Origin of the sequence: Amycolatopsis sp. NPDC049253, from assembly GCF_040678995.1 — a bacterium.
Classification (GTDB): domain Bacteria; phylum Actinomycetota; class Actinomycetes; order Mycobacteriales; family Pseudonocardiaceae; genus Amycolatopsis.
On record NZ_JBFAQX010000020.1, the window covers coordinates 115343 to 161794 of the forward strand.

32 protein-coding genes and 1 pseudogene (1 of these 33 running past the window's edge) are annotated in these 46452 nt (G+C 71.5%); 26 read left to right on the top strand and 7 right to left on the bottom strand.

The features are described 5' to 3' along the window. The 3 genes from AB0K15_RS33910 to AB0K15_RS33920 all read right to left on the bottom strand — a co-directional run. On the bottom strand, positions 1-266 hold the 5' end (the start) of the coding sequence (locus tag AB0K15_RS33910) for a trypsin-like peptidase domain-containing protein (RefSeq protein ID WP_364059826.1). Its footprint begins 535 nt before the window's first position; the window shows 266 of its 801 coding nt (coding positions 1-266); its start codon is at positions 264-266; its stop codon lies beyond the left edge, outside the window. A 138-nt stretch (positions 267-404) separates the two neighbouring features. Continuing rightward, the gene (locus AB0K15_RS33915) at positions 405-791 is read right to left on the bottom strand and encodes a hypothetical protein (protein WP_364059829.1); all 387 of its coding nucleotides are present in this window, start codon (positions 789-791) and stop codon (positions 405-407) included. A gap of 114 nt (positions 792-905) precedes the next feature. Beyond that, positions 906-1715: an alpha/beta hydrolase gene (locus AB0K15_RS33920; protein ID WP_364059832.1), complete on the bottom strand. Its 810-nt coding sequence runs from the start codon at positions 1713-1715 to the stop codon at positions 906-908. Between the two features lie 109 nt (positions 1716-1824). Between AB0K15_RS33920 and AB0K15_RS33925 the strand changes: the two genes are divergently transcribed. From AB0K15_RS33925 to AB0K15_RS33940, 4 genes are all read left to right on the top strand, one after another. After that, positions 1825-2505 (top strand): GntR family transcriptional regulator, encoded by a 681-nt coding sequence (locus AB0K15_RS33925; RefSeq protein ID WP_360586998.1) that lies wholly within the window; start codon positions 1825-1827, stop codon positions 2503-2505. 77 nt (positions 2506-2582) lie between these two features. Further along, positions 2583-4001, top strand: a complete 1419-nt coding sequence (locus tag AB0K15_RS33930; RefSeq protein WP_364059835.1) for an aldehyde dehydrogenase family protein — start codon at positions 2583-2585, stop codon at positions 3999-4001. 34 nt (positions 4002-4035) lie between these two features. Further along, positions 4036-5124 carry a Zn-dependent alcohol dehydrogenase gene (locus AB0K15_RS33935; RefSeq protein ID WP_364059838.1) on the top strand — a complete coding sequence of 363 codons (1089 nt, stop codon included), beginning with the start codon at positions 4036-4038 and terminating at the stop codon, positions 5122-5124. Then, positions 5124-6275: an acyl-CoA dehydrogenase family protein gene (locus AB0K15_RS33940; protein WP_364059841.1), complete on the top strand. Its 1152-nt coding sequence runs from the start codon at positions 5124-5126 to the stop codon at positions 6273-6275. The genes AB0K15_RS33935 and AB0K15_RS33940 overlap by 1 nt, the downstream gene beginning before the upstream one ends. 22 nt (positions 6276-6297) lie before the next feature. Here AB0K15_RS33940 and AB0K15_RS33945 read toward each other — a convergent pair whose 3' ends face one another. Next, on the bottom strand, positions 6298-8577 hold the full coding sequence (locus AB0K15_RS33945; RefSeq protein WP_364059928.1) for a transketolase C-terminal domain-containing protein: 2280 nt from the start codon (positions 8575-8577) through the stop codon (positions 6298-6300). Positions 8578-8759: 182 nt separating this feature from the next. Here AB0K15_RS33945 and AB0K15_RS33950 point away from each other — a divergent pair, with 182 nt between their 5' ends. From AB0K15_RS33950 to AB0K15_RS33960, 3 genes are all read left to right on the top strand, one after another. After that, complete coding sequence (locus AB0K15_RS33950; protein WP_220241846.1) at positions 8760-9242, top strand: Lrp/AsnC family transcriptional regulator; 483 nt, start codon at positions 8760-8762, stop codon at positions 9240-9242. Positions 9243-9359: 117 nt separating this feature from the next. Continuing rightward, on the top strand, positions 9360-9806 hold the full coding sequence (locus tag AB0K15_RS33955) for a hypothetical protein (RefSeq protein WP_364059844.1): 447 nt from the start codon (positions 9360-9362) through the stop codon (positions 9804-9806). Continuing rightward, on the top strand, positions 9730-10377 hold the full coding sequence (locus AB0K15_RS33960) for an acyl-CoA dehydrogenase family protein (RefSeq protein ID WP_364059847.1): 648 nt from the start codon (positions 9730-9732) through the stop codon (positions 10375-10377). The genes AB0K15_RS33955 and AB0K15_RS33960 overlap by 77 nt, the downstream gene beginning before the upstream one ends. A 7-nt stretch (positions 10378-10384) precedes the next feature. Here AB0K15_RS33960 and AB0K15_RS33965 read toward each other — a convergent pair whose 3' ends face one another. Beyond that, entirely contained in the window at positions 10385-10681 is a 297-nt protein-coding gene (locus tag AB0K15_RS33965) for a DUF3040 domain-containing protein (protein ID WP_364059850.1), read from the bottom strand. Between the two features lie 219 nt (positions 10682-10900). On the opposite strand from AB0K15_RS33965, the gene AB0K15_RS33970 reads away from it, so the two are divergent. The 15 genes and pseudogenes from AB0K15_RS33970 to AB0K15_RS34040 form a co-directional block, all read left to right on the top strand. Further along, positions 10901-11761, top strand: a complete 861-nt coding sequence (locus AB0K15_RS33970; RefSeq protein WP_364059853.1) for an LLM class F420-dependent oxidoreductase — start codon at positions 10901-10903, stop codon at positions 11759-11761. A gap of 45 nt (positions 11762-11806) precedes the next feature. Beyond that, a complete protein-coding gene (locus tag AB0K15_RS33975; RefSeq protein WP_364059856.1) occupies positions 11807-13210 on the top strand; it encodes a M1 family metallopeptidase in 1404 nt (467 codons plus the stop codon). After that, positions 13207-14595, top strand: a complete 1389-nt coding sequence (locus AB0K15_RS33980; RefSeq protein WP_364059859.1) for a M1 family metallopeptidase — start codon at positions 13207-13209, stop codon at positions 14593-14595. Before AB0K15_RS33975 ends, AB0K15_RS33980 begins: the two co-directional genes overlap by 4 nt. A gap of 197 nt (positions 14596-14792) precedes the next feature. Continuing rightward, complete coding sequence (gene malQ, locus AB0K15_RS33985; protein ID WP_364059862.1) at positions 14793-16772, top strand: 4-alpha-glucanotransferase; 1980 nt, start codon at positions 14793-14795, stop codon at positions 16770-16772. 98 nt (positions 16773-16870) lie between these two features. Then, the gene (glgX, locus tag AB0K15_RS33990) at positions 16871-19000 is read left to right on the top strand and encodes a glycogen debranching protein GlgX (protein WP_364059865.1); all 2130 of its coding nucleotides are present in this window, start codon (positions 16871-16873) and stop codon (positions 18998-19000) included. Next, positions 18997-21279 (top strand): malto-oligosyltrehalose synthase, encoded by a 2283-nt coding sequence (treY, locus tag AB0K15_RS33995; RefSeq protein WP_364059868.1) that lies wholly within the window; start codon positions 18997-18999, stop codon positions 21277-21279. Before glgX (AB0K15_RS33990) ends, treY begins: the two co-directional genes overlap by 4 nt. Continuing rightward, complete coding sequence (gene treZ / locus AB0K15_RS34000) at positions 21280-23001, top strand: malto-oligosyltrehalose trehalohydrolase (protein ID WP_364059871.1); 1722 nt, start codon at positions 21280-21282, stop codon at positions 22999-23001. It begins immediately after the preceding gene. Between the two features lie 92 nt (positions 23002-23093). Further along, a complete protein-coding gene (gene glgX / locus AB0K15_RS34005) occupies positions 23094-25241 on the top strand; it encodes a glycogen debranching protein GlgX (protein ID WP_364059874.1) in 2148 nt (715 codons plus the stop codon). 113 nt (positions 25242-25354) lie between these two features. Further along, complete coding sequence (locus AB0K15_RS34010) at positions 25355-26953, top strand: Re/Si-specific NAD(P)(+) transhydrogenase subunit alpha (protein WP_364059877.1); 1599 nt, start codon at positions 25355-25357, stop codon at positions 26951-26953. Between the two features lie 7 nt (positions 26954-26960). Continuing rightward, positions 26961-28379 carry a Re/Si-specific NAD(P)(+) transhydrogenase subunit beta gene (gene pntB, locus AB0K15_RS34015; protein WP_364059880.1) on the top strand — a complete coding sequence of 473 codons (1419 nt, stop codon included), beginning with the start codon at positions 26961-26963 and terminating at the stop codon, positions 28377-28379. A 402-nt stretch (positions 28380-28781) separates the two neighbouring features. Further along, positions 28782-30761 carry a maltotransferase domain-containing protein gene (locus AB0K15_RS34020; protein WP_364059883.1) on the top strand — a complete coding sequence of 660 codons (1980 nt, stop codon included), beginning with the start codon at positions 28782-28784 and terminating at the stop codon, positions 30759-30761. A gap of 96 nt (positions 30762-30857) precedes the next feature. Continuing rightward, entirely contained in the window at positions 30858-32666 is a 1809-nt protein-coding gene (treS, locus tag AB0K15_RS34025; RefSeq protein ID WP_364059886.1) for a maltose alpha-D-glucosyltransferase, read from the top strand. Positions 32667-32671: 5 nt separating this feature from the next. Then, entirely contained in the window at positions 32672-34060 is a 1389-nt protein-coding gene (locus tag AB0K15_RS34030) for an aminoglycoside phosphotransferase (RefSeq protein WP_364059889.1), read from the top strand. A gap of 4 nt (positions 34061-34064) precedes the next feature. Then, positions 34065-36293: a 1,4-alpha-glucan branching protein GlgB gene (gene glgB, locus AB0K15_RS34035; protein ID WP_364059892.1), complete on the top strand. Its 2229-nt coding sequence runs from the start codon at positions 34065-34067 to the stop codon at positions 36291-36293. Positions 36294-36430: 137 nt separating this feature from the next. Further along, positions 36431-37246: pseudogene (locus AB0K15_RS34040) on the top strand (glycoside hydrolase family 16 protein); the annotation flags it as partial. 261 nt (positions 37247-37507) lie between these two features. Here the strand turns inward: AB0K15_RS34040 and AB0K15_RS34045 are convergent. Then, the gene (locus AB0K15_RS34045; RefSeq protein ID WP_364059895.1) at positions 37508-38518 is read right to left on the bottom strand and encodes a helix-turn-helix domain-containing protein; all 1011 of its coding nucleotides are present in this window, start codon (positions 38516-38518) and stop codon (positions 37508-37510) included. A gap of 126 nt (positions 38519-38644) precedes the next feature. Between AB0K15_RS34045 and AB0K15_RS34050 the strand changes: the two genes are divergently transcribed. From AB0K15_RS34050 to AB0K15_RS34060, 3 genes are all read left to right on the top strand, one after another. Further along, the gene (locus tag AB0K15_RS34050; RefSeq protein ID WP_364059898.1) at positions 38645-42787 is read left to right on the top strand and encodes a S8 family serine peptidase; all 4143 of its coding nucleotides are present in this window, start codon (positions 38645-38647) and stop codon (positions 42785-42787) included. A gap of 327 nt (positions 42788-43114) precedes the next feature. Continuing rightward, entirely contained in the window at positions 43115-43969 is an 855-nt protein-coding gene (locus AB0K15_RS34055; RefSeq protein ID WP_364059901.1) for an SDR family NAD(P)-dependent oxidoreductase, read from the top strand. Between the two features lie 49 nt (positions 43970-44018). Further along, positions 44019-44357 (top strand): hypothetical protein, encoded by a 339-nt coding sequence (locus AB0K15_RS34060; protein ID WP_364059904.1) that lies wholly within the window; start codon positions 44019-44021, stop codon positions 44355-44357. Positions 44358-44505: 148 nt separating this feature from the next. Here the strand turns inward: AB0K15_RS34060 and AB0K15_RS34065 are convergent, their stop codons facing one another. Beyond that, on the bottom strand, positions 44506-45177 hold the full coding sequence (locus AB0K15_RS34065) for a hypothetical protein (RefSeq protein ID WP_364059907.1): 672 nt from the start codon (positions 45175-45177) through the stop codon (positions 44506-44508). 623 nt (positions 45178-45800) lie between these two features. Between AB0K15_RS34065 and AB0K15_RS34070 the strand changes: the two genes are divergently transcribed. Beyond that, complete coding sequence (locus tag AB0K15_RS34070; protein ID WP_364059910.1) at positions 45801-46361, top strand: hypothetical protein; 561 nt, start codon at positions 45801-45803, stop codon at positions 46359-46361. Positions 46362-46452 lie beyond the last annotated feature (91 nt).

Below are 46452 nucleotides of genomic sequence, written 5' to 3' on the forward strand. Positions count from 1 at the left end.
GTGAGGACGAGGTCGCCGGCCGGGCTGTGGACCACGCTGGCGGAACAGAAGTGCTTGCCCCCGGAGAACAACGCGCCGACCGCGTCGGTGGCCGCGGTCGCGGGCGTGGGTGCCGGGGTCTCGGGCACGGCCGCACTCGCGACGGGGTCGCCGCCGAGCAGCCCGTCGGAGTCCGCGACCGAGGTGGACACCGCCGCGCCGCCCGTCAGCACCAGCACGGCGGCGGCCGACACCGCCAGCACCGCCCGGGAAACGTTGATCACCACCCGTTCAGGTCAGCACGCTTTCGGGCACAAAGCACGCCGAGCGCCCGGATGCACAGCAACCTCACAGTGGTTTCGAACGGGCACTGAACCGGGGTGCCGGCCCGGGGGATCCCGCCGCCGGGATCCCCCGGGCCCGGCTCAGAAGCGCGTCACCAGCAGTGTCACGCCCGCTTCGCCGCCGCAGTCGACCAGGACCGGCCCGACCCCCGAGCCGATCTGGTCCGACGCACGGGCGGTGGCCCGGTAGTGCGCCGGGTCCGGGTCGACGACGCGGATGTCAACGAGCGCCGGGTGGTCCGGCAGCCCGCCCAGCACGGACCTCAGCCCGGTGCCGCCCCCGCAGTTGCCGGTGATCGCGACTTCCTGGCCCCGCGCGGTGGCCGGGTCGGGGCTCACGTGCACGGTGGCCCGCGCGCCCTCCGGCGGCCGGTCGCCGCTCGCCGACGCGGTGGTGATCCCGATCGTGCCCGCCGCCGCGACCGCCCCGGCCACGGCCGCCACCAGTACCACTTTCCTGTTCCCCACGGTGTTGTCCCTCCCCGGGTGTCCACTTCGGACACCAGCCGAACGGTCCTCCGGAGTGGGACCTGCCGGGCAAGACGCCCGGGTGACGACTGAGGGTTCTCCGCGTGATCCGGATCACGGGAGATCGTCGAGGAAAGCGGTGAGCACCGCCTCGTACGCCTCCGGGGTCTCGTCCTGCGGCGTGTGGCCGGCTCCGGGCAGCACCTGCACTTCGCCGCGCCAGAGCCGAGGCGAGGTGATGGTGCGCAGGTACTCGAGGTTCACCAGCTGCTCCTCGGCGCCGTGCAGGATCGCCACGGGCACCCGGGCGCCGGCGACGATCGCGCGCTCGTCGGCGTTCTCGGCGGTCTGCAGGCTGCGGCCGAGCGCCGCGCGCGCTTCGGGGTCGGTGGCGAGGATGTGCGCGACCGCCTCGTCGACCGCCGGCGGCGAGCCGGGCGCGAGCTGGGCGCGGGCGTACGCCGTCGCGTCCTCTCGGGACAGTTCGCCGGTGAACCCGGTGGCGACGGCCGGGTTCGGCAGGAACGCCGTGGCGAGGTCGGCCGGCGACGCGATCGGCGGCGTGCCGTGCACGACGATCCCGCGCACGCCGGGCAGCCGCGTCGAGGCCGAGAGCGCGATGTGCCCGCCGAGGCTCCAGCCGACGAGCACGGCGTCGCCGGCGCCCGCCGCTTCGGCGAAGTCCGCGACCACGCGGGCGTAACCGGGGATCGAGTAGGTGGCCGGGTCTTTCGCGCGTGCGGACTCGCCGTGGCCCGGCAGGTCGAGCGCGAGCACGCGGAACCGCCGCCCGAAGGGGCCGTCGAGCACGCGTGCCCACGCCGCCGAGGACGAGGAGTTGCCGTGCACGAACACCACGGCCGGGCCGGACCCGGGGCTGGTGCGGTAGGCGATCCGCTGCCCGCCGGCGTCGAGGGTTTCCATGCGGCGAACGGTAGGCGGGGTGGCGCCCGCGCGGTAGCGGCCGCACGGCGGATCGTGCGGCGCTACGATGGCGTGAATCGTCGCCGGAGCCCCGCAGGGTGGTCGTTTCGTGGCAGAAGCCGGACAGACGCGGCAGCCGGGGGAGCGGCTGAGCCCGCGGGTGGCCAAGCAGGTCCGCGACCTCATCATGAGCGGAGCCGTGCGCGGCGGCGAACGGCTGCGCACGGAGCACCTCGCCGAACAGCTCGGCGTGAGCGCCACTCCGGTGCGCGAGGCGCTGATGTCCCTTACCGGTGAGGGCATGGTCGACTTCCGGCCCGGCCGCGGCTTCAGCGTGGTGCCGGTGACGCGCCAGGACGTGACCGACCTCTACGACACGCAGGCCTACCTCTCCGGCGAACTCGCGGCCCGGGCGGCGGGACGGCTCACCGCCGCGGACCTCGCCGGACTGGCCGAGCTGCAGGACGAGCTGGAACGCGCCGTGGCCGCCGGGGATCTCGATGCCACCGAACGCGCCGACTTCGAGCTGCACCGCCGCGTCAACCACGCCGCGGCCGCACCGAAGCTCACCTGGATGCTGTCGCTGACGCTGCGGTACGTGCCGTTCACCGCCTACGCCGACATCCCCGGCTGGCCGCTCGCCGCACGCGACGGCCACGAGCCGATCCTCGCCGCGCTGCGCGAAGGGGCCACGGCGCCGGCGCGGGCCGCGATGAGCGCGCACATCCGCCTCGCCGGCGATCTGCTCGTCGACTTCCTCGCGGCGCAGGGCGTCCTCGCGGGGGAGTGACGAATCCGTACTGGGCAGGGCGCGTGAGTTTTCTATAGAATCCGCCGCGAAGGCGATTCCCGGTCGAAGGAGACTCGGTGCAGGAGCGCAACGTGCTGTACATCGGCGGTGAGTGGGTCCCGGCGGTGGGAGCCGCCACGATCGCCGTCGAGAACCCGGCCACCGAACAGGTGCAGGCGCGGATCCCGGAAGGCTCGGCCGACGACGTCGACCGCGCGGTGCGGGCGGCGCGCGAGGCCTTCCCGGCCTGGTCGGCCACCACCCGGGCCGAGCGCGCGGAACTGCTGCGCAAGCTCCACGAAGGACTCGCCAAGCGCGCCGAGGAGATCGGCGAGACGATCGCGCGCGACGTCGGCACGCCGCTGCGCATCGCCACCCGCATCCAGGCCGCGCTGCCCCAGACCGACGTGCAGACCTACGTGGACCTGCTCGGCGAAGACGCGCCGGAGGAGAAGGTCGGCAACTCGCTGATCGTGCGCGAGGCCGCCGGGGTCGTCGCGGCGATCACGCCGTGGAACTACCCGCTGCACCAGATCACGTGCAAGATCGCGCCCGCGCTGGCCGCCGGCTGCACCGTGGTGGTCAAGCCGAGCGAGGTCGCTCCGCTGAGCGCTTACCAGCTGTTCGACGCCGTCCACGAGGCCGGTTTCCCGGCCGGCGTGGTCAACCTGGTCACCGGCTTCGGCCCGGTGGTCGGCGAGGCGCTCGCGGCGCACCCGGAGGTCGACGTCGTGTCGTTCACCGGTTCCGTGCGCGCCGGCACGCGCGTGGCCGAGGTCGCCGCGCGCACGGTCAAGCGCGTGACGCTGGAGCTGGGCGGCAAGTCCGCCAACGTGATCCTCGACGACGCCGACCTCGCCACGGCCGTGAAGGTGGGCGTCTCCAACGCTTTCCTCAACGCCGGCCAGACCTGCACAGCCTGGACGCGCATGCTCGTGCCGCGCGAGAAGCACGAGGAAGCCGTTGCGCTGGCGAAGAAGTTCGCGGAAGGCTTCACCCCCGGCGACCCGCTGGATGCGAAGACGAAGCTCGGCCCGCTGGTGTCGGCGGCGCAGCGTGAGCGCGTGCGCGAGTTCATCGCCAAGGGGGTGGCCGAAGGCGCGACGCTGGTGACCGGCGGCGCCGAAACCCCCGAGGGACTCGGCACCGGCTACTTCGTGCGGCCGACGGTGTTCGCGGGCGTGGACCCGGACTCGACGATCGCGCAGGAGGAGATCTTCGGTCCCGTGCTGTCGATCATCCCGTTCGACGACGAGGAAGACGCGCTGCGGATCGCCAACAACTCGAAGTACGGCCTGCACGGCGCCGTGTGGTCGGGTGACCAGGACCGCGCGCTGGCGTTCGCGCGCCGCGTGCGCACGGGCCAGATCGACGTGAACGGCGGCGCCTACAACCCGCTGGCGCCGTTCGGCGGCTACAAGTCCTCCGGCGTCGGCCGCGAGATGGGCCGCCCGGCGCTGGACGAGTTCACCGAGATCAAGTCCATCCAGCTCTGAGCCGGTTCTCGAGCGCGACGAAGGAGAAGACACCGTGGTCAAAGCCGTGGTCGTGCGCGAGCCGGGTGCCGTGCCCGAGGTCCGCGACATCGTCCTGCCGCCCGTCGGGCCGGCCGACGTGCGGGTGCGGATCGCCGCCGCCGGCGTCTGCCACTCGGACCTCTCGATGGTCGACGGCACGCTGAAGCCGCAGTACCCGTTCGTGCCCGGGCACGAGGCGTCGGGCATCGTCGCCGAGACCGGCGCGGAGGTCACGCACGTGAAGCCCGGCGACCGCGTCGTGCTCAACTGGGCCGCCGCGTGTCGTGAGTGCTGGTTCTGCCAGGCCGGGGAACCGTGGCTGTGCTCGACGATCGAAGGCATCACCACGCTGCCACGCGGCGAGGTGGACGGCGAGCCGCTCAACGTGGTGCTCGGCGTCGGCGGCTTCGCCGAGGAGACGGTGCTGCCCGGCAAGTCCGTGGTGCCGCTGCCCGACGGGGTGCCGCTCGACCTGGCGGCGCTGATGGGGTGCGCGGTGCTCACGGGCGTCGGCGCCGTGCGCAACACCGCGAAGGTCCGCAGTGGACAGTCTGTGCTCGTGCTCGGCCTCGGTGGCATCGGGCTGTGCGCGGTGCTGGGTGCGAAGCTCGCGGGCGCGTCGCCGATCATCGCCGTGGACGTCTCGCCGGAGAAGGAGGAGCTGGCCCGCGCGGCGGGGGCGACGCACTTCCTGCTGAGCGAGGAAAAACTCGCCAAGCAGGTGCGCGGTCTCACCGAGGGCCGCGGCGCCGACCACGCCTTCGAGTGCGTGGGCGCGGCGGCGACGATCCGCACGGCGTGGAGCTCGGTGCGCCGCGGCGGGCACTGCACCGTGGTCGGCGTCGGGCGCCGCGACCAGGAGGTGGTCTTCAACCCGCTGGAGATCTTCCACTTCGCGCGCACGCTCACCAGCACCGTCTACGGCGCTTCCGACCCCGACCGCGACATCCCGGTGCTGGCCGAGGAGGTGCGCTCCGGTGAGCTGAACCTGGAAAGCCTGGTGACGCACCGGATTTCCCTCGACGAAGTACCCGAAGCGTTCGACCGGATGCGCGCGGGCCAGGGCGCCCGCTCCCTGATCCGGATCGCGGCGGAGGCGTGATGGCGGAGCTCGACACCGAGGAACAGGCCATTGTGGACACGGTGGCCGAGTTCGTCGACCGCGACGTGCGCCCCGTCGCGCGCGACCTCGAGCACTCGGACACCTACCCCGAGGCGCTGATCGAGCGCATGAAGGAGCTCGGCGTCTTCGGCCTGGCCATCCCGGAACCCTACGGCGAGGTCGAGGTGTCCACGCCGTGCTACGCGCTCGTCACCGCGGAGCTCGCCCGCGGCTGGATGAGCCTCGCGGGCGCGATGGGCGGCCACACCGTCGTCGCGAAGCTGCTGCTCATGTACGGCACGGAAGAGCAGAAGCAGAAGTACCTGCCCCGCATGGCCACCGGCGAGCTGCGCGCCGCGATGGCGCTCACCGAACCGGGTGGCGGCTCCGACCTGCAGGCGATGCGCACGCGCGCCCGCCGCGTCGGCGACGGCTACGTGGTCGACGGCACGAAGACGTGGATCACCAACGCGCGCCGCGCCGGCCTCGTCGCGTTGCTGTGCAAGACCGATCCCGACGCCGAACCGAAGCACCGCGGCATCAGCGTGCTGCTGATGGAGAAGGTGCCCGGCTTCGAGGTCTCGCGCGATCTCGGCAAGCTCGGGTACAAGGGCGTGGAGACGTGCGAACTGTCCTTTTCGGACTGTCACGTGCCCGCGTCGGCGCTGCTGGGCGGGGAAGAGGGCCGCGGCTTCGCGCAGATGATGCGTGGCCTGGAGATCGGCCGGATCCAGGTCGCCTCGCGCGCGCTCGGCGTGGGCCGCGCCGCGTTCGACGACGCGTTCCGCTACGCGCAGGAACGCGAGTCGTTCGGCAAGCCGATCTGGCAGCACCAAGCCGTGGGCAACCACCTCGCCGGCATGGCGACGAAGCTGACGGCCGCGCGCCAGCTCATCCTTCACGCCGCGCGGCAGTACGACTCCGGCGCGCGCTCCGACCTCGAGGCCGGCATGGCGAAGCTGTTCTGCTCCGAGGTCGCGATGGAGGTGGCGCTCGACGCCATTCGCGTGCACGGCGCCTACGGCTACTCAACCGAGTTCGACGTGGAGCGCTACTTCCGCGACGCCCCGCTGATGATCGTCGGCGAGGGCACCAACGAGATCCAGCAGGACGTGATCGTGCGCCAGCTCGTCGCCCGCGGCGGTCTCTGACCGGCCGCGGGCGACGAGCGCGTCAGTCCGCGACGTCCAGCGCGGCGCGGATGATGTTGTCGGTGTCGATGCCGTGGTGGCGGTAGACGCTTTCCAGGTCGCCCGACTGCCCGAACCGCGTCACGCCCAGGTGCGCGGCCCGCACGCGGTGCACGCCGGCCAGGAACGCGAGCGTGTGCGGGTGCCCGTCGAGCACCGTCACCATCGGCGCGGAACGCTCGGACGGCAGCGCCGAGTCGAGGATCCACGTGTCGGCGGTGTCCTGGCCCGAGCGCGCCTGCAGCGCGCGGAACAGCAGGCCCGCGCTCGTCACGCACACGACGTCGGCGTGCTTGCCCAGCGCGTCGAGGCGGTCGGCGGCGGCCAGCGCCTCGGTGACCATCGCGCCCATCGCCACGATCGTCACGTCCGGACGCGCGACCGCGGCCGTGCGGATCGGGTAGGCGCCGGCCACGACCTGGCGGCGCCGGCGTTCGCGCGCGGCCGGGTCGGTGGGCACCGCGGCGAGGTACTGCTCCACGGGCCGGGTCGAGAGCCGCAGGTACGCCGACGTGCCGTCGGGCCGGCCGAGGCGCGCCAGCGAAGCCAGCAGCGTCCACTCGACGTCGATCGCGAACGCGGGCTCGTAGGTGACGCAGCCCGGCTGCTCGAGCCCGACCGACGGCGTGGTCACCGACTGGTGCGCGCCGCCCTCCGGTGCCAGCGTGACCCCCGAGGGCGTGCCGACGAGGATCGACTGCCCGCCGCCGTAGATGCCGAACGACCACGGTTCGAGCGCGCGCTCCACGAAGGGGTCGTAGAGCACGCCGATCGGCAGCAGCGGCCGGCCCCAGCGCGACCACGTGGTGCCCAGCTCGCCCAGCGCGCTCACCAGGTTCACCTCGGCGATGCCCAGCTCCAGGTGCTGGCCGGTGGGCCGCTCGCGCCAGTGCAGGATCGTCTCGGGGTCGTCGGCGAACCAGTCGACGCGCTCCTGCGGCGACCACACGCCGACCTTGTTGACCCAGCCGCCGAGGTTGGTGCTCGACGAGACGTCGGGGCACAGCGTCACCACGAGCTTCGCGGCTTCGGGCGCTTCCCGGGTCAGGTCGAGCAGCGCGCGGCCGAGCGCCGCCTGCGTGGTCGTGCGGCCCGACGGCGTCCGGCCGATGTCGGCCGGAATGGCCGGGACCTCGTGGGCGACGACGGGTTCGCGGTGCAGCCGCGCCGCGGTCTCGGCGCACAGCCGGGCCGCCGCCGAGCCTTCGGGGAACTTGTGCCACGGGTCGTCGACCGACGTGCCGACGCGGTCGGCGAGCTGCCCGAGCTGGTCCGCCGTGAGCAGCGACGAGTGGTTCTGCGGGTGGCCCTCGCTCGCCAGGCCGAAACCCTTGACCGTGTAGGCGAAGATCACCGTGGGGCGGCGGTCGTCGATGGCGTCGAACGAGTCGAGCAGCGCCGACAGGTCGTGGCCGCCGAGGTTGCGGATCGCCGCGTGCAGCGTCTCGTCGTCGAGGTTGTCCAGCAGCGGCGCCAGCTCGGGCGACGCGAGGCGCTCGCGCAGCTGCGCCGGAGTGCAGCGCAGCAGGCGCTGGTACTCGGGGTTGGGCATGTCGTCGATCCGCCGGCGCAGGGCTTCGCCGCCCGGGCGCTCGAACAGCTCCTGCAACAGGCGGCCGTACTTGACGGTCAGCACCTGCCAGCCGGCCGCGTCGAACATGCCCTGCAGGCGCGTGGCGCCGATGTTGGGCACCACGCGGTCGAGCGACTGGCGGTTGAGGTCGACGATCCACACGACCTCGCCGAGCTCCTGTACGTTCGGGTCGAGGATGGACTCCCAGACGGCGCCCTCGTCGAGCTCGGCGTCGCCGACGAGCGAGTACTGGCGGCCGGTGCCCGCGCCGCCGGTGGTCGACTCGACGTAGCGCCGCGCCAGCGCGCCCCAGATCGGCGCGGTGGCGCCGATGCCGACCGAGCCCGTGGAGTAGTCGACCTGGTCGGGGTCCTTCGAGCGCGACGGGTAGCTCTGCAGGCCGCCGAACTCGCGCAGGGACGTCAGGTACTTCTCGCCGAGGCCGTCGAGCAGGTAGTTGATCGCGTGGAGCACGGGGGAGGCGTGCGGCTTCACCGACACGCGGTCCTCGGCGCGCAGCCGCGCGAACCACAGGGCGGTCATGATCGAGACCATCGACGCGCTGGAAGCCTGGTGGCCGCCGACCTTGAGGCCGGTCGGGTTGGGGCGCACGCGGTTGGCGTGGTCGATGATCGCGGTCGAAAGCCAGAGCACGCGGTCCTGCACCTCGCGCAGGACTTCCGTGTCCACTGCGGTTCCCGGTGTGCGCTCGGCGGCTGGACTGCTCACGACGGCAACGACCTCTCTGCGATCTACTTGGGCGTAACGTGGTCTTCAGTCCAACAGAGCTGGGTATGCTGCACAACCGATGGTCTGTTCAGTGAGCAGAACGCCCAGAATCGCGCCTCGAGGCGCCGAGAGGACTGCGCACCATGCCCAGTGGCCAGCGGCTCGACGCCACCGATGCCCGGATCCTGCTCGCGCTCAACCGCAACCCGCGCGCCACCGCGGTCGCGCTGGCCGACGAGCTCGGGCTCTCGCGCAATACGGTGCAAAGCCGCCTCGCGCGGCTGGAACAGGGCGATTCGCTGCGCTCGGTGGAGCACCGGATCGACCCGGCCGCGCTCGGCTACCCGCTCACGGCGTTCGTGACCGTGCAGGTCACGCAGCGGCTGCTCGACGAGGTCGGCCGTGCGCTGGCCGCCGTGCCGGAGGTGCTGCAGGTGCGCGGGCTGACCGGGCAGTCCGACCTGCTGGTGCACGTCGTGGCCCGCGAGGCCGACGACCTCTACCGCATCGCCGGGCAGATGCTCGAGATCCCCGGCGTGGAACGCACGCACAACGCGCTCGTGATGCGCGAGATGGTGCCCTACCGGATCACGCCGCTGCTGGAGCGTGCTGTGGCCGGGAAGTGAGGCGCGCGGGCACACTGGAGCCGTGGACGATCTTGTCGCGCGGGTGCGGGAGCTGCGGCCGCTGCTGACCGCCGAGGCCGTGCAGGGGAGACCGACCGGAGGCTCACCGGCAAGGCCGTGCGCGCGCTGGCCGGGGCCGGCCTGGTCCGGCTCGGGACGCCGCGGCGCTTCGGCGGCCACGAGGCGAGCCTGCGCACGCTCCTGGACGTCGGCGCGGAAGCGGGCGAGGCGGACGGCGCGACGTCGTGGGTGCTCACGCTCGTGAACGCGTGCGCGTGGGTGGTGAGTCTCTTCCCGGACCGAGCGCGGGCGGACGTTTTCGGGGCGGACGCGCAGGCGAAGATCGCGGGCGCGCTCGCGTCGACCGCCCGGGCCGAGCGGATGCCCGGCGGGTACCGCGTCGGCGGGCTGGCCGTACGCGTCGGGGATCGCGCACGCGAGCTGGGCGCTGCTGGGGATCCCCGTGGGGGAGCGCGGCGAACCCGCGATGGCGCTCGTGCCGGCGGCCGACTACGGCATCGAACACACGTGGGCCGTCGCCGGCATGCGCGGCACGGGCAGTGACACCGTGGTCGCGGACGAGCTCTTCGTGCCGGAGCACCGCGTCGTGCGGACGGCCACGCTTCTGGAACGTGTTTCAGTGTTCGCGCCGTACCTGACCGTGGTGCTGGCCGCGCCGCAGCTGGGGCTCGGCCGGGCCGCGCTGCGCTTGGTGCGTGACGCCGCGTCGGCAAAAGGTGTGACTGGAACCGCCTACGCGCGCCAAGCCGACTCGGCGGTGTTCCAGGTGCGGTTCGCCGAAGCCGCGTTGAAAATCGACACCGCGCACCTGTATTCCGCGCGGGCCGCGGACGACGTCGACGCGGCGCTTGCGAGCGGTGAACCAATGACCGAACTGGCGCGGGCGCGGGTGCACGGGGACATCGGGCTGGCCGTTCAGAGCGTCGTCGACGCGATCGGGATCCTCGTTGCGGCGCACGGCACGGGAGGGTTCGCCGACGCGCACCCGCTGCAGCGCATCTGGCGCGACGCGAACTTCGCACTGACCCACGCGATGGCACAACCGGCGGTGAACCACGAGATCTACGGCAAGGCGCTGCTCGGTGGCCGGCCGAACATCACCGCGATGCTCTGAGCCTGCGCTACGCCTTCGCGTCGTCGGCCGTGTGGTCGCGCTTGCGCGCCAGGATCGACCGGTGGATCCACACGAGCACCGGGACCATGACGAGGCCCCACAGGAACATGCCGGTGCTGCCGGCCAGCAGCCCGACCACGATCATCAGCACCACGGTGACGTCGGCGAGGATCAAGGTGGTGAGCCACGTGCGCGACCGCACGGGCGGGGCGCCGGCGCTCAGGGCCGCGACGAAGTCCGGGTCGCTCGCGGCCAGCTCTTCTTCGATCTTCCGCAGTGCGCTGCGGTCACGATGGGGAAGCATGACCCCCTCCTCAGGACGGATCGGGCCGGGTGATCGCCCTACCAGTTCAGTACCACGGCCTGCCCCACGTCAAGCGACGCTTTTCCAGGAATAATCGCCAAACCGGATGGGTGGTGCGGTGCTCCGTGGCCCGAAGGCCACCTGCTCACTGTAGAACACTTCCGGCGGTCAGGCGGATTTCGTTGCAAACTGAAACACGTTCTAATACTGTCGGGAGTCGTGAGATACGGCATCGTGCTCTTCACGAGCGACCGCGGGATCACTCCCGCGGCGGCGGCGCGGGCGGCCGAATCGGCCGGGTTCGACACGTTCTACGTCCCCGAGCACACGCACATCCCGGTCAGGCGCACGGCCGCGCACCCGCGCACCGGCGACGCGAGCCTGCCCGACGACCGATATCTGCGCACGCTGGATCCGTGGGTCTCGCTCGCCACCGCGGCCTCGGTCACCACGCGCATCCGGCTGGCCACGGCGGTCGCGCTCCCGGTGGAGAGCGACCCGATCACCCTCGCCAAGGCGATCGCCACGCTGGACCACCTCTCCGGTGGGAGAGTCACGCTCGGCGTCGGGTTCGGGTGGAACACCGACGAGCTGGCCGACCACGGTGTGCCCGCGGGCAAGCGCCGCACCGTGCTGCGCGAGTACCTCGACGCGATGCGTGCCTTGTGGACCGACGAGGTGGCGAGCCACTCAGGTGAGCACGTGGCGTTCGGCCCGAGCTGGGCGTGGCCGAAACCGGTGCAGGAGCGGGTTCCCGTGCTCGTGGGCGCGGCCGGCACCGAGCGCACGTTCCGCTGGATCGCGCGCTCGGCCGACGGCTGGCTCACCACACCGTCCGAAGTGGACATCGAGGAGAACGTCGGGCTGCTGCGGGAGATCTGGCGTGCCGAGGGCCGCCGCGGCGAGCCGGAGGTGGCCGCGCTCGGGCCGCGGCCCGAGCCCGAAGGCCTCGCGCGGCTCGAAGAGGCCGGGGTCACGGAGGTGATCTTCGGGCTGCCGGACCGGGAGCCGGCCGAAGTCGTGGCCTGGCTCGGGCGGCTCGCGGGCAAACTCGATCACGGAACCCTCATCCGACCCTGACAAGTTCCTGACCGGTTCGTCCCGCCGCTCTGCCAGCCTGGCGCGGTGCTGAAGAGAGTGTGGGCGACCGCGGTCGCCACCGGCTCGATCCTCGTGCTCGCCTCGAGCACGGCGGTCGCCGCCCCGAGTCCCGGGTCCGACGGTGCCGGCGACCCGCTGTTCCCGCAGGACGGCAACGGCGGCTACCGCGTGAGCCACTACGACGTCGCGCTGGACTACGACCCGGCGAAACCCGATTTCCTCACCGGCGACACGACGGCAGACGCCGTCGCCACCCAGGACCTGAGCCGCTTCGACCTCGATCTCGAGGGCTTCACCGTGCAGAGTGTGACGGTGGCCGGCGCGCCCGCGGCTTTCACGCGCACCGGCGAGCACGAGCTCGTGATCACGCCCGCCCGACCCCTGCGGCACGGGCAGTCGTTCCGGGTGCGGGTGCGCTACCAGGGCGCGCCGGGCTTCTTCTGGATGACGGCCGACGCCGCGGGAGCGGTGCACGCGTTCGGCGAGCCGCACTCCGCGTCGAGCTGGTACCCGGTGAACAACCACCCGACGGACAAGGCGACGTTCCACCTCGCCGTGACGATGCCGGACCGGCCGGGCTGGGCCGTGGTGGGCAACGGCATGCCCGCGCCGCCCGTGGTGCGTGGCGGGCGCAAGACGTTCGCGTGGACCGAGGACCATCCCGTGGCTTCGTACCTGGCGGGCGTGGTGATCGACCGGATGACCGTCCACACGGGACACCTCGCCGACGGCACCCCGGTCGTCGACGCGTACACCGCGGGGGCGGAAGCCGCGAAGCCGTCGGAGGACCGCCTGCCCGAGGTACTCGGGTTTCTGTCCTCGCGCTTCGGGAAGTACCCGTTTTCCTCGGCCGGCGGCATCTTCTACCCCGGCGACACCGGTGGCGGGTTCGAGATGCAGGAGCGGCCCGTGTACCCGGGCGGGGTGCCGGCGGAGCGGTTCACCGACATCGTGCACGAGCAGGCGCACCAGTGGTTCGGGGACAGCGTCTCGGTGGCGCGCTGGTCGGACATCTGCCTCAAGGAGTGTTTCGCGACCTACGCGGAATGGCTCTGGCGGGAAGCGAAGGAGGGCCACGACCTCGACGCCGACTACCGCGCCGCGCTCACCGGCGCCGCCGCCGACCCGGACTTCTGGAAGATCCCCCTCGCGGACCCGGGCGAGGGGTTCTACGGCGGCTCCTACACCGTCGGCCCGCTCATGCTGCACGCGCTGCGCCGCACCGTCGGCGACGCCGTGTTCTTCCGGACCCTGCGTGATTTCCTCGCCCGGCACCGCGACGCCAACGCCTCCTGGGCCGACTTCGAGCACCTGGCGGCTCAGGAGTACGGCCACGACCTCACCGGCTTCTTCACCGCGTGGGCTCACCGCACCGTGATCCCGCCCGAGCCCTACCTCCACCCCGGAACCCTGAAGGACAAAGCATGAGCTGGTACAAGGCGCTCGCCCTCGTCGCGAGCGGAGCGGCGGCGCTCGGCATGGCGCAGCCGTCGACGATCGGCGCGGACGGCGTCGGTGACCCGTACTTCCCGCAGGGCGGCAACGGCGGCTACGACGTCTCGCGCTACGACGTGAAGGTGTCCTACGACCCCGCGGACCCCGGTTCCTTCAGCGGCGACACCACGGTGCACGCGGCCGCGCACCAGGACCTCGACCGGTTCGACCTCGACCTGGAGGGCTTCACGGTCTCCGCGGTGACCGTGAACGGCGTGCCGGCGAAGGCGATCGCGCGGTCGGGCGCGCACGAGCTGGTGATCACGCCGCGCGCGCGGGTGCGGCGCGGCAGCACCTTCGCCGTGCGCGTCGTGTACTCGGGCAAGCCGGTGGGCGCGAGCTGGCACCGGCTCGTGGGCGGCGGCATCGACGTGAGCGGCGAGCCGCACTCGGCCACCGCGTGGTTCCCGCTGAACGACCACCCGTCGGACAAGGCGGCGCTGCACCTGGAGGCGACCGTGCCGACCGGGTGGACGGTGGTGGGCAACGGGCTGCCGGGCCCGACGACCACGAACGCCGGCCACACGACGTTCCGCTGGCACGAGGACCACCCGATCGTCTCCTACGCCACGACGATGGCGATCGACAAGTTCACCGTGCACACCGCGAAGCTCGCCGACGGCACGCCCGTGATCACCGCATACGGGCAGAACACGAGCATCATCCCCGACTCCGAAGCGCTGCTGCCGAAGATCATGGGCTTCCTGACCACGACGTTCGGCCCGTACCCGTTCGACTCGACCGGCGCGATCGTCGTGGCGCCGGAGGCCACCGAGGGCAGCCTGGCACTGGAGACGCAGACCCGCCCGACCTACGACGGCGCGTTCTTCGACGCCTCGGCGGTGCACGAGCTGGCGCACCAGTGGTTCGGCGACGCGGTGTCCTTTTCGGACTGGCGCGACGGCTGCCTCGCCGAGTGCTTCGCCCAGTACGCCGGGCAGCTGTGGGACGAGGCCGAGAGCGGGGCCGACCTCGACGAGAGCTACCGCTCGATCGTCGAGCAGAACGCGGGCGACGCCGCCTACTGGCAGGTGCCGATCTACGACCCGGGCAAGGACCGCCCGCTCGACTACGCGCTGTACGATCGGGGCTCGCTCATGCTCCACGCCCTGCGCCGCACGATGGGCGACGACAAGTTCTCCGGCCTGCTCAAGCACTGGATCGCCGCGCACCGCGACGGCAACGCGTCCTGGCCCGACTTCGAGCACTTCGCGTCGGCGCAGGCGGGGCAGGACCTATCGGGCTTCTTCACGGCGTGGGCGCACAGCTCCGTGATCCCGCCGGCCCAATACCTGTACCCGGGCTCGCTCGCGCGCTGAGCGGGCCGCACTTCACCCGAAATAGTGAAGTGCGCCACCACGCGTCATTCTGTTCACCGGATGTCCTCTCGGTGGGTGTGGCGGTGACCGGCCGGCACGCCCCCCGACTGGCCGGTCACCGCTGTACGCATCCGGCATTCGGGTGCCGCCCGGCGGGGCGATTGGCGCGCCCCGGCGCGGGCCGCAAGACTGGGCCGGTGCAGAGCCCGACCTCCTCCGGATCACCGACCCCCGACGTTTCGCCCGAGCTGGCCGAGCTGGCCGCCGCCTACGGCGTGGCGACCCACTACGAGAACTCCGACCGCGTGGAAGTCCAGGTCGAGGCCGAGGTGGTGGTCGCCGTCCTCGCGCAGTTCGACGTGGACGCCTCGAGCGAGGAGTCGATCCGCCGGGCCCTGGAGCGCGTCCGCGCGGCGCGGGCGTCGGCCGAGCTGCCGCCCACGATCGTCGTGCGCGCCGGTGACACGCGCGAGCTGGGCCGCGAGGTCACCGTCGAGCTGGAGGACGGCACGGCCCGCGATGTCGGCGCGGTGCTGCCGGCCGACCTGCCGCTCGGCTGGCACCACGTCGTGGCCGGCGAGCGCCGGGTGCCGCTGGCCGTGGTCCCGGCGAAGCTGCCCGAGGTGCCCGCCGCGTGGGGCTGGATGCTGCAGCTCTACGCCCTGCATTCGGCCGGGTCGTGGGGGATGGGCGACTTCGGCGACCTCCGCACCACGGCCACCCGCTCGGCCGCCGAGCTCGGTGCCGGCGTGCTGCTGGTCAACCCGGTGCAGGCGTTCGCTCCGGCGCACCCCGTGGAGCGCTCGCCGTACTCGCCGTCGAGCCGCCGCTTCGCGAACCCCGTGTACCTGCGGGTCACCGACACCGAGGCGTTCGCCCGGGCCGACGAGGTCACGCGCACGAAGGTGCTGGCGCTGGCCCCGGACGCGGTTCCGGACCTCATCGACTACGACGCCGTGTGGGACGCCAAGCGCACCGCGCTCGAGCTGCTGCGCCCGCACCACCCGCGGCCCGTCGAGCTCGACGCAGACCTGCGCGACTTCGCGACGTTCGGCGCGCTGGCCGAGGTGCACGGCGCCGACTGGCGCGGCTGGCCCGAGACCCTGCGCGACCCGGCGAGCCCCGAGGTCGCCGCCGCGCGCGCCGAACTGGCCGACCGCGTCGAGTTCCACGGCTGGCTCCAGCAGCTGTGCCACGAGCAGCTCGACGAGGTCCGTCTCGCGGCGCGTGAGGCCGGGATGACCGTCGGTGTCGTGCACGACCTGCCCGTCGGCGTGCACCCCGGTGGCGCCGACACGTGGGCGCTGCGCGACGTCTTCGCCGCCCGCGTGCGCGTGGGCGCGCCGCCCGACGCGTTCAACCAGCAGGGCCAGGACTGGAACCTCCCGCCGTGGCGGCCCGACCGGCTCGCCGAGGCCGGGTACGCGCCCTTCCGCGACGTCATCCGCGGCGTGTTGCAGCACGCCGACGGCATCCGCGTGGACCACATCGCCGGGCTCTGGCGGCTGTGGTGGATCCCGCCGGGCGAGCCCGCCGGGCGCGGCACCTACGTGCACTACGACGCCGAGGCGATGCTCGGCGTGCTGGCGCTGGAGGCCCACCGCGCCGGCGCCGTGGTGGTCGGCGAGGACCTCGGCACGGTCGAGGAGATCGTCACCGAGACGATGCACGAGCGCGGCGTGCTGAGCTCCGCCGTGCTGTGGTTCCAGCGCGACTGGGACGCACCGGGCAAACCGTTCGTCCGCCCCGCGGAGTGGGACCCGCACGCGATGGCGAGCATCTCGACCCACGACCTGCCCACCGTGTCCGGGTGGCTCGAAGCGGAGCACGTGCGCGTCCGCGCCGAGCTGGGCCTGCTCGACCGGCCCGTGGAGCAGGAATACACGGAGGCGGCGGCCGAACGCGGCGCGCTGCTCGATCTCGTTGCGCGCGAAGGCATCCCTGCCGACGACCAGGTGGTGGCCCTGCACACGCTCCTGGCCTCGGCGGCGTCACGCCTGGTGCTCACCTCACCGGCCGACGTGGTCGGCGAACGGCGCCAGCCCAACCTGCCCGGGACGGTCGACCAGTACCCTAACTGGCGGATCCCGCTCCCCGTCAGCGTCGACGGGTTCTTCGCCGACGCGCGGGTGCGTGCGGCGATCGCCCCGCTCAAGGCCGCCCGTCCGCTCCCGTAGCCGCCCGGGCCGGCTTTCGTGGTTCGAGACCCGCCCGCGCGGGTAAGTCAGTCTTCCCCGAGTAACCCGACAAACCGATGTCCCCCAAGGAGAGTCCCGTGCGTCCCTGGCCCGGAAGGCCCTACCCGCTCGGCGCCACCTACGACGGGGTGGGCACGAACTTCGCCCTGTTCTCCGAAGTCGCCGAGTACGTGGAGCTCTGCCTGTTCGACGAGGACGGCACGGAAACGCGCTCGCGCCTGGAGGAGGTCGACGGGTTCGTCCACCACGGCTACCTGCTCGGCATCGGTCCCGGCCAGCGCTACGGCTTCCGTGTGCACGGCCCGTACGACCCCGAGCGTGGCCTGCGCTGCAACCCGAACAAGGTCCTGATCGACCCGTACGCCAAGGCGCTTTCCCGCGGCGTCGACTGGTCGGAGGCCCTGTTCGGGTACCAGTTCGACAGCCCCGAGGAACGCAACGACCAGGACTCCGCCGGGCACGTGCCGTACTCGCTGGTGGTGAGCCCGTTCTTCGACTGGGCCAACGACCGCGCGCCGCGCACGCCCTACCACGAGACCGTGATCTACGAAGCGCACGTGCGCGGCATGACGATGACGCACCCGTTCGTGCCCGACCGCCTGCGCGGCACGTACGCCGGCCTCGCGCACCCCGCCGTGATCGAGCACCTGAAGAAGCTCGGCGTCACGGCGGTGGAGCTCATGCCGGTGCACCAGTTCGTGACCGATCACGGCCTCGACCAGAAGGGCCTGCGCAACTACTGGGGCTACAACACCATCGGCTTCTTCGCGCCCCACGACGCCTACGCGGCGATGCCGGGCCAGGGCGGACAGGTGCAGGAGTTCAAGGGCATGGTCCGCGCCCTCCACGAGGCCAACATCGAGGTGATCCTCGACGTCGTCTACAACCACACCGCCGAGGGCAACCACCTCGGCCCGACGCTGTCCATGCGCGGCATCGACAACGAGGCGTACTACCGGCTGGTCGAGGACGAGCCGAAGTACTACATGGACTACACGGGCACGGGCAACTCGCTCAACGTCCGCAACCCCCACACGTTGCAGCTGATCATGGACTCGCTGCGCTACTGGGTCACCGAGATGCACGTGGACGGGTTCCGCTTCGACCTCGCCTCGGCGCTGGCGCGCGAGTTCTACGACGTCGACCGCCTGTCCACGTTCTTCGAGCTCGTGCAGCAGGACCCGATCGTGAGCCAGGTGAAGCTCATCGCCGAGCCGTGGGACGTCGGGCCCGGCGGGTACCAGGTGGGCAACTTCCCGCCACTGTGGACGGAGTGGAACGGCCAGTACCGCGACACCGTGCGCGACTTCTGGCGCGGCGAACCGTCGACGCTGGGGGAGTTCGCCTCCCGGATCACGGGTTCTTCGGACCTCTATCAGGACGACGGCCGCCGGCCGTTCGCGTCGATCAACTTCGTCACCGCGCACGACGGCTTCACGCTCGAGGACCTGGTGTCCTACAACGAGAAGCACAACGAAGCCAACGGCGAGGACAACCGCGACGGCGCCGACGACAACCGGTCGTGGAACTGCGGCGTGGAGGGCCCGACCACCGACGAGGAGGTCCTCGCGCTGCGCGCCCGCCAGCGCCGCAACCTGCTCGCCACCGTGCTGCTGTCCCAGGGCGTGCCGATGCTGCTGCACGGCGACGAGCTGGGCCGCACGCAGCAGGGCAACAACAACGCCTACTGCCAGGACTCCGAGCTGTCCTGGATGGACTGGGCGCTCGCGAAGGAGAACGCCGACCTCGTCGAGTTCACCGCGGCGCTCACCGCGTTCCGCAAGGCGCACCCGGTGTTCCGGCGCCGCCGGTTCTTCCAGGGCAAGCCGGTGCGCAAGGGGGAGGAGCTCGGCGACATCGCCTGGTTCACCCCGGCCGGCGAGGAGATGACCGAGCAGAACTGGGACGACGGCTTCGGCAAGTCCGTGGTCATCTTCCTCAACGGCGAGGGCATCTCCGACCTCGACCCGCGCGGCATGGCGGTGGTCGACGAGTCGTTCCTGCTCGCGTTCAACGCGCACTACGAGGACATCGCGATGACCTTGCCCGCCAACGGGTACGGCACCGAGTGGACGGTCGTCGTCGACACGGCTACCGGCCAGGTCGGACAGTCCGATGTGGACCCGGTGCCCGGCGGCGGCAAGCACACGCTCGCCGCGCGGTCGCTCGTGGTGCTGCAGCGGACCGGCCGGGAGGAGCAGGAGTGAACGCGCCGTCCTCGACGTACCGGGTGCAGCTGCGCCCGGAGTTCACCTTCACCGACGCCGCCGGCATCGTCGACTACCTGCGCTCGCTCGGCGCGGGCGCGCTCTACGCGTCGCCGGTGCTCGACGCGACGACCGGCTCCACCCACGGCTACGACGTGGTCGACCCGACCCGCGCGCGGCCGGAGCTGGGCGGCGAGGAAGCCCGCCGGGTGCTGGTCACGCGGCTGGCCTCGGCCGGGCTCACGCTCGTGGTCGACATCGTGCCGAACCACATGTCCGTCGAGGTCCCGAAGCTCAACCGCTGGTGGTGGGACGTGCTGCGCCACGGGCGAGCCTCCGAGCACGCCGGGTTCTTCGACATCGACTGGAGCCGCGGCAAGGTGCTGCTGCCCGTGCTGGGCGAGGACACGGCCGTCGCCGAGCTGACCGTCGAGGGAGAGGAACTGGTCTACTACGACCACCGCTTCCCGATCGCGCCCGGCACCGGCGGGGGCACGCCGCAGGAGGTGCACGCGCGCCAGAACTACGAGCTCGTCGGCTGGCGCCGCGGCAACGCCGAGCTGAACTACCGCCGCTTCTTCGACATCACGAACCTCGCGGCTGTCACGGTCGAGAAGGCCGAGGTGTTCGCCGAGACCCACGGCGAGGTGCTGCGCTGGGTGGCCGACGGCGACGTCGCCGGCCTGCGCGTGGACCACCCGGACGGCCTGGCCGACCCGGGCGGCTACCTGCGCCGGCTGCGCGCGGGCGCGCCCGACGCGTGGCTGGTTGTCGAGAAGATCCTGCACCCGGGCGAAGCGCTGCCGCAGAGCTGGCCCGTCGACGGCACCACCGGCTACGACGCGCTGAACGAGATCACGGGCGTGTTCGTGGACCCGGCCGCCGAGCCGGCGTTCACGCAGCTCGCGGGCGAGCTGGGTGGGCGCACCGACTACCTCGCGGTGGAAGAGGAGGCGCGGCGCCTGGTCACCGACCGGATCCTGGTGGCCGAGGTGCACCGGATCGCCGGCCTGGTCGACGGTGTGGAACCGGACGCCGCGCGCGCCGCCGTGGCCGAGGTGATGATCGCCTTCGGCGTCTACCGCTCGTACCTGCCGGAGGGCGCCGCCGAGTGGACGGGCGCCGTGGAGCGCGCGCGGTCGCGCCGGCCCGATCTGGACGAAGCCCTGACCGAGCTGGACACGCAGGTCCGCGCGGAACCCGGCGGAGAGCTGGCGACGCGCATCCAGCAGACGTCCGGCATGGTGGTGGCCAAGGGCACCGAGGACACCACCTTCTACCGCTTCACCCGCTTCGCCGCGCTCAACGAGGTCGGCGGCGACCCGGACCGGTTCGGGCTCTCCACCGCGGAGTTCCACCGGCGGGCCGCGGGCCGCGCCGCCGGCCGCCCGGCGAGCATGACCACGCTGACCACGCACGACACCAAGCGCTCCGAGGACACGCGGGCGCGGCAGGCGGCGTTGTCCGAGCTGGCCGAGGAGTTCGGCGACGCCGTTCGCCGCTGGACGAAGCGCTGCGGCATCGACGAGCCGGCGCTGAACCTGCTGGCGTGGCAGACGCTCGTGGGGGCGTGGCCGATCGCGCCCGAGCGCCTGCGCGACTACCTCGACAAGGCGGCGAAGGAGTCGAAGCTCCGCACCACCTGGACCGACCACGACGAGGCGTTCGAGCAGGCCGTCGCCGCGTGGCCCGAGCAGGTGCTGGGCGACGCGGAGCTGGTGGCCGAGGTCGAGGAGCTCGTCGGGAAGCTGCGCGGGCCGGGCTGGGTGAACTCGCTGGGCCAGAAGCTCGTGCAGCTCGCTGGGCCGGGCGTGCCCGACGTCTACCAGGGCACCGAGCTGTGGGACTTCTCGCTCGTGGACCCGGACAACCGGCGCGAGGTCGACTACGGCGTGCGCCGCGAGATCCTCGAGCGCGTGCTGGCCGGCGAGCAGCCGGAGGTCGACGAAACCGGTGCCGCGAAGCTGCTCGTGGTCCACCGGACGCTGACGCTGCGGCGCGAACGGCCCGAGCTGTTCACCGGCTACCGCCCGCTGAAGGCCGAGGGCGCGGCCGCGGAGCACCTGCTGGCGTTCCAGCGCGGGGAAGACCTCGCGGTGGCCGTGACGCGGCTGCCCGTCGGGCTCGAGAAGGCCGGCGGCTGGCGCGACACCGTGCTGCCGCTGACCGACGGTGTCTGGACCGACGTGCTGACCGGCCGGGCGCTCGGCGATGCGCCGCGGGCCGCCGCGCTGTTCGACCGGTACCCGGTGGCTCTTCTGGTGCGAGGGGATTCCTGAATGTTCACCGTCTGGGCGCCCGCCGCGGACCGCGTGCGGGTGCGTGTCGACGGCGCCGACCACGAGATGCGCCGAACCGCCGGTGGCTGGTGGCAGGCCGACGTCACCGGCACCGACTACGCCTTCCTCCTCGGCGACGACGACAAACCGCTGCCGGACCCGCGTTCGCTGCGCCAGCCGGCCGGTGTCCACGGGGCTTCGCGCAAGTACGACCACGCCGAGTTCGAGTGGACCGACGGAGCCTGGACGGGCCGTCAGCTGCCCGGCGGCGTCGTCTACGAGCTGCACCTGGGCACCTTCACCGAAGGCGGCACGTTCGACTCGGCGATCGAGCGGCTCGGCCACCTGGTGGACCTCGGCATCACGCACGTCGAGCTGCTGCCGGTGAACTCGTTCGACGGCACGGCCGGCTGGGGCTACGACGGCGTGCTGTGGGGCGCGGTGCACGAGCCCTACGGCGGGCCGGACGGCCTCAAGCGCTTCGTCGACGCCTGCCACGCCCGCGGGCTCGCCGTGGTGCTGGACGTCGTCTACAACCACCTCGGCCCCTCGGGTGCCTACCTCGACCGCTTCGGCCCGTACTTCGCCGGCCACACCGACTGGGGCGCCGGCCTCAACCTCGACGGCCCCGGCTCCGACGAGGTGCGCCGCTACGTGCTCGACAACGCGCTCGGCTGGCTGCGCGACTTCCACGTGGACGCGTTGCGGCTCGACGCCGTGCACGCGCTGGTCGACAAGCGCGCCACGCACCTGCTGGAGGAGCTGTCCACCGAGGTCGGCGAGCTGTCCGCGGCGCTGCGCCGCCCGCTCACCCTGATCGCCGAGTCGGACCAGAACGACCCCCGGCTCGTCACCCCGCGTGAAGGTGGCGGCCACGGCGTGCACGCGCAGTGGTCCGACGACCTGCACCACTGCCTGCACGTGCGCATCACCGGCGAGACCACGGGCTACTACACGGATTTCGCCGCGCCCGGCGCGCTCGCGAAAACGTTGCGCGAGGTGTTCTTCCACGCCGGAACCTGGTCGTCGTTCCGCGAGCGCACCCACGGCCGCCCGGTGGACACGCGGAAGGTGGCTGGCCACCGATTCCTGGCGTACCTGCAGAACCACGACCAGATCGGCAACCGCGCCATCGGCGACCGGCTTTCGGCCACCGTCGCGCCGGGCCGGATCGCGGCCGCGGCCGCGGTGGTGTTCTGCTCGCCGTACACGCCGATGGTGTTCATGGGCGAGGAATGGGGGGCGAGCACGCCGTGGCAGTTCTTCGCCTCCTTCCCGGACCCCGAGCTGGCCGAGGCCGTGCGCACGGGCCGGCGGCGCGAGTTCGGCCGCCACGGCTGGGGCGAGGCCGACGTGCCGGACCCGATGGACCCGGCGACCGTCGCGCGGTCGCGGCTGGACTGGTCCGAGCCGGAGCGGCCGGCGCACCAGGAGATGCTGCGGACCTATCGCACGCTGATCCGGCTGCGGCGCGAACGGCCGGAGCTGGCCGATCCGACCCTCGACGGGTTCGTGGTGCGGGCGGCGCCCGACGATTCGTGGCTCGTGCTGCACCGCGGCGCGCTGAGGCTCGTCTGCAACTTCGGCGAAACCGCGGCCACCGTCCCACTGGTCGGGACGCCGGGGGAGGTCCTGGCGTCCTGGGACACGCCGGAGTTCGACCATGCCGGTGAATCCGTGCGGCTTCCGGGCGCGTCTTTCGTCCTCGTGGCCACCTCCTGACCGGCGTTTACGCGGGAAATCCGGTGCTTTCCCCGGAAAGTTCAACCGGGTAGCCGGACCCGCGGGACCGGCCGGTTTGGGAGGATCTCCCCATGGCAACACGACCCGCTTCCGACACCCAGGTCCTGGCCGGCCGCCCCTTTCCGCTCGGCGCTCACCCGGAAGCCGGAGGGGTGCGGTTCGCCGTCACCTCGGCGGTGGCCGACGCCGTGGAGGTCTGCCTCCTCGGTGACGACGGCACCGAGCGCCGGATCGAGCTGACCGAGCGGACGTTCGGCGTGTGGCACGGGCTGGTCCCGGGCGTCACGCCGGGGCAGCGCTACGGCTACCGCGTGCACGGCCCGTACGACCCCGGACGAGGGCTGCGCTGCAACCCGGCGAAGCTGCTCGTGGACCCGTACGCGCACCGGATCAGCGGCCGGTTGACGGACCTCGCGGCCGCCCAGGGCTTCGTGGGCGACCCGGACCGCGGTCCCGCGTCCACTGTGGACTCACTGGGCAGCGTGCCGCTCTCGGTGGTCACCTCGCCCGGCGGGCCGGACACCGGTGTGAAACCGGAGGTGCCGTTCGAGGAGTCGGTGATCTACGAGCTGCACGTGAAGGGGTTCACCGAGCTGCACCCGTTCATCCCGGAAGCGCTGCGCGGCACCTACCTGGGTCTCGCGCACCCGGTGGCGATCGAGCATCTCACCCGGCTCGGCGTGACCACCGTGGAGCTGCTGCCGGTGCACGCGTTCGCCGACGAGCCGTCGCTGGTGCGCGCGGGCCGGCACAACTACTGGGGCTACTCGCCGCTGGGCTACTTCGCGCCGCACCCGGGATACGCGAGCGAACCCGGCCGGGAGATCGAGGAGTTCCGGACGATGGTGGCGGCGCTGCACGCGGCCAACATCGAGGTGATCGTCGACGTCGTCTTCAACCACACCTGCGAGGGCGGCCCCGACGGGCCCACGCTGTTCCTGCGCGGGCTCGACGCGCCGGCGTACTACCTGCACACCAAACGCGGGCACATGGCCGACATCACCGGCTGCGGCAACACCCTCGACTCGGGCTCGCCGACCGTGGTCCGGCTCGTGACGGACTCGCTGCGGTACTGGACGCAGGAGCTCGGCGTCGACGGGTTCCGGTTCGACCTCGCGAGCACGCTGGGCCGCCCGCGCGGCGGCATGTTCGACCGCGACTCCACCATGCTCACGGCCATCACCACCGACCCGGTGCTGTCGCGGTGCAAGCTCATCGCCGAACCGTGGGACGCGACGGGGGAGGGCTACCGCGTCGGCGACTTCGGCGCGCAGTGGGCCGAGTGGAACGGCCGCTACCGCGACACCCTGCGCGACTTCTGGCGCGGCGTCACGGGCGTGCGCGACCTCGCCTACCGGCTCTCGGGTTCGTCGGACCTCTACGACCACAACCTGCGCCGGCCGTGGCAGTCGATCAACTTCGTGACCGCGCACGACGGCTTCACGTTGCGGGATCTGGTGTCCTACAACGAAAAGCACAACGAGGACAACGGCGAGGACAACCGCGACGGCACCACCGACAACCGCTCGTGGAACCACGGCGTGGAGGGCGAGACCGACGACCAGGCGATCGTCGCGTTGCGCACCCGGCAGGCGCGCAACCTCTTCGCCACGCTCCTGCTGTCCACCGGCACGCCGATGTTCGTCGCGGGCGACGAGATGTGGCGGACCCAGGGCGGCAACAACAACGCCTACTGCCTCGACGACGAGACGTCGTGGGTCGACTGGACGCCCTCGGCCGCGTCGGAGCCGATGCTCGCCTTCGCCCGCCGCGTGGTGCGCCTGCGCGCGAGCAGCCCCGCGCTGCGCCAGCCGGAGTTCTTCGAAGGCCGCACCACGCCCACCGGCAAACCGGACCTCGTCTGGTTCCGGCCCGACGGCGAGGAGTTCGACGAGATCGACTGGTTCGACGAGAGCCGCCGCACGCTGTGCATGTGGATCGACGGGTCCAACTCCCAGGCCCGCAACCGCGAGGGTGAGCTCGTCACCGACCACTCGTGGCTGCTGATCCTGCACGCCGGCGAGGACGATGTGGAGGTGGTGCTGCCCGGACCCGAGTACGGTGCGACGTACAAACCCACACTGGACACCGGCACGGCCGACGGCAGCCCCGCGTTCGTCGGGGCGCTGGACCCGAAGACGCGCATCGTGGTGGCGGCCCGGTCGCTGCAGCTGCTCCGAGCGCCGCGGGACTTCGTGCCGGGCCCCCAGCCGCTTTAGGGCGGGGGTCCGGCGTTCCCGAGGTGCATCGATCAAGAGATTTCGCAGAAATCGGTCAAGAGATCACTCTCACCCCGGAACGCCGGAATCCCCCTCGTCATCCGGATCGTTGGATGCTGAAATCCACCGTGGAGATCCCCGAGGAGAAGTGCATGAGCGACGACGGCACTGGATCCGAGCCCGGTCTGCGAATCGGACTGGTCGCGGAGTCGACGAAAACCGAGACCCGCGTCGCGCTGACGCCGGACACCGTGCGCAAGGCCATCGGCCTGGGCTACCGCGTAGTGGTGGAGTCCGGGGCCGGCGTGCGATCGGGGTTCGACGACGAGGCCTACCTGTCCGCGGGCGCCGAGGTGTCGGCCGATCCGGTGTGGGACGAGGACGTCGTCGTCACCGTCAACGCGCCCGACCCGGGTGAGATGGAGAGACTGCGCCCCGGTACGACCCTGGTGTCGATGCTGGCGCCCGCCCTCGAGCCGGACCGGCTGGCGGCACTGGCCGCCCGCGGCGTCACGGCGCTCGCGATGGACGCGGTTCCGCGCATCTCGCGCGCGCAGTCGCTGGACGTGCTCAGCTCCATGGCGAACATCGCCGGCTACCGGGCCGTGATCGAAGCCGCGCACGTGTTCGGCCGGTTTTTCACGGGCCAGGTCACCGCGGCGGGCAAGGTACCGCCGGCGAAGGTGCTCGTCGCGGGAGCCGGGGTCGCCGGGCTCGCGGCGATCGCCGCGGCCAACAGCCTGGGCGCCGTGGTCCGCGCGACCGACCCGCGTCCGGAGGTGGCCGACCAGGTCCGCTCGCTCGGTGGCGAGTACCTCGCCGTCGAGGTCGAGCAGGAGGCGAGCACCGACGGGTACGCCAAGGCGACCTCGGAGGACTACGACAAGCGGGCGGCGGAGATCTACTCCGAGCAGGCCGCCGACGTCGACATCGTCATCACGACCGCGCTCATCCCGGGCCGGCCCGCGCCGAAGCTGCTCACGGCCGAGCAGGTCGCGTCGATGAAGCCGGGCAGCGTCGTCGTCGACATGGCCGCCGCGCAGGGCGGCAACGTCGCCGGCACCGAGGCCGGTGAGGTCGTGACCACCGAGGGCGGCGTCACGATCATCGGCTACACCGACCTGCCGGGCCGGCTGCCCGCGCAGGCCTCGCAGCTCTACGGCACCAACGTGGTCAACCTGCTGAAGCTGCTCACACCGGAGAAGGACGGCCGGCTCGCCCTCGACTTCTCCGACGTCGTGCAGCGCGGGCTGACCGTGGTCCGCGACGGCGAGGTCCTGTGGCCGCCGCCGAAGGTGTCGGTGAGCGCGGCACCGCAGGCCGCGCCCGCCGCCCCGGCCCCGGCGCCGGAACCCGAGAAGCCCCGCTCGCCGTGGGCGCGGGCGACGGTCGCGGTGCTCGGCGCGGTGGTCCTGTTCCTGGCGTCGGCGTTCGCGCCGCCCGAGCTGGCCGGGCACCTGACGGTGTTCGTGCTCGCCATCGTGATCGGCTTCTACGTGATCGGCAACGTGCACCACGCGCTGCACACGCCGCTGATGTCGGTCACCAACGCGATCTCCGGGATCATCGTCGTCGGCGCGATCCTGCAGATCGCCGTCGGCGGGATCGCCACCACCGTCCTGGCCGCGGCCGCCGTGCTGCTGGCCGCCATCAACATCGTCGGTGGCTTCCTGGTGACGCGCCGGATGCTGTCGATGTTCTCGAGGAGCTGAGCGACCAGTGCACGCTGAAACGTGGGAGTCGGCGGCGTACCTGATCGCCGGCCTGTTGTTCGTGGCCAGCCTCGCGGGGCTCGCCAAGCACGAGACCTCGCGCCGCGGGGTCTGGTTCGGGATCGCCGGGATGGCGATCGCGCTGGTCGCGACGGCGGCCACCGCGCTGGGCCTGGCGTCGGGCCTCGGCATCACGCTGCTGCTCATCGCGCTCGTGATCGGCGCCGCGATCGGGGTGTGGCGGGCGCGCGTGGTCGAGATGACGGGCATGCCCGAGCTGATCGCGCTGATGCACAGCTTCGTCGGTCTCGCCGCGGTGCTCGTCGGCTGGAACGGGTTCCTCGAGGTCGAGGGGAACGCCGCGCAGACCGAGCTCGTGGGGTCGCTGCTGGGCATCCACCACGCCGAGGTCGTGATCGGCGTGTTCATCGGCGCCGTGACGTTCACCGGCTCGATCATCGCCTACCTGAAGCTGTCGGCGCGGATCCCGTCGGCGCCGCTGCAACTGCCGGGCAAGAACGTGCTCAACCTCGGCGCGCTGGTCGCGTTCGCGGTGCTCACGGTGTTCTTCGTGATCGCCCCGGCCACGTGGCTGCTCGTGGTGGTCACGGTGCTGGCGCTGGCGCTCGGCGTCCACCTCGTCGCCTCGATCGGCGGCGGCGACATGCCGGTGGTCGTGTCGATGCTCAACAGCTACTCCGGCTGGGCCGCGGCCGCGTCGGGCTTCCTGCTGGGCAACGACTTGCTGATCATCACCGGCGCGCTCGTCGGCTCGTCCGGTGCGTACCTGTCCTACGTGATGTGCAAGGCGATGAACCGGTCGTTCGTCTCCGTCATCGCGGGCGGCTTCGGTGCGCCGGCGACCAGTGGCCCGGCGGAGGTCACGGGCGAGCACCGCGAGATCGACGCGGCCGGGGTGGCCGAGCTGCTGTCGAACGCGAGCTCGGTGGTCATCACGCCGGGTTACGGCATGGCGGTCGCGCAGGCGCAGTCGCCGGTGGCCGAGCTGACGCGGCGGCTGCGCGCGCAGGGCGTGAACGTCCGGTTCGGCGTGCACCCGGTCGCCGGCCGGCTGCCCGGGCACATGAACGTGCTGCTCGCCGAGGCGAAGGTGCCCTACGACATCGTCCTGGAGATGGACGAGATCAACGACGACCTCGCCGACACCGACGTCGTGCTCGTGATCGGGGCCAACGACACCGTGAACCCGTCGGCGGCGGAAGACCCGGGCAGCCCGATCGCCGGCATGCCGGTGCTGCGGGTCTGGGAGGCCGGCCACGTCGTGGTGTTCAAGCGGTCGATGGCGCCGGGCTACGCGGGCGTCCAGAACCCGTTGTTCTTCCGCGAGAACAGCCAGATGCTCTTCGGCGACGCCAAGGAGCGCGTGCAGGACATCCTCGCCGCGCTGCCGGCCCGCGTCGGCTGAGTCCGCGCCGGCCGGGCCGGACACCACCACTCCGCGCCGCCGGACCGGGGGAGACAGACCCCGGACCGGCGGCGCGGTGCTGTGTCCGGCGCCCACTGTGGACAGTCCGGTCCGGGTCCCGTCGGGTCGTCGACTCGCACGGAGAACTGTGAACGTTGTTCGACTTCTGTGTTACGGGGGAACTGCGAAAAACAGGCTCGGGTGATTGTTCCGCCGTTCGAGTTGCACCCGCTCCGCACGTGTGGGAACGGGCGGAAAGTCCGCCCGGACGGATCCGTTTCGCCCGACCGGGTGGCGGGTACAACCGTAAAAGGCCCCGCTGTCAAGGGCTTTGAGGGAATCAGGCACACTGACCGTGCTCGCGTTCGCACGGAAATCAGCACAGCCAAGAGGGGCGTTGCCATGACCGGCCGGCTCGGTATCGACGACGTCATCCCGACCGTCAGCTGCGGTCGGTACCCGGCGAAAGCCGTTGTGGGAGAACACTTTCCGGTCTCCGCCACGGTGTGGCGCGAGGGGCACGACGCCGTGGCGGCCACCGTCGCGTGGCGCGGTCCCGGCGACCGGGTCTCGCGCCAGACGCGGATGGCCGAGCGCGGCAAGGGTCTGGATCTCTTCGCCGCCGTGATCGTGCCCGACACCGAGGGACTGTGGACCTACCGGGTAGACGCGTGGAGCGACCCGTGGGCGACGTGGGAACACGCCGTCGAGGTCAAGATCGCTGCGGGGCAAGGACCCGAGGACCTCGCGAACGACTTGGAGAACGGCGCGCGGCTGCTCGAGCGCGTGTCCCGGCGGCCCGAGCGTCGCGGCGAGCGCGCGCTGCTCGCGGGCGCGGCGACGGACCTGCGCGACACCGGCCGCGATCTCGGCGCGCGGGTGGGCGCCGCGCTTTCGCCCGAAGTGCGCCACTTGATGCACGAATTCCCCGTGCGGGAACTGATCACCAAAGGCAAACCGCTGAAGCTGTGGGTCGACCGCAAACGCGCGGCCTTCGGATCCTGGTACGAGTTCTTCCCGCGCTCCACGGGCGGGGTCGACGAGCAGGGCAAGGCCGTCCACGGCACGTTCGCCACCGCGGCGCGTTCACTCGACCGGGTCGCGGGCATGGGCTTCGACGTGGTGTACCTGCCGCCGATCCACCCGATCGGGCGAGTGAACCGCAAGGGCCCCAACAACACCCTCGTCGCCACCCCCGAGGACGTCGGCTCGCCGTGGGCCATCGGCGCCGACGAGGGCGGGCACGACGCGATCCACCCGGACCTCGGCACGTTCGACGACTTCGACGCCTTCGTCGCCCGCGCCGAAGAGCTCGGCATGGAGGTGGCGCTCGACCTCGCGCTGCAGGCCGCGCCCGACCACCCGTGGGTCCTCAAGCACCCGGAGTTCTTCACCACGCGCCCGGACGGCACGATCGCCTACGCCGAGAACCCGCCGAAGAAGTACCAGGACATCTACCCGGTCAACTTCGACAACGACCCGCGCGGCATCTACGACGAGGTGCTCCGCGTCGTGCTCCACTGGGTGTCGCACGGGGTGCGCATCTTCCGGGTCGACAACCCGCACACCAAGCCGCCGGACTTCTGGGCGTGGCTGATCCAGTCGGTCAAGGACGCGCACCCCGACGTGCTGTTCCTGGCCGAGGCGTTCACGCGTCCGGCGCGGCTGTGGGGCCTGGCGAAGCTCGGCTTCACCCAGAGCTACACCTACTTCACCTGGCGCACGAGCAAGGAGGAGCTGACCGAGTTCGGCACCGACCTGGTCGAGCACTGGAACGAGGGCCGCCCCAACCTGTTCGTGAACACCCCGGACATCCTCCACGAGTCGCTGCAGCACGGCGGCCCCGGGATGTTCGCGCTGCGGGCGGCGCTGGCCGCCACGCTGTCGCCGACGTGGGGCGTCTACTCCGGGTACGAGCTCTACGAGCACCAGCCGGTGCGCGAGGGCAGCGAGGAGTACCTCGACTCGGAGAAGTACCAGTTGCGTCCACGCGACTTCGAGCGCGCGCTGGCCGAAGGCCGCTCGCTGGAGCCGTGGCTCACGAAGCTGAACACGATCCGCAAGATCCACCCGGCATTGCAGGGCATGCGCACCCTGCGGTTCCACCACGTCGACAACGGCGCGCTGCTCGCCTACTCCAAACAGGACCCGGCGACCGGCGACACCGTCGTCACGGTGGTGAACCTCGATCCGCACGGTGCGCAGGAAGGCACCCTGTGGCTCGACCTGGAGTCGCTCGGCTTCGACTGGCACGAGCGGCTCATCGCCCACGACGAGGTCACCGGGGAGACCTGGGACTGGGGCCAGGCCAACTTCGTCCGGCTCGAACCGTGGCGTGCCGTCGCGCACGTCGTCGCGGTCCGCCGCCGGCTCGCGGGATAACCGGGTCTCTGAAGGATTTTTCCAGCCACCCTGCACGCACGGCACGCGGCAGGGACGATCGAACGTACCGCCGGACGCGGGACGAGGTGGAGTTTGATGGACGACGAGAGCCGGCCCGACGCAGCTCTGGGCCTGGACGGTGTTCCCCACACGGGCGAGGCGATGACCGCCGAGGGCCTGCTCGTGGAACCGCAGGCGGACGAGTTCGCGCACGCCGAAGAGGCACCGCGCGATCCGCACTGGTTCAAGGGCGCCGTGTTCTACGAGGTGCTCGTGCGCGCCTTCACCGACTCGAACGGTGACGGCACGGGCGACCTGCGCGGGCTCGCGAGCCGGCTGGACTACCTGGAGTGGCTCGGCGTCGACTGCCTGTGGCTGCCGCCGTTCTACGCGTCGCCGCTGCGCGACGGCGGCTACGACATCAGCGACTTCCGCTCGGTGCTGCCGGAGTTCGGCACCGTCGAGGACTTCGTGTACCTGCTCGGCGAGGCGCACCGGCGCGGCATCCGCGTGATCACCGACCTGGTGCTCAACCACACCTCCGACGCGCACCCGTGGTTCCAGCAGTCGCGTTCGGACCCGGACGGCCCGTACGGCGACTACTACGTGTGGAGCGACGACGACTCGCGCTACGCCGACGCGCGCATCATCTTCGTCGACACCGAGACGTCGAACTGGACCTACGACCCGGTGCGCGGCCAGTTCTACTGGCACCGCTTCTTCAGCCACCAGCCGGACCTCAACTACGAGAACCCGGCCGTGCAGGAAGCGATGATCGACGTGCTGCGGTTCTGGCTCGACCTCGGCATCGACGGGTTCCGGCTCGACGCGGTGCCGTACCTGTTCGAGCAGGAGGGCACCAACTGCGAGAACCTGCCGCGCACGCACGAGTTCCTCAAGCGCTGCCGCAAGGTCGTCGACGACGAGTTCCCCGGCCGGATCCTGCTGGCCGAGGCGAACCAGTGGCCCTCCGACGTGGTCGAGTACTTCGGCGACCCGGACGTCGGCGGCGACGAGTGCCACATGGCGTTCCACTTCCCGCTGATGCCGCGCATCTTCATGGCGGTGCGGCGCGAGTCGCGGTTCCCGATCTCGGAGATCCTGCTGCAGACCCCGCAGATCCCGAGCGGCACGCAGTGGGGCATCTTCCTGCGCAACCACGACGAGCTCACGCTCGAGATGGTCACGGACGAAGAGCGCGACTACATGTACTCCGAGTACGCCAAGGACCCGCGGATGAAGGCCAACATCGGCATCCGCCGGCGCCTGGCGCCGCTGCTGGACAACGACCGCAACCAGCAGGAACTCTTCACCGCGATGCTGCTCTCGCTGCCGGGCTCGCCCGTTCTGTACTACGGTGACGAGATCGGCATGGGAGACAACATCTGGCTCGGTGACCGCGACGCGGTCCGCACCCCCATGCAGTGGACGCCGGACCGCAACGCCGGCTTCTCCTCCTGCGACCCCGGCCGCATCTACCTGCCGGTGATCATGGACCCGGTCTACGGGTACGAGGCCCTCAACGTCGAGGCCCAGTCGAACAACGTGTCGTCGCTGCTGAACTGGACGCGGCGGATGATCGAGGTGCGCAAGCAGCACCACGCGTTCGCCGAGGGCGACTTCGTGGACCTCGGCGGCTCCAACCCGAGCGTGCTGGCGTACAAGCGCCAGTGGCGCCGGCCGGACGGGCGCGAGGACGTGGTGCTGTGCGTGAACAACCTGTCGCGCTTCCCGCAGCCGGTCGAGCTCGACCTGGCCGGGCACCGCGGCTCGGTGCCGGTGGAGCTCACCGGCGGGGTGCGGTTCCCGGAGGTCGGTGAACTTCCGTACCTGCTCACGCTGCCCGGACACGGGTTCTACTGGTTCCAGCTCCTCGAGCGGGAAGCCGAAGGCGAAATGAGGTGAGTGCCTTGAGCGACCACGGGCACCTGGTCGAGCAGCTCGTCGCCGAGCTGCCGTCCTGGCTTCCGGCACAGCGGTGGTTCGCGGGCAAGGACCGGCCGATCACGGCCGTCCGCGCCCTGGCGTCCACGGTGCTGGTCGACGGCGACCCGCAGCTGCTGCACGTGGTCGTCGAGGTGGTGCAGGGCGAGCGGTCCGAGCCCTACCAGCTGCTGGTCGGGCGCCGGTCGCACCCGCCGGAGATCTCGTCCTCGGCGTGGATCGGCGCCGACGGCGGCCTCAACTTCTACGAGGCCAGCGGCGACGCGGACCTGACCGCGGTGCTGCTGGACCACATGGTGGCCGGCGACCGCGTCGGCCCGCTGGTGTTCGAGCACGAGCCCGGTGCGCGGCTGACCGGCGGGTTGCGCGCCCGGCCCATCACCTCCGAGCAGAGCAACACCTCGCTGGTGTACGGCGGGCAGTACATCCTCAAGCTGTTCCGCAAGCTCAGCCCGGGGACGAACAAGGACCTGCTGCTGCACCGCGCGCTGCAGAAGGCGGGCTGCGAGCACATCGCCGAGGTCGTCGGCTCGATCACCGGCGAGCTCGCCGGGGAGCCGGCGACGATCGCGATGCTGCAGGTGTTCCTGCCCGACGCCGTCGACGGCTGGGCCATGGCCACCACGAGCGTGCGCGACCTGATGGCCGAGCCCGAGCTGCGCCCCGACGAGGTCGGCGGCGACTTCGCCGGCGAAGCCGAGCGCCTCGGCGCGGCGGTGGCGCACGTCCACACCGATCTCGCGGCGGCGCTGGGCGCGCACCCGGTGGACGAGTCCGAGCTCGACCGCACGGTGGCGGGCATGACCGAGCGGCTCGACCGGATCGCGCGTGACGTCCCGGAGCTGGGCGAGCACGTGCCCGCGCTGCACAAGGTGTTCGACGCGCTGCGCGAGCTGCCGCCGGGCCGGCCGGGGATCTCGATGCAGTACATCCACGGCGACCTGCACCTCGGCCAGGTGCTGCGCACGGTCGGCGGCTGGCTGCTGCTCGACTTCGAGGGCGAGCCGGCGGCGCCACTGGAGGAGCGGCACGCGTTGCGGTCGCCGCTGCGCGACGTCGCGGGCATGCTGCGCTCGTTCGACTACGCGGCCCGGCAGCTGCTGGTGGGCCAGCCGGACGACCCGGCGCTGACCGAACGCGCGCTCGAATGGGCGCGCCGCAACCGCACGGCCTTCTGCGACGGGTACGCCGGGGCCGCCGGCCCGATCGGCGACCCGCGCGAGCACGGAGAGCTGCTTCGTGCGTTCGAACTCGACAAAGCGGTGTACGAAGTGGCCTACGAGCACGCGAACCGGCCCGACTGGCTGGCCGTGCCCCTGGCGGCGATCGCCCGCATCGCCCACGGAGGTGAGTGAAGACGTGAACGCGGTTTCCCGGGATCTGCCCGCGGCGGCTCCGTCCCCGCAGGACATCGACCGGCTGCTGGCCGGCTCGCACCACGACCCGCACTCGGTGCTCGGCGTGCACGCCCAGGGGACGGTGGGCATCGGCAGCACGAGCCCCGGCACCGTCGTCGCGCGCGCGTTGCTGCCAGGGGCGAAGTCCGTCTCCGTGCTGGCGGGGGACCGGCGGTTCCCGCTGGAACGCGTGGCCGACGCGTTGTTCGCGGCCCCGCTGCCCGAGCACCCGGGCGACTACCGGCTCGAGGTCGACTACGACGGGCACACCGTGGTCACCGACGACCCGTACCGCTGGCTGCCCACGGTCGGCGAGCTCGACCTGCACCTCATCGGCGAGGGCCGCCACGAACGGCTGTGGGACGTCCTCGGCGCGCACGTGCGCGACTACGACACGCCTCACGGCGCGGTCGAAGGCGTGTCGTTCGCGGTGTGGGCGCCGACCGCGCGCGGAGTGCGGGTGATCGGCGACTTCAACGGCTGGGAGGGCCGCGGGCACGCGATGCGCTCGCTCGGCTCGTCGGGTGTGTGGGAGCTGTTCGTGCCCGGCGTGCCGGTCGGCTCCTGCTACAAGTTCCGGATCCTCGGCGCCGACGGGCACTGGCACGAGAAGGCCGACCCGATGGCGTTCGCGACCGAGGTGCCGCCCGCGACGGCGTCGAAGGTCACGAAGTCGGCCTACACCTGGGCCGACGACGAGTGGACCGCGCGCCGTGAGGCGACGAACTGGGCCGACGCGCCGATGAGCGTGTACGAGGTGCACCTCGGCTCGTGGCGGCCCGGGCTGGACTACCGCGAGCTGGCCGACCAGCTCGCCGACTACGTGACCGACACCGGCTTCACCCACGTGGAGTTCCTGCCCGTGGCCGAGCACCCGTTCGGCGGTTCGTGGGGCTACCAGGTCACGTCGTACTACGCGCCGACCTCGCGCTTCGGCTCGCCCGACGACTTCCGCCACCTCGTGGACCACCTGCACCAGCGGGGGATCGGCGTCCTCGTGGACTGGGTGCCCGCGCACTTCCCGCGCGACATCTGGGCGCTCGCGCGCTTCGACGGCAGCCCGCTCTACGAGCACGAGGACCCGCGCCGCGGCGAGCAGCCCGACTGGGGCACGCTCGTGTTCAACTTCGGCCGCAACGAGGTGCGCAACTTCCTCGTGGCCAACGCGCTGTACTGGCTGGAGGAGTTCCACCTCGACGGCCTGCGCGTGGACGCCGTCGCGTCGATGCTCTACCTCGACTACTCGCGCAAGGACGGCGAGTGGCTGCCCAACGAGTACGGCGGCCGCGAAAACCTCGACGCCGTCCGGTTCCTGCAGGAGCTCAACGCGACCGTCTACCGGCGGCACCCGGGCGTGGTGATGGTGGCCGAGGAGTCCACCGCGTGGCCGGGCGTCACGCGGCCGACGCACCTCGGCGGCCTCGGCTTCGGCTTCAAGTGGAACATGGGCTGGATGCACGACACGCTGCGCTACCTCGGCCACGAGCCGATCCACCGCGCGTACCACCACAACGAGATGACGTTCTCGCTCGTCTACGCGTGGAGCGAGAACTTCGTGCTGCCGCTTTCACACGACGAAGTGGTGCACGGCAAGGGTTCCCTGTGGCAGCGGATGCCGGGCGACGACTGGAACAAGGCGGCGGGGCTGCGTTCGCTGCTGGCGTTCATGTGGGCCCACCCGGGCAAGCAGCTGCTGTTCATGGGCGGCGAGTTCGGGCAGCCGCAGGAGTGGTCGGAGTCGCGCTCGCTCGACTGGCACCTGCTGGAGCAGCCGCTGCACCGCGGTGTGCAGGACCTGCTGCGCCGGCTCAACGACATCTACCGGTCCACCGCCGCGCTCTTCAGCGGCGACGTGCGGCCGGAGGGCTTCCAGTGGATCGACGCCAACGACTCGGCCGGCAACGTGCTCAGCTTCCTGCGCATCGGCTCCGACGGGTCGCGCTTGGCGTGCATCGCGAACTTCGCGGGCGTGCCGCACCACGACTACCGCGTGGGCCTGCCCGCCGCCGGGCGCTGGACCGAGCTGCTGAACACCGACGCCGAGGTCTACGGCGGCTCCGGGGTCGGCAACCTGGGCGCGGTCGAGGCGGTCGCGAAGCCGTGGCACGGCCTGCCGGCGTCGGCAGTGCTGCAGCTGCCGCCGAACGGCGTCCTGTGGTTGCTGGAGGAGGCCTCGGTTACCGTCGAATGAGGCTGTCGGAAAATTCCTCACGTTAATCCTTGCCGGTGAACAACCGGTCGGGTTAGCTTTGTTGCCATCCACAACAAACCGGGGGTGGCGCCGCCAGGCCGCCCCTCGAGCGACGAGGGATGACGACGATGAAGTCTCTGAAGACGTCCGCCCGGTGGCGGCTGCTGGCGATCCCGGCGGCCCTGGCGGTGGCGGGAGCCGTGACGCTCACGGCGACACCGGCCGGCAACGCGGCTCCGGCGAGCCCGGCCGCCACGTTCACCGACGACTTCGACGGGCCCGCGGGCAGCCCGGCCGACGGCTCGAAGTGGAACTACGAGACCGGCGACAACGTGAACAACCACGAGCGCGAGTGGTACACCTCCGGTGCGGCCAACGCGGCGCTCGACGGCCAGGGTCACCTGGTGATCACGGCCAAGAAGGAGAGCTCGGGCAACAACTGCTGGTACGGCCCGTGCGAGTACACCTCGGCGCGGCTCAACACGTCCGGCAAGTTCTCCACCAGCTCCGGCCACGTCGAGGTCCGCATGAAGCTCCCGCGCGGGCAGGGCATGTGGCCCGCGTTCTGGATGCTCGGCGGCGGCAACTGGCCGACGGACGGCGAGATCGACGTCATGGAGAACATCGGCAAGGAGCCGACCACCGTGCACGGCACGATCCACGGCCCGGGGTACTCGGGCGCCAACGGCATCGGCGCGGCCTACAACGGCCCGAACTTCTCCGACGACTTCCACACCTACGCGGTGGACTGGTCCACGAACAAGATCGTGTGGTCGGTGGACGGCAACGCCTACGAGACGCGCACGCCGGCCGACCTGAACGGCAACAAGTGGGTCTACGACCACCCGTTCTTCCTCATCCTCAACCTCGCCGTGGGCGGCGACTGGCCCGGTGACCCGGACGGTGGCACGCAGTTCCCGCAGCAGCTCGTGGTCGACTACGTGCACGTGAGCTGAGCGTCCACTTCGGACGTCTCACCTGGGCGGTTCACGCCACCGGACGCCTCCGCGAATTCGGGCCGCTGCGGCGGGCGGAGATCGGGCGGCGCGGATCTCCGCGGCTTCGCCCGGCTCGACTTGCGGCGAGCCGGGCGAAGCTCCGGAACCAGCTCGCCGCGGGGTGACCGGACCTGGCCCGGGCCGGGGTTTTCCGTTGCGCCGGCGGGAAACCCGGCCCGGGCCGGAACCCTGACCCCGTAGTCGCCCACGGTGGACCTACAGCCAGCCGCGGGCTTTCGCGTTCATGCCGGCCTGGAAGCGGGTCGTGGCGTTGAGCTCGGTCATCAGCCGCTGCACGCGCCGCTGCGTCGTGCGAGGGCTCCAGCCGAGCGCGCGGCCGATGCCGGCGTCGGTCTGCCCGGCGGCGAGCAAGGTGAGCAGCGTCGTCGTCTCGGGATCACGGTGCGGCGCCGGGTCGGTGAGGGCCTCTGCGATGGGCACGGCACGGTCCCACTCCGCTTCGAACAACGTGACGAGCGCGTCGAGCAAGGCCGAGGCATGGACGATGTAGGCCGCGTCGACGACGTGCGGTGACGAGCTGATCGGGATCACCGCCACCTCCTCGTCGGCCATCACCATCTTGATCGGCAGCTGGGGGCGCACCCGCGAGCGTTCGCCGTCGGTGCCGCTCACGAGGATGTCGTTCTGCAGCCGGCCGGGGACGGCGATCGCCTCGCGGTCGTAGATCACGCGGTAGACGATGCCGGCCTTGAGCCGCTGCCGTTCCGGGTCGAGGTTCTCCCCGGGCGCGCTGACGTACGGCGGCCGGTCGAGCCCGCGGATCTGCGTGCGGGCCTCGTCCTGCAGCCGCCGCACGCGGACCTCGATGTTCTCCGCGCCGGTCACGACCTCGACGAGCTCGGCGGGATGGGTGAACCGGCTGGCTTCGCGGTGCACGGCCATGAGGTCCTCGATCGCCGCGCGGGCGCTGCGCAGCTCGGCCGCGCGTTCGGCCGCGAGCGCACCCAATGCGATGTCGGGGGCCGCGGCCAGGTAACGCGCCGGGCGTCCGGGCACCCGGCTCGCCATGCCGCTCGCGGTGAGCCGGGAGAGCGCCCGCGCCACCTGCTGGGCGGAAAGTCCGCATTGTTCCACCAGGTCCACGGCCCGCGTGCGCGGATGGCCGAGCAGCGCCGTGTAGACGCGCGCGTCGGTGGCCGGGACGCCGAGCGCTTCGAGGTCCCGAAGCTGCTGGCGGGAACCCGCCACCTGGCGACTATTGGTCATGGTGGCTATCTTGCGCCACAGCGGGCGCGGCTGGGAAGTTGATCCGATCACTGGCCGACCGCTCAGTGCTTCCCCACCCCCCGACCCCTGTGAACTCCCCGTCCCCCCGACCCGAAAGGGAGCCAGGTGCCCCGCGCCCGAACGATCCCGTTTCGCCGTGTCCTGACCGCTGTCACCGCGGCCGTGACCCTCACCGGTCTCGCCGTCGCACCGGCCACCGCGGCAGGAGAGCCCGATCAGCCACCACCGTCGAGACACGTCGCGATGCCCGACGGCGGCGCCATCACCGTCGACGCCGACGGCACCGCGACCCGCACCGACGCCCACGGCAAGACACTCGGCAAGACCGTGCTCGCGTTGCCGCAGGGGACTTCCGCCCTCGGCTCGCTGGCGCCGACCGACGACGCCGTGCGCGCCGCCTTCACCCAGAGCGCCGCGCCCGGGCAGCCGAGTGACGTCCTCGTGCAGCTCGCCGCCTCCACCGCCGTGACCGGTGCCCCGCTCACGGCCGGTCGCCGCGCGGCCAAGACATCGGACAACGGCGTCAACGCGGCGCTGGCCGCGGTCGGCGCGACCTCCGTCGAACCGGTGTTCCCCGACGTCACCGATGTGCCCGCGCTGGCCAAGACCGTGCTGGTGCACCTCGCCGACAACAAGCACACCGATGCCGCCGTGCAGAAGCTCGCCGCCACGCCCGGCGTGGTGAGCGCGCAGCCCGACGGCCGCGTCTCGGCGATGTCCACCGGCCCGGTGCCCGTGCCGCAGCCGGCGGTGAAAGCGGCGAAACTGCCGCAGGCGCACCAGAAACCGCCGACCGGCGTGCCCTCGAACTACGGCGTGACGTCGTCGGCGCAGAGCTACCTCAACGCGGGCGCCACCGACGCGCTCGGCGCGTACAGCCTGCTGCACGGGAAGCTCCCGGGCAGCGGCGAGATCATCACCAACGTCTCCCTCGGCGACCTCACCGACCAGGGCATGGCCGACGCGGGCGACAGCTACGTGCGCAACTACGGCCCGACCACCGTCGTGCAGGGCGGCCAGCGCTACCTCGACGTGCCGTCGATGCCGCTGATCCCCACCTACACCGCCGACTCCTCGGGCCGGCTCGACCCGCTGGGCTCGGTCGAAAACCAGGACCCCGCGCTCGGTGAGGTGCTGCTCGACTTCGGCGTGATGGCCCCGCTGCCGCACGACACGCAGCGCGCCGGCGCCCAGGGCGACGGCTTCACGGACCTGCTCGGCATCGCGCCCGGCGCGCAGTACCGGCTGGTGGTGCCGCAGGAGCCGACGCTCGACCAGATCTCCGTGGCGCTGCTGGCCGCCGCGCGCCAGCAGCCGCGGCCGGACGTGATCACCGCGAGCCTCGGTGTCGGCACCGACAGCGCGGGCTTCCCGGGCCGCTACCTCGAAGACGACCCGGTGGCGCAGGCCGTGATCTCGACGATCGTGAAGCAGTACCACATCGTGGTCACCATCTCCTCCAACGACGGCACGCGCCTCTACACCCCGGCCGCGGTCGGCCCGGACGGCGGCAGCACGCCCACCGACGTGACCAAGGACGCCAGCGCCACGACCGACATCGCGGACGACCAGTTCTCCACCACGCCGACGAAGGTGCTCGACAGCGGCGCGATCGCCGTCGGCGGCACCACCCTCGACGACACGCTCGCCGTGCCGCAGCAGGCCGGCGGCGCGGCGGCGCACAACCCGACCTTCGCCACGACCCGCACCGACGGCGGGGCCAACTTCTCGTCGGGCTTCGGCACGCGCGTGGACGTTTCCGCGCCCAGCGACGGCATTCTCGTCGTGGAGCACACACAGCGCGGTGGCGCGCAGGACGTCACGCCGGTGCTCAACGGCGGCACTTCGGCGTCCGCGCCGATGACCGCGGCCGCGGCGGCGGTGGTGCTGCAGGCGGCGAAGCTGGCCGGCCGCTCGCTGAGCCCGGCCGACGTGCGCACGGTCCTGCAGCACACGGCGCGGCCCGTCGCTTCGCCGCCGCAGATGGACCGGCCGGTGACGGTCGGTCCGCAGATCGACGTGACCGCGGCCGTGCAGTCGGTGCTCGGTGATCGTCGTGGCGACCCCGCCATCACGAGGGTTTCCGTGGCGCACCGCGTGACCGAGGGCGGGCTCGGCGGTTCCTTCACCGAGAACGCCGACGGCGGCCGCATCGACCTCGACACCGGTGGCACCGGGGAGGGACTGGTCGGCCCGGTCACCGTCGGCGCCGACGTGGTGGGCGCCCCGGCGAAGGCGACCTACGCGGTGAACGTCCACGGGCACGAGTTCACCTCGACCGTGCCCGCCGTGCGGCTGAGCCCCCAGGAAATCCTGGCGGCAGCGGGACTTCCGGTGGTGTCCACAGAGGACCGTACGGTGCCCGTCACCTTCGAGGTCCGCTCGGGGCACCGTGTGGTGGCGTCGGCACCGCAGACGCTCACCTTCGGCCCGACCGACGGCACCTTCGCCGAGGCGCTCGCCCCGGTGGCGCCGGCGACCGTGGCCGTGGGCAAGGACGTGCGGGTGCACTACGACCTCACCGGCGTGCGGAACCTGTCGAACCCGCAGGTGGTCGTGTCCACGCTGGGGCACTGGAACCCGGTCAACGCGCCGCTGTTCGGCACGGGGTTCGTCGCGCCGATCACCGCGACCTCGGGTGACGTGGTCGTGCCGGCTTCGGCGTTCGCCGGCGGCGCCGGGATCTACGGCATCGGGATCGTGCAGCGGTCGGTGACCGGCACCGCCGGTGACCCGACGTACGGCGAGTTCGCCGCGATCCGCGTCGGCGGCGCGGCGCAGCGGCCCGACGCGCCGATCCTCACCGCGGGCGGGACCTCCGGGCACTTCGCGGAGATCACCCGGGCCGCACCGGCGTTCTCGCTCGGCTACGACGTGCGCGGCGTGCCGGGTGCGACGGGCGCGGCGGTGGAGGTGTCGGCCCCCGCGCCGACGCTGTACAACTCGTTCAACACCGTGACCAACGCCAACGGCGACCGGCGCGACCAGGGCGGCCCGAGCGCGGGATCCGTGGCGTACCAGCAGCTTCCGGCGCGCAACGGCGTCGCGAAGCTCGATGCGGTGAAGCTCGGGCTGGGCGGTTCGGTGGCCTACGACGTGCGCGTGCTCGCCACCGACCGCCAGGGCAAGGTGCTCGGCCAGGCGTCGCCGACGTCGTTCCTCGCGGTCGACGACGGCTACGCGCCCGGCAACGCCGTGGTGACGAGTTTCGCCGCGGCGGCCCAGGGTCTGTCGTACGCCGCGCTGCGCACGCCCGGCGGCGGTGAGTCGGTGCAGGAGTACGACGCCGTGAAGGGCACATACGGGCGGGTGCTCACGTCCGACGCGTCCGGCGACGGCGGCTACCAGGTGCTCGGCGCGGACGCTTCGGCGCACCGGCTGGCGTTGCTGCACTTCACCAGTGCCGGGTGGACGCTGGACACCTACGACACGACGTCGTTGCAGCAGGTGGCTTCCGTGACCGCGGACGGCTTCTCGGTGCAAGGCGGCCGCGTGGACGCGACCCGGCACCGCGCGGCGATCCTGGCCAAGCGGACGGCGGACAACACCGATTTCGTCCTCCCGCTGACGCTGGCCGACGGCGCGCTCGGCACGCCGCTGCTCGCGGACCCGCCGGGTGCGGTGGCGGGTGCGTTCAAGATGATCGAGCTCGACCAGGCCACCGGGCTGGTCTACCTCGCGCGCACCGGCGGCGGCCCGATCTGCTTCGGCGGCGGCGCGGCCTCGATGGCGAGCGTCGACCTCGACTCGGGCGCGACGACCCTGTCGGGCGCGGGCAGCATCTGCGCGAACGCGATGGCCTACGACGACGGCGCGAACAAGCTGTACCAGCTGGTGTACCGCTCGGTGAGCCTCAACATCGTCGGCACCACCTCGCTGGGCGCGATCGCGGGCGACACGCTGACGGCGGGGGAGTCCTACACGGTGCGCCAGCAGCAGGCGGCGTTCCTCGCCGTGGACGGGGTGCACCACCTCGGCCTGGTCGCGTTCCGCACGCCGCCGGTGATCTCGCAGTTCGGCAAGGTCGGCGGCGTGATCACCGACAACAACGCGACGAGCCAGCTCGCGGTGATCGACCTGGCGACCGGCAAGCAGGTGTCGGTGGTGTCCGGGCTGAACTTCGTGTCGAGCCCCTTCGGCGGCGAGTACAACTCGCTCACCGAACGCTCGGTGCAGCTCGACCCGGCCACGCGCACCGGCTGGGTGCCTTCGTACGACGGGAGGCAGCTGCAGCAGTTCCGGTACTGAGGTTCTCGTGGCAGCGGCGGGGCCGGTCCGAGGTGGACCGGCCCCGCTGTCGTCTGGGTGGGCCGAAACGGCGGGTTTCTCGGGGGCAGCCGAGGTTCGGCGGGTTGCCGCTGGTCCGGAGTGGCCGGCCCTGAAACGCGGCCATGAAGTCGGCCCTTGCCCTGGTTCGGTGCGGTGGGCCGGAAGCGCGACGTCGGGGCCCTGCGGGTCGGCGCGCATGGGCGAGGGCGCCTTCGCGCTTCGGCATCTCGCCGGGGTCCGGTGTGAGCCGTGCCTTCGTGGACCGTGCGTTCGCCGAGATCCGGCGGCGGGGGTTGGATCGGGATCATGAACGGAGCTTTGGCGGGCAAGATCGCGGTGGTGACGGGCGCGACGCGCGGCGTGGGCAAGGGCATCGCCCTCGAGCTGGGCGCGGCGGGGGCGACGGTGTACGTCACGGGCCGCACCGCCGAACCCGGGCCGTTGCCCGGCACGCTCGCCGAGACGGCCGCCGAGGTGACCGCCCTCGGCGGCACCGGCATCGCCGTGCGCTGCGACCACCACGACGACGCCCAGGTGGAGGCGGTCTTCACGCGCGTCGCCGAGGAAGCGGGCCGGCTCGACGTGCTGGTGAACAACGTCTTCTCCGCGCCCGATCTGGCCGCCTGGCTGAACCGGCCGTTCTGGGACCTGCCGCTCACCGCGTGGGACGAGGTCCTCGGCATCGGCGCGCGCTCGCACTACGTGGCGAGCGTGTTCGCCGCCCCGCTCCTCTTCGCCGCGGGCGGCGGCCTCATCGCGAACATCTCGTCCTCGGGCGCGGCGGCGTACCAGCAGAACACCGTCTACGGCGTCGGCAAGGCCGCGGTCGACAAGATGACCGCCGACATGGCGCTGGAACTGCGCGACCGCGGCGTCGCGGCCGTCTCGATCTGGCCGGGCCTCGTGCGCACCGAACTGCTCGCCTTCGCCGGCCGCGCCACCCCCGACGGCCGCACCGTGCTGGACATCCCGGGCGCCGGCGAGTTCGACCTCGCCGCGGCGGAGTCCCCGCGCTTCGTCGGCCGCGGCGTCGCAGCCCTCGCGGCGGACCCCGCCGTGCTCACCCGCTCGGGCCGCGTCCACACCACCACGGACCTCGCCACGCACTACGCCTTCACCGACCTCGACGGCACGCTGCCGGGCGAGGTCGCCGCGTCCTGACCCACGGGATCCGCAGGGGGGTGATCCGGTCTCAGGAAAGATGGTGCGTGTGACGCAAAGAAGTCCCGTGCTCGAACTCGCCGACCTCCGCAAGACCTGTTCCCTGCTGCTGGACGAGATACAGCGCCGATTCGGCGATCGCATCAACCTGGCTGATGTGCCGGTCGACTACTACTGGAACGTCGACCTGGCCGCCGCGTTCGACAATCACCGCAGTCCCGAAGCGCACCTCGACTGCGGCCAGAGCAGCGACGACTTCGCCGAAGTGACCGCCGCGGCCCATCGCGGACCACACGACGTGATCGCGCTCTGGCACGACCTCGACCACCTGGCCGGAGTCCTGCGGCTGCTGGCTTTCCTCGACCTGCCGACCGGGCCTGCTCGGTGAGCCGACCCCGTGGAGGTGGCCCACCTGTCTCTCGCGAACGATCGTTGCGGCCGGAGCCGCCGGCCGCTCCTTGCGATCGGTACCACCGGCAGTAGCACAAAGGGCGCTCCGACGGTTGTCGAGGAGCCCTTCGCAGCGGTGGAAAAGTTCAGCCGCCCAGCTTCTTCGCGATTTCGCTCAGACCAGCGATCTGGTCGGCCGGGGGAGCGGTGATGGTGACGGGAGTTCCCCAGTCGCTGTAGTCGAGCGTGGTCTTGCCCAGGCCGGCGCCTGTGCCTTCGGCCTGGGTCAGTGCGGTCTCGTCCATCGTGATCTGGCGCGGGAGCTGGTTCTTGTCGATCCACAGCTCGGTCGGGAGCATGATGTGCTTGCCTTTGACCTGCTGCTCGACCTTGGCCTTGGTGGCGGCCGGCATCAACGTGGTGAACCTGTCCAGCGCCTTGTCGAGGTCGAGCTCCACCTTGTAGTGGTTCACCTTCTCGCCGTCCAGGGTGGTCTGGTCGGAGCTGACGATCCGGCCGGCTTCGCCGATCCGGTCGAGCAGCTCGGTCGGGTCACTCGCCTCGGAGGTCGACCCCATGCTGCCCGATATCGCCTGCGACAACGGATCGTTGGCACCCGGCGTGATCTTGAGCCACGCCTTGTCAGTGCCCATCTGGCTCGCCTCGGCCGGCGGAATCTTCACGTACAGCGTCTTGTCGACGATCCGCAACCCGACCTGCTGGCCTTCGACGGTCTCGGTCAGGGAAAGCTCGATGTCGCCCGGCTGGAACAAGTAGTCGCCTTGGGCCGTGACCGTCTTGCCGGCCGCGTTCGCCACGAGCGAGACTTTCGCCGTTTCGACTTCTGCGCGCCCTGTTTCGAGGCGGCCGACAGTTCGAGCACATTCTGGAACGGTGCGGCGAGCCTCAGCTCCGGTTTGTCACCGGTGCCCGATGCCGTCCCGTTCTGGCCCTTGGCACCACAGCCCGTCAGCACGAGCGCCAGTGCGGAGCCCGTGGCGACGACGAAAGTGGTTCTGCGCATGCAATCTCCCCGGAAGGTCCTTGGTTCATCCGCATATCGCCGTGGTGGGCCGGCGGTTACGCCATTTCGGTCACGATTCGGGGTAACCGTTCGACCAAAGGCGCGGTCGGCCTCTTTGCGACACCACGGGCAAATCCCAGTGGCACGCAAAACCGTCATAGGGATGAATTAACCCAGATATTCGAAAAGGTGGCATCCGGAGCTGAAACCACCACGGTAAATGATCAACTGTGCCGCACGAAATAGTCCGAATCGCACCATTATGACCGAAAAATCCCAGACATACGGCGACACATCCCCTCGGGTTCATCGCACAAGCCGAGACGAACACCACTCTCGACAACCGCTTAGGTTTGCCTAAGCTCACCCTGCCCGACCTGCCGGGCAGTCCTCTTGAGTCCGGAAAGGACCTTCGCCGTGAGTACCCCTGTCACTCAAGCCGTGCCTGTCGCGGGTTCCGTGTCTCCCACCCTCCGGCGGCTGCACGCTGCTGCCGCCGCCCGGATCGTGTTCGGCGTGGTGTGGGCGATCGACGCCACGTTCAAGTGGCTGCCCGGCTTCGTGCACGGTCAGACGCTCGGCAAGGAGCTGGGCAAGGCCGACAAGATCGCCGTCCCCGTGGTGCACCAGTGGCTGGAGCTGTGGCACACCGTCGCGAGCTGGAGCCCGGCGGCGTTCGCGGTGGGCACGGCGGTGATCGAGACGCTGATCGCCCTCGGGCTGATCTTCGGGGCGTTCTCGAACCTCGTGTTCCTCGGCAGCGCGGTGTTCTCGTTCGGGATCTGGTCGGCGGCCGAAGGCTTCCATCTGCCGTGGGACGCGCCGGGCATGACGGACCTCGGCCCGTCCGTCGGCTACATCTTCGCCTCGCTCGGCCTGTACTACGCGGCCGCCGGATCCGTGTGGAGTGTGGACACGGTCCTGCGGCCGAAGCTCGGCAAACTCTCCCGGCTGGCCGCCAACCCGGCCGCCGTCTAGTACTGCAACGGCAGTTGGTGGTGTTGTGGTAGATCATCCTGGTGGTGGTCGATGTGGTGATGGATCAGCTGGATCGGGTGCATGAGCGGAT

Excerpts from the sequence above, each read along its gene's own strand:
- AB0K15_RS33920 (WP_364059832.1), bottom strand. The coding sequence starts at position 1,715 with ATGGAAACCCTCGACGCCGGCGGGCAGCGGATCGCCTACCGCACCAGC.
- AB0K15_RS33940 (WP_364059841.1), top strand. The coding sequence starts at position 5,124 with ATGGCGGAGCTCGACACCGAGGAACAGGCCATTGTGGACACGGTGGCC.
- AB0K15_RS33950 (WP_220241846.1), top strand. The coding sequence starts at position 8,760 with ATGCCCAGTGGCCAGCGGCTCGACGCCACCGATGCCCGGATCCTGCTC.
- AB0K15_RS33960 (WP_364059847.1), top strand. The coding sequence starts at position 9,730 with ATGGCGCTCGTGCCGGCGGCCGACTACGGCATCGAACACACGTGGGCC.
- AB0K15_RS33965 (WP_364059850.1), bottom strand. The coding sequence starts at position 10,681 with ATGCTTCCCCATCGTGACCGCAGCGCACTGCGGAAGATCGAAGAAGAG.
- AB0K15_RS33980 (WP_364059859.1), top strand. The coding sequence starts at position 13,207 with ATGAGCTGGTACAAGGCGCTCGCCCTCGTCGCGAGCGGAGCGGCGGCG.
- treZ (WP_364059871.1), top strand. The coding sequence starts at position 21,280 with ATGTTCACCGTCTGGGCGCCCGCCGCGGACCGCGTGCGGGTGCGTGTC.
- glgX (WP_364059874.1), top strand. The coding sequence starts at position 23,094 with ATGGCAACACGACCCGCTTCCGACACCCAGGTCCTGGCCGGCCGCCCC.
- AB0K15_RS34010 (WP_364059877.1), top strand. The coding sequence starts at position 25,355 with ATGCTGAAATCCACCGTGGAGATCCCCGAGGAGAAGTGCATGAGCGAC.
- AB0K15_RS34020 (WP_364059883.1), top strand. The coding sequence starts at position 28,782 with ATGACCGGCCGGCTCGGTATCGACGACGTCATCCCGACCGTCAGCTGC.
- treS (WP_364059886.1), top strand. The coding sequence starts at position 30,858 with ATGGACGACGAGAGCCGGCCCGACGCAGCTCTGGGCCTGGACGGTGTT.
- AB0K15_RS34045 (WP_364059895.1), bottom strand. The coding sequence starts at position 38,518 with ATGACCAATAGTCGCCAGGTGGCGGGTTCCCGCCAGCAGCTTCGGGAC.
- AB0K15_RS34055 (WP_364059901.1), top strand. The coding sequence starts at position 43,115 with ATGAACGGAGCTTTGGCGGGCAAGATCGCGGTGGTGACGGGCGCGACG.